Below are 52,656 nucleotides of genomic sequence, written 5' to 3' on the forward strand. Positions count from 1 at the left end.
CGGGCACCATCGCCGGCTAGACATCACTGGCGGCATGACCACCCATTTCGGCATCCGCTCGAACTTCATGCGTTATGCGCACGATTTCTGCATCGTCGACGAACAAGGCCACCTGTATCGAGGCGACGGCAGCCGGCCCGAAGACTGGTTCGGCTACGGCAAGCCCGTGCTGGCCACGGGCGACGGCGTCGTCGTCGAAACGCACGACGGCATGCCCGACAACCGCAAAGGCGGGCCGCCGCCTTTCGACGAAGCGGCGATCATGAAGAACCTGAAGCTGTTCCTGGGCAATTACGCCATCGTCGACCACCGCAACGGCGAATTCAGCCTATTCGCGCATATGAAGCAGGGCAGCGTGAAGGTGGCGCCAGGGCAACGGGTGAAGCGCGGCGAAACGATCGGTGCGATGGGCATGTCGGGCGATGCCTTCCTCGTCCATCTGCATTATCAGCTGCAGGGCAGCGCCGGTTTCGACGAGGGTTTGCCCGCCTATTTCGAGAAAGTCCGGTTCGCTACCGGCGACGGCTGGAGCGCGCCGTCGATCTCGCCGGTCGACAGCGGCGATCTGGTGATGACTGCCGAGTAATTTGTTTGTGGGAGCGGCTTCAGCCGCGAGCTCTTGCTTCATGTCGCGGCGGTTGGAAAAGCTCGCGGCTGAAGCCGCTCCCACAAGAGCCGGCAGGGCGGATCAGCGTTTGCTGTGCTCGTGCACCGCATCGACCAGCGCGCGCACGTGCTCCGGATCCATGTCCGGCGACAGGCCGTGGCCGAGGTTGAAGATGTGGCCGTCGCGCGAGCCGCCGTTGCCTTGCGCGTAGCTGTCCAGCGTGCGGCGCGCCTGGTCGGCGATCGCTTGCGGCGAGCCGTACAGCATTGCCGGGTCCAGGTTGCCTTGCAGCGCGACCTTGCCCTGCGTCCGCCGCGCGGCTTCGGACATTTCCACCAGCCAATCCACGCCGATGCCTTCCGCGCCGCTGGCCGCCAGCTCTTCCAAATAGGGCGCATTGCCCTTGCCGAACAGGATCAGCGGCGTGCGCTCGGCGCCTCCGCCGCGCGGCAGTTCGCGCGCGATGCGCACCAGGTAAGGCAGCGAGAATTCGCGGTACATGGCCGGCGACAGCGTGCCGCCCCAAGTGTCGAACACCTGCAGGACTTGCGCGCCGGCCGCGCGTTGCGCGGACAGGTAGGCGATCACCGCATCGGTGTTGACCGACAGCAGGCGATGCAGCGCCGCCGGATCGTTCAGCGCCAGCGCCTTGATCGTCGGGAAGTTGTCGCTGCCGCCGCCTTCGACCATGTAGCAGGCCAGCGTCCACGGGCTGCCGGAAAAACCGATCAACGGCACGCTGCCGGCGAGTTCGCGGCGGATCGTGCGCACGGCGTCCGTCACGTAGCGCAATTCGGTTTCCATGTCCGGCACCGCGAGCTTGGCGATGTCGGCCGCGTTGCGCACCGGCTTGCGGAATTTCGGGCCTTCGCCTTCGACGAAATACAGCTCCAAGCCCATCGCGTCCGGCACGGTGAGGATGTCGGAAAACAGGATCGCCGCATCCAGGTCGAAGCGCGCCAGCGGCTGCAGAGTCACTTCGCAAGCGAGTTCGGGATTCTTGGCCATCGCCAGGAAGCTGCCGGCGCGCTGGCGGGTGGCGCGGTATTCGGGCAGATAGCGGCCGGCTTGGCGCATCAGCCAGACGGGCGTGCAGTCGACGGGTTCGCGGCGCAGGGCGCGGAGCAGGCGGTCGTTCTTGAGCGTTTCGGTCATCGGTCTTCTTCGGTTCGCGCGCCGGCGCCCGCGGTGTGCGGAGACCGCGCTACGCGATGGCGGTCGGTTATTTCGGCGCGTCCGCGCCTTGCGCGAACATCAGTTGGAAGCCGCGCTTGAGCTGCTGGTCGCGGGCCTGTTCCAGCGCGGCCAGGGCGCTGGCGTGGTCCATGTACTGCTCGCGGCGCAGCTGGCTGCGGCCGCCGATCTGGCCCGACTCGCGGATCAGCGCCCAGCCGCCGAGCAGGTCGGCTTCGAGCATCAGTTGCACGAAGCGCGGGGCTTCGCGGCCGTCGGGGCGTTGTTGCAGGAGCAGGCGCATGGGGCGGGAATTGTAGGCGATTAGCGTCGAGGGTCGTTCGAAGCCGGACCTTGAAGAACGTCATCCCGGCGAAAGCCGGGATCCAGGCCGACGCCGCATCCAAGCTTCCGTAAGCCCTGGATCCCGGGATGACATCCGAAGAAAGCAGAATTCCGCGGTGCGGTTACTTTTCCAACACCGCCAGCACCGCCTCGTCCGCCACGCCTGCAACCACGCGCGCCGCGCCAATGCCGTCCCACAGCACGAAGCGGAGCCCGTCGGCCGCCGCTTTCTTGTCCAGGCGCATGCGTTCGAGCAGGGCGGCCGGGTCCAGCCCGCCGGGCAGCGCGACCGGCAGGCCGAAGCGGGCGAGCAGAGCGGCCAGCCGCTCCGCCTCGGCCTCGCCGGCCAAACCTTGCCGCGCGGACAGGCGGGCGGCCAGGACCATGCCGACCGCGACCGCCTCGCCGTGGTTCAAGCCGCCGAAGCCCTGTTCGGCCTCGATCGCATGGCCGAAGGTGTGGCCGAAATTCAGCAGGGCGCGTTCGCCGCGTTCGAACGGGTCGCGCTCGACGATTTCGGCTTTGTGCCGGCAGCTGCGCGCGATGGCATCGGCCAGCGCCGCATCGTCGCCGGCCAGCAGCGCGTCGGCCCGGTCTTCGAGCCAATCGAGGAAAGCGGCATCGCGGATCGCCCCGTATTTGACGACCTCGGCCAGGCCCGCGCGCAATTCGCGCGGCGGCAGGGTGAGCAAGGCTTCGGTATCGGCGATCACCGCCCGCGGCGGATGGAAGGCGCCGACCAGGTTCTTGCCCTGCGGCAGATCGACCGCGGTCTTGCCGCCGACCGAGGAATCCACCATCGCCAGCAACGTGGTCGGAATCTGCACGCAATCGATGCCCCGCATCCAGCAGGCCGCGACGAAGCCGGCCAAGTCGCCGACCACGCCGCCGCCGAGGGCGACGACGCAGGCGTCGCGGGTGGCGCCGGTCGCCGCCAAGGCGTCGATGGCTTCGGCGAAATGGGCCAGCGTCTTGGAAGCTTCTCCCGGAGGCAGGAAATAGCCGTCGATGCGCACGTCGGGCCTGGCTGCGCGCAGCGCCTGCGTTACCCGGTCGGCGTACAGCGGCGCGACGTTGCCGTCGCTGACCAGCAGCGCGTGGCGGCCGCGCAATCCGGCGCCGAGCAAGGCGCCGTCGTCGAGCAAGCCCGGACCGATCGTGATCGCGTACGGCTTTTCGCCGCCGACTTCGACGATGGCGCGGGGCGAAGGGGAAGTCGCGTTCATGCCGCTTCCGCTCCAGGTTTCCAACGTTCGGCCAACAGCTTGGTCAATAGCGACGTGGCGTCGGCCGGCGACAAATCGCGGGTATCGAAGCGCAGGTCGGCCGTTTCCGCGTACAGCGGTTCGCGGGCCGCGGCCAGGACGCGCAGCACCTCTTCGCGGTCCTCGCGCTGCAGCAGCGGCCGGTTGGTGCAGCGCGCGAGCCGCTGCAGCTGGCCGTCGACATCCACGTGCAAATGCACGACGAAGCCGTGCCGGCGCATCAGCGCCCGGCTTTCCGCATCCAGTACGGCGCCGCCGCCGGTGGCGATCAACTGGTCGCGCCCGTCGAGCAGCTTGGCCAGGACGCTGCGCTCGCGCTCGCGGAAACCGGCTTCGCCCTCGCAGTCGAAGATGGTGGCGATGCTGACGCCGGTCTGCGTCTCGACCTCGCGGTCGGCGTCGACGAAGGCCAGGCCGAAGCGCTCGGCCAGGCGTTTGCCGATCGAGCTCTTGCCGGCGCCCATCGGGCCGATCAGTACCAGGTTGGGGGCGGTGTCCATCGTCGCGATCTTAACAACCGCGGGCCTAGTCTGGCCGTTCGTGGCGGATTTCCCGCCGGGAACAGGAGAAACGCATGTCCGTCGCCAAAGTGATCGAACTCAACGCCGCCTCCAAGACCAGCATGGAAGACGCGGTGAAGACCGGCCTGAAGAAATGCGCCGAGACGGTGAAGAACATCCAGGGCGCCTGGGTGAACGAGATCAAAGTGGTGTGCGATGGCGCCGGCAACGTGACGGAATGGCGGGTCAATCTGAAGATCACGTTCTTGGTGCAGTAACGACTTTGATTTATGTAGGAGCGGCTAAGGCCGCTCCTACAAAAGCCCGCATTAGGAAAAACCGGTTGGCCGGCGCTGCGCATCCAGTTCCACCGTCCAATCGGCGATTCCGGGCAAAGTCCGCCACGCCTGCCGGCTGACGCGTTCGAAATGCTGCACGAAGCGTTCCACCTGCGGCCGGGTCATCGCCGTGCGCGCGGGATCGGATCGCTGCAGGGACTGCTCCTGCTGCCAGCGCCATTCCGGCACGGCATCGAAGCCGGGGCCGCGCAGCCACAGCAAGCGATCGATCGCTTCCCAGATCGCGGGATAGTCGCGGCCCAACGCATCGTTGCAGTGCCGGCGCCAGAGGCCGTCCGCATCCTCGTCGCGTTCCAGCGCGTTGATCGGCTCGCCGAGCTCGGCCTCGGATTGCGGTGGCGTTCGCAGGAACCAGCCTTCGAACAGGACCAGGTCGGCGCCGAATGCCGTCGGCCATTGCGAACGCGGCGCGCGGTCGTCGGCGAGCTTGTCGAAACGCGGCAATGCGCAGGGCGCGCCGCGCCGCAGCGTCCGCAAGGTTTCGCGCGCGAGCGCGGGATCGTGCGTGCCCGGCGGCCCGCGCGTGGCCAGCAGCGGATGGATTTCGCGCGCCAAGCGCAGGCGCTGGTCGCGGGTCAGGTAGAAGTCGTCGATCGACGCGACGGCTACGCGCAGCCCCTGCGCGGCGGCCAACGCCGCGACCTGCGCGGCCAGCGTGGATTTGCCGCTGCCCTGCAGGCCCGCGATGGCGTACACGCGGCTGCCGTGGTCCAAGGCGTCGGCGAGCACGGCGGCCACGAACCCGGGCGGAAAGCCCTCCGGAACGGGCGGATGCAGGGACGCGGACATCGCGCGACAATAGCGCAATGACCGAGCCCTACGCCGAAGCCCTCGCCACCTTCGACCGCCTGTTCGACGAAGCGGCCGCCGCGGGCGAGCCCGACCGCACCGCGATGGTGATCGCCACCGCGGGATTGGACGGGCGTCCCGCCGCGCGCAACGTGTTGTTGAAAGCGCACGACGAGCGCGGCTTCGTCTTCTACACCCATTTGAACGGCCGCAAAGGCCGCGAACTGCAAGCCAATCCGCGCGCCGCGCTGCTGTTCTACTGGCCGCGGGTGCGGGAAGGCGGCGTGCAGGTGCGGATCGAAGGCGCGGTGGAGATCGTCGGCGATGCCGAAGCCGACGCTTATTTCGCCGGTCGTCCGCGCTTGAGCCAGCTCGGCGCGTGGGCGTCGAAGCAATCCGAGACCTTGGAGTCGCGCGAAGCCTTCGAACAGCGCTTGGCGCAGATCGAGAAGGAATTCGAAGGCCGCGACGTGCCGCGCCCGCCGCGATGGAGCGGGTTGCGGGTGAAGCCGGAGCGCATCGAGTTCTGGTACGCCGCGACTTATCGCTTGCACGAGCGGCATTTGTACGAGTGCGATTGCACGGGCAAGTGGAGCAAGCGGATGTTGTATCCCTGACCCTTTTTTTGTGGGAGCGGCTTTAGCCGCGAGCTCTTCAGTCAGATTGCTGCGACTGCAGGAAATAGCTCGCGGCTAAAGCCGCTCCCACAAAAAAGCGGGCCTTCGCAGTTCCGGGGCTGGCACAATGCGCCGATGGGCCCGCAACGCATCGTCTGCTTGACCGAAGAACCGACCGAAACGCTGTATGCGCTCGGCGAGCAGCATCGCATCGTCGGCATCAGCGGCTTCACCGTGCGTCCGCCGGTCGCGCGCAAGGAAAAACCGAAGGTCAGCGCGTTCACCTCGGCCAAGATCGGCGAGATCCTGAAGCTGAAACCGGATTTCGTGATCGGTTTCTCCGACATCCAATCCGAGATCGCCGCCGAGTTGATCAAGCGCGGCGTCGAGGTGTGGATCAGCAACCACCGCAGCGTCGACGGCATCGTCGACTACGTGCGCCGATTGGGCGCGCTGGTCGGCGCGGCCGAGCGGGCGAACGCCTACGCCGACGGATTGCGCCGCGGCCTCGACGCGATCGAACGCGAAGCGGCGTCGCTGCCGCGGCGGCCGAAAGTGTATTTCGAGGAATGGGACGATCCGCTGATCACCGGCATCCAATGGGTCGCCGAACTGGTCCGCATCGCCGGCGGCGACGACGTCTTCCCGGAATTGTCCGGCGAGCCGCTGGCCAAGCAGCGCATCCTGGCCGATCCGGCGGCGGTGATCCCGCGCGCGCCGGACATCATCCTCGGATCCTGGTGCGGCAAGCGCTTCCGCCCCGAAAAAGTCGCCGCACGGCCCGGCTGGGATGCGATTCCCGCGGTGCGCGACGGCCGACTGCACGAGATCAAGTCGCCGATCATCCTGCAGCCCGGGCCGGCGGCGCTGACCGACGGCGTGCGCGAGATCGCGCGCATCGTGCGCGCCTGGGCGGATCGCATTTAAGCCCCTCTCCCGTCGGGAGAGGGGTTGGGGCGAGGGTCCGGCGAAGCGACGCCGTTCGAATTGACGTCGTACCCCGAATCCTCATCCGCCCTTCGGGCACCTTCTCCCGATGGGAGAAGGAAAGCTATGATCGTTTTCGACCCGACCGGGAGGCGACCACCATGAACCAAGCGGCGCAACAAGATTTGGGCAAACTCATCCTGCGCGTCGTGCTCGGCGCGCTGATCCTGCTGCACGGCATCGCCAAGCTGCGCTTCGGCCTGGATCCCATCGAAGGGATGCTGCAATCGCACGGTTTGCCGCATTTCCTCGCTTACGGCGCTTTGGTCGGCGAGGTGCTGGCGCCGTTGCTGCTGATCCTGGGCTGGTACGGCCGGGTCGGTGCGGCTCTGATCGCCGTGAACATGCTGTTCGCTTTCGTCTTGGCGCACACGGGCCAGTTGGGCCAGCTCAACGAGCAGGGCGGCTGGGCGTTGGAGCTGCAGGGCATGTTTCTCGCTTCGTCTCTGGCCTTGCTGCTGTTGGGGCCGGGCAAGTATTCGGTCAACCAACGCTGAGAAGACCCATGCGGATCGCACCGTTCTTGTTGTTGCTGGCCGCGGGTGCGGCTTGGGCCCAGCAGCCGCCCGCCGATCCGGACGAAGCCAAGCGGGTCGTGTTGCGCTACACCCGGGCGTTGGAGGTCGATCCGCTGGCGGAAACCGCGCCCAGGGCGCGGCGCATGTTGATCGAATGGCTGGAAGGCACCCAGGACTACACCGTCGTGGTTTGCGACATCCTCGGGCCCATTCCTGCCGAGAAGCCGCCGCACAGCGCGGAGTTGCTGGTCCAGCAGATGTTCGGCAACGTCGCCTATCAGATCGAGCATCCCGGCGAGAAAAACCGCGACCGCCTGCAGGTGGCCGGCGTGGAAAGCATGCTGAAATCCTATTCCGCGATCCTGGCCGAGGACGACAAGGCGCGCATTCCGTATCTCGACGGACTGCTCGCGGAGAAGAAGCAAGGCAGGCTCGCGCAGCACATGGCGCCGATCATCGCTAAGGGCTGCGCCGGCAAGAAATAGGCGGAGCGGTTTTCAGCGCGGATAGAACTCGCGGCTGAACCGCAGCTTGGCCGTTGCATTGCCCTCGATCGCGACGTCGACCTCGAAACGGAGCGTTTCAGGCAACGAAGTGTCGACGGTGCCGACGTAATCGAGCAGGTCGCTGGTCCGCAATTCGCGCATTTCGATGTTGCGCTTGTCGCCGGTCAATCCAGTAACGGTGGCAGTCACTCGCGCCGGGACGGCGGATTCGGCGCCGCCGCTGCCTTTGCGCACCGCCACCAACAGCAGCACGGTCTTGTCGTTGCGCGCGATGCCGTACTGGCGCGCGACGGCCTCGTTCAAAGCCGAGGTCTGCACGGCATTGGCGCGGGCGATGGCATCGCCGACGGTTTCGACCGCTTCGCCGCCGGCGGGCGCGGATGCCGGCACGGGCGACGGCGCTTGACCGCCGCAAGCCGACAGAGCGAGGAACGCGGCCAAACAAGCGCAACGGATAAGCTGGTTCATCGTCGCGTCCTCAATCGTTCGCCGCCGACAATTGCCGGCCGCGCTCGGTGGCGTTGGCGATCGCTTGGGCGACCAGTTCGCGGAAACCGCCGGCTTCGAAAGTCTCGACCGCGGCCTGCGTCGTGCCGCCGGGCGAAGTGACGCGGCGGCGCAATTCGGCCGGAGGTTCGTCCGATTCGGTCAGCATGCGCGCCGCGCCCAGCACGGTCTGCAGCACCAGCGCGCGCGCCGCGTCGTCCGGCAGGCCTTGCGTGCGGGCGGCGGCTTCCATCGCCTCGGCGAGCAGGAACACGTAAGCCGGGCCGCTGCCCGACACCGCGGTCACCGCGTCCATCTTCGCTTCGTCTTCGATCCACACCGTTTTGCCGGCGGAAGACAACAAGGATTCGGCCGCGGCGCGTCCGTCCGCATCGACCTGCGCGTTGGCGAACAAACCGGTGACGCCCGCGCCGAGCAAAGCCGGCGTGTTCGGCATGCAGCGCACCACGCCCACGCCGCCGCCCAGCCAGCGTTCCAGTTGTTCGGCAGTGATGCCCGCGGCGATCGACACCGCCAGCGGGCGGATCGCTCGCGCATGCCCGGCCAGGCTCTCGCAGACCGTGCGCATCACTTGCGGTTTGACCGCGAACACCCAGATGCCGGTATCCGGCACCGCAGCGATGGCGTCGCCGAAAACGGATACGCCGAAGTCGCGCGCCAGCGTATCGCGCAATTCGGCGACCGGTTCGGCCACGCGGATCGCGGAAGCGGGCGTGCCGGCGGCGATCAGGCCGCCGATCAGGCTGCGCGCCATGTTGCCGCCGCCGATGAAAACGATCGCTTGCTGGGCACCGACGTTCGACATCATCGCTCCGTTTTTTTCGGCCGGCTTCCGAACAGCGCCGTGCCCACGCGCACCATCGTCGCACCTTCCTCGATCGCGAGGGGGTAATCCTCGCTCATGCCCATCGACAGCGTGTCGGCTTGCGGAAAGCGCGCGGCCGTTTCGTCGAACAGCGCCTTCATCCGGCGGAAGGCGTCGCGACGGCGTTCCGAATCCGGAACCGGGGCGGGGATGGCCATCAACCCGCGCAGAAGCAGGCGCGGCTGCGCAGCGACGGCGGCGGCGAGAGCGGGCACCTGATCCGGCGCGCAACCTTGCTTGCTGGCCTCGTCGTCGATGTTCACTTGGATCAGCACGTTCAGCGCAGGACGTCCGTCCGGACGGGCCCGGGCCAGCAGCGGTACGAGTTTCTCACGGTCCACGGTCTGCACCCAATCGAAAGCCTCCGCGGCGAGCGCGGCTTTGTTGGATTGCAGGTGGCCGATGAGATGCCATTCCAGGCCGAGCGCATTCAGATTCCGCCGCTTGGCGACGGCCTCCTGCACGTAGTTTTCGCCGAACGCGCGCTGGCCGGCGGCGGCCAGTTCTGCGACGGCGGTCTCAGGCTGCGTCTTGCTGACCGCGAGCAGCCGCGGCGTTGGCCGATCCGCGCTTCGCGCCGCGTTTTCAAGTCTTTGCAGGACTTCGTGCAAGGCGTCCGACAGCACGTTGGGGTATCCGTCTGAAATTCCGGTTGACGGCCGGATTTGAGCGCTATACTGCCTGCGGGGACACCATCCGTTCCAGTCGCGGACGATCGCGGCCGGGGCCTCATCACGCCGCTCGGGGAAGCTGCGCATGGATATCGCTGAACTGCTGGCCTTTTCGGTCAAGAACAAAGCCTCCGACTTGCACCTGTCGGCGGGCCTGCCGCCGATGATCCGCGTGGACGGCGACGTGCGCCGGATCAACATTCCCGCGCTCGACCACAAGCAAGTGCATGCGCTGGTCTACGACATCATGTCGGACAAGCAGCGCCGCGACTACGAAGAATTCCTCGAAGTCGACTTCTCGTTCGAGATCCCGAGCCTGGCGCGCTTCCGCGTCAACGCCTTCAACCAGAACCGCGGCGCCGGCGCGGTGTTCCGCACCATTCCTTCCGAAGTGCTGACGCTCGAAGACTTGGGCTGCCCGCGCATCTTCAAGGAGCTGATCGACCAGCCGCAGGGCCTGATCCTGGTGACCGGGCCGACCGGTTCGGGCAAGTCGACCACGCTGGCGGCGATGCTCGACCACATCAACAAGAACGAATACGGCCACATCCTCTCGGTCGAAGACCCGATCGAATTCGTGCACACCTCGCAGAAGTGCCTGATCAACCAGCGCGAAGTGCACCGCGACACGCACGGCTTCAACGAAGCGCTGAGGTCGGCGCTGCGCGAAGACCCGGACTACATCCTGGTCGGCGAAATGCGCGACATCGAAACCATCCGCCTGGCGCTGACCGCCGCGGAAACCGGCCACTTGGTGTTCGCCACCCTGCACACCAGCTCGGCGGCCAAGACCATCGACCGCATCATCGACGTGTTCCCCGCCGGCGAGAAGCCGATGGTGCGCTCGATGCTGTCCGAATCGCTGCGCGCGGTGATCTCGCAGGCGCTGCTGAAGAAGACCGGCGGCGGCCGCACCGCGGCTTGGGAAATCATGGTCGGCATCCCCGCCATCCGCAACCTGATCCGCGAGGACAAGGTCGCGCAGATGTACTCGGCGATCCAGACCGGCCAGCAGTACGGAATGATGACGCTCGACCAGCACCTGCAGGATCTGGTCAAGCGCGGCATGGTCACGCGCCACCAGGCGAAGGACTACGCCAAGGACAAGCGGTTGTTCGAATGATTTTCGCGCCGTCCTCGCCCTGCGCGGACCGCGAAGTAAGGACCGGGAGACCTTATGAGCACCATCGATTTCACTTCGTTCCTCAAGCTGATGGCGCACCAGAAGGCGTCGGACTTGTTCATCACCGCCGGCATGCCGCCGTCGATGAAGGTCAACGGCAAGATTTCGCCGATCACCCAGAACGCGCTCACCCCGCAGCAGAGCCGCGACCTGGTGCTGAACGTGATGTCGCCGCCGCAGCGCGAAGAGTTCGAAAAGACCCATGAGTGCAACTTCGCGATCGGCCTGAGCGGCGTGGGCCGCTTCCGCGTCAGCTGCTTCTACCAGCGCAACCAGGTGGGCATGGTGCTGCGCCGGATCGAGACCAAGATCCCGACGGTGGAAGAGTTGAATCTGCCGCCGATCATCAAGACCCTGGCGATGACCAAGCGCGGCATCATCATCTTCGTCGGCGCCACCGGCACCGGCAAGACGACCTCGCTCGCCGCGATGATCGGCTACCGCAACCAGAACTCGACCGGCCACATCATCACCATCGAAGACCCGATCGAATTCGTGCACAAGCACGAAGGCTGCATCATCACCCAGCGCGAAGTCGGCATCGACACCGACAACTGGGAGAACGCGCTGAAGAACACGCTGCGCCAGGCGCCGGACGTGATCATGATCGGCGAGGTGCGCACCCGCGAAGGCATGGACCACGCCATCGCCTTCGCCGAAACCGGCCACCTGGTGCTGTGCACGCTGCACGCGAACAACGCCAACCAGGCGATGGACCGCATGATCAACTTCTTCCCGGAAGACCGCCGCAGCCAGTTGTTGATGGACCTGTCGCTGAACCTGAAGGGCGTGGTCGCGCAGCAGCTGCTGCCGACGGTGGACGGCAAGGCCCGGCGCGTGGCGATGGAGATCCTGCTCGGCACGCCGCTGGTGCAGGACTACATCCGCGACGGCGAGATCCACAAGCTGAAGGAAGTGATGAAGGAATCCACCAACCTGGGCATGAAGACCTTCGACCAAAGCCTGTTCGAGCTTTACCAGGCCGGCGAGATCAGCTACGAAGACGCGCTGCGCTACGCCGATTCGGCCAACGAAGTGCGGCTGAAGATCAAGCTGGCTCAGGGCGGCGATGCGCACACGCTGGCGCAGGGGCTGGACGGGGTGGAAGTCGCCGAAGTGCGTTGAGATGCCTGCGCGCGATGCGAAGAAGCCGGGCCCGCCCCGGCTTTTTTGTGCCCGGGATACGCATTATTTTAACGATCCGGCCGGCATAGTCCCCGGCCATCGCCGCCGAAGAGGGAACTTCATGGAAATCGCTGACCGCCGCATCGCCACGTTCCATTTCACGCTGTTCGACCAGGACGGCAGGCAGCTGACCACGACGCGCGGTCAGGACCCCGCGGTCCACATGCACGGCACGGGCGGAATCGTGCCCGGGCTGGAGAAGGCGCTGGCGGGCAAGCAGGCCGGCGACCAGTTCGAGGTGAGCGTGCCGCCGGAGCAGGGCTTCGGCGCGCACCATCCGGAATTGGTGCAGACCCTGCCGCGTTCGATGTTCAACAGCGCACGCGCGCCCGAAGTGGGCGAGAAGCTGCTGGCGCAAACCGCGCGCGGACCGCTGGACGTGGTGGTCACCGGCGTCGACGGCGACACGATCACCGTGGACGGCAATCATCCGCTGGCCGGCAAGACCTTCAAGATCGACGTGGAAGTGGTCGACGTGCGCGTCGCCACGCCGCAGGAACTGCAGTTCGGCGTCTGACGTTGCGCTCTTGTGGGAGCGGTTTTTAGCCGCGAATTTTTGCCGCGCTTCGCAGCAGCCCGAAGGAAGAGCTCGCGGCTGAAGCCGCTCCCACAAAAGCCAGCACCTCAAGCGGTCAGGCGCTCATCCACTTCGGTTTGAGCTTGGCGATCTTCTTCATCGCCGGGCAATCGGCGCGGTGCGCGCCGGGCAGATAGCCCAAGCTCATCAGGAATTCGCCGGTGATCTCGCCGCCGGTGAAGCGGAAGGTCTTCTTGAACAGCTTCACCCATTCGGCCTTGGACAGCGGATGGTGCGCGTCCAGCCATTGCGCGAAGCCGCCATGCGACTTGCGCAAGCCTTGCACGACTTTGGCGTTGTGGATCGCCGCATCGACCTTCAAGCCGTTGCGGATGATGCCCGGGTCGGCGAGCAGGCGTTGCCGGGCGCGTTCGCCGTAACGGGCGATCTTGTCGACGTCGAAGCCGTCGTAGGCGCGGCGGAAGCCTTCGCGTTTCTTCAGGATCGTTTCCCAGCTCAGGCCGGCCTGGTTGATCTCCAGGATCAGGCGCTCGAACAGCGCGGATTCGTCGCGCTGCGGGAAGCCGTATTCGGTGTCGTGGTAGGGCCCGTGGACCGGGTGGCCTGGGGCGAAATCGCAGTATCCGGACATGCGCCTATCGTGACACGATATCGGCATGGGCATCGGCCGATTCTTCGTCAATCTCGGCAACGACTTCGCGGCATGCCCGCCTTGGGCCGCGATGGCCTGGGGCCTGGCCTTCTTCGCTGGCATCTACATCGCGCTGTGCGGCGGCAACTGGCTGCTGACGCGGTACCTATTGCCGGCGTTGCGGGCCGGGCATCGCATCGATGCCAAGCCGCTGCGCGACGGACAGATCCGTTACGAGCTTTCGTGGTCCGCCCTGTCGATTTCGATTTTCGGCATCGGCTCGATCCTCCCTTGGGCCTTCCTGCACTGGGGTTGGGCGCGCCTGGCGCAGGACCCCGGCCCGCTGCGGATCGCGATGGAGATGGCGGTATTGCTGGTCTGGAACGACATCCATTTCTACGCCAACCATCGCTTGCTGCACACCAAGCCGCTGCGCCGTTTCCACGCCCAACACCATCGTTCGCTGGTGACCACACCGTTTTCTACCTACAGCTTCCATCCGCTGGAAGCGATCCTGCTCGGCAACGTGATCCTGTTGCCGATGTTGCTGCACGATTTCAGTTTCGCGGCGCTGTTGTCGCTGCCGGTGATGAGCCTGTTGCTGAACAATCTGGGCCACTCCAATTACGACTTCGCTCCGGCCGCGGGCCACGACCACTGGCTCTCGGCCAGCCGCCGCCATCATCTGCACCACATCCGCTACCACGGCAATTACGGTTTTCTGTTCAATTTCATGGACGGGTGGTTCCGGACCCGGCTGCCGGACGAGCCGATGGCACCGGGTCGGCCCGCGGGCGCCTGAGCCGGGGCGGTTCGGGGCCAGGATCGACGCTGCTAGAATGGGCGCATGCCGGACGATACGATCCAACTCGCTAACCAGCTGCTGATCGCGCTGCCGGCGTTGTCCGACCCCAATTTCGCGCGCGCCGTGGCCCTGATCTGCCAACACGACGGCGACGGCGCGATGGGCGTGCTGCTGAACCGCGCCTCCGAATACACGCTGGGCGATGTGCTCGCGCAGATGCAGATCGAGACCGACGACGAATCGCTGCGCAACCAGATCGTGCTCGCTGGCGGCCCTGTGCATCCCGAGCGCGGTTTCGTGCTGCACGACGGCGGCGATTGGGATTCGACCCTGACCATCGCCGCCAACCTGCGGCTGACCACGTCGCGCGACATCCTCGAAGCGATGGCGCGCGGCGAAGGGCCGGATCAGGTGATCGTGGCGCTGGGCTGCGCCGGTTGGGGCGCCGGGCAGTTGGAGCACGAACTGGGCGAGAACAGCTGGCTGACCGCGCCGGCCGATGCCGAGTTGTTGTTCGACCTGCCGCTGGAAGAACGCTGGCATGCCGCGGCCGGTCGCATCGGCGTGGACATGACCCGGATGGCCGACTATGCCGGACACGCTTGATAACGGCCGGCTTGATAACGGCCGGGCTGGCGAGAGTCGGCCCGACATCGCTCCGATCAAGCGCGACGGCACCGTGCTCGGTTTCGACGTCGGCGCGCGCCGCATCGGCGTAGCGGTGGGCAGCGCGTTCGGACACCATGCGCGCGCATTGGCCGTGGTCGACGTGCACGCCAACGGCCCGGATTGGGGCGCCATCGACAAGCTGCGCAAGGAATGGCGACCGGACGGCTTGGTCGTCGGCGATCCGATGACCTTGGACGGCGGCGACCAACCGATCCGACAACGCGCGCGCGAGTTCGCGCGCGCGCTGCGCACGCGTTACGCGTTGCCGGTGGTGATGGTCGACGAGCGCACCAGTTCGATCGAAGCCGCGCAGCGTTTCGCGGCCGACCGCGCCGAAGGCCGCAAGCGGCGCCGCGATGCCGCGGCGCTGGATGCGGTGGCGGCGGCGGTGATCGTAGAGCGTTGGCTGGCTTCGCCGCAGGACGCGGTGGAAGTGGTTTGAGTGTTCCTTCTCCCACCGGGAGAAGGTGGCGCGAAGCGCCGGATGAGGGTTCGGCGAAGTTGGGTGGCGGATATGAACGATCATAAACGTCAGCCGACGCCTCTCGCGAATACGGAAACGGCGCAACTTCGCCGAACCCTCACCCCCAACCTCTCTCCCGGTGGGAGAGGGGCTTTTACATCGAGCTAGCATGAACCAAGTCGACGAAAACGGACGCCTGCGCCACCTGCTCACGCTCGAAGGCCTGTCGCGCGAGCAACTGCTGCAATTGCTCGACCGCGCGCAATCCATCGTCGACGAAGGCGCGGACCGCTTGCTGACCGCCACGGCCGTTTGCACCCTGTTCTTCGAACCGTCGACCCGCACCCGGCTCAGCTTCCAGCGCGCCGCGCAGCGGCTGGGCGCGGACGTGCTCAATTTCGAAGCGGCCACATCGTCGGCGACGAAGGGCGAGACCGCGCGCGATACGCTGAAGAACATCGAGGCGATGGGCGTGCGCGGCTTCATCGTCCGCCATGCGCAGGACGGCGCCGTCGCGGCGTTGGCCGAAGCGGCGAACCCGGGCACCGCGCTGATCAACGCCGGGGACGGCCGCCATGCGCATCCCACCCAGGGCCTGTTGGACATGCTCACGCTGCGCCAAGCCAAGGGCGACCTGGGCGGGCTGAAAGTGCTGATCGTCGGCGACGTCAAGCATTCGCGCGTGGCGCGCTCGGACCTGCATGCGCTGCGCACGCTGGGCGCCGCGGAGATCCGCATTTGCGCGCCGGCTTCGTTGCTGCCCGAGGGGGAGGTGACGGCCGGCTGCCGGATCGGCGACGATCTCGACGCCGCATTGGAAGGCGTCGATGCGGTGATGATGCTGCGCTTGCAGCGCGAGCGGATGGAAGAGGGGCTGGTGGCCTCCCTGGACGACTATCACCGCGACTACGGTCTGACCGCGGCTCGCCTGCGCCGCACGGCCTCCGATGCGGTCGTGATGCATCCCGGTCCGATGAATCGCGGCGTGGAGATCGACGACGACGTCGCCGACGGGCCGCAATCGCTGATCCTCAAGCAGGTCGCCAACGGCGTGGCGGTGCGGATGGCGGTGCTCGAGGCCTTGCTGGCGCCGTAGAGTCGAGCCTCCTCGACTGCTTTTGATCTCGGCTGTCGAAAAGCAAGCGCAGCGGAGCAAGCTCCGCTCTACAAAGCCGAGCAGTCGAGCAGGCTCGACTCTACGGTGTGGGTCTCGCCGGCTTGGCGCGCTGCTTGGCGATGTATTCGAGTTCTCGCTTCGCCAAGTCGTTGTCCGTCTCGACGGTCAGCGACGCTTCGTAGGCTTGCTGCGCCGCGTCCAAGTCACCCATTTCGACATAGGCCCAACCGATGCCGCGGAGCGCGCGCGCCTTGGCGAGCTTTTGCTTCGGCCAGCGTTCCGCCAAGACGATCGCTTTGCGGTAGGTTTCGATCCCTTCCTTCAGCTTGCCCTGTTGGTTCATGGCGAATCCTTTTTCCACGTACGGATCGGGGTCGTAAGGCCCCATGGCGATGGCCTTGTCGAGCATCGTCTCCGCTTCGGCGAAGGATTTCGCGCCGACGTGCAGATAGCCCGCGTGGTAATAGGCCGAGGGGCAAGCGGCGTCGATCCACTCGGTCGGCTGGTCGGAAGGGAATTCGACGAGATAGGTCTCGTATTGCTCTTTGTCGGCGAAGCCGAGGACGCGCAATCCAGGCCGCTGTTGCGCATCGCAGTAGTCGAGCGCGGGCCGGAGTTTCTTCCAGGCCGCGGCGGGATCGCCTTCGAGCGCCAGCCGCAAAGCGGCGTCGATGTCTTGGCGGTATTCGTAACCGATCCGCCGCTCGGCTTGCATGGCGAATTGGGTTTCGTGGATCGTCGTCTGCGCCGGCGCGGATTCCGCGCAGGTCCATAGCGCGAACACAGCGAGCGATGCGCGCAGAGGGATCATCGCGCGGTTCTCCGTTGCCGCCAAAGCCAGGTCCACAGCTCGGGCGTGGCGTAGGCCGGATCCCACGAGTTGTGGTTCGCCTCCGGAAATTCGGTATAGCGCGCATCCCGAGCGCCGGCCGCCTTCAATGCCGACGCCATGCGCCGGGATTGTTCCGGCGGCACCGCATCGTCCTTGGCGCCGTGGAATATCCAAATTGGCGTGCCGCGCAGCCGTTGCGCCGCGGCGGCGAACGGATCGGACTCGCCCAATACCGATTGCACGCGCAGGGTCGGGCGTTGCGGGTGCGGCTGCACGCCTGCGCAGATCGGCACGAGCGCGGCAAAGCGGCCGGGCTGCATCAGGGCGAGGTCCCAGGTGCCGTAACCGCCCATCGACAAGCCGGTGAGATAGGTGCGGTCCGGATCGCCGCCGAATTCGCGCGTCGCCGCGTCCAGCACGGCCATCGCCAGTGCGGCGTTGTCGCTCCATTCCTGGCCTTCGGGAATCTGCGGAAATACGGCGATCGCCGGAAATTCGGCGGCATGCGCATGCACGTAAGGCCCGAGCCCGGCCGCCGTCTGCTTGACGCCGTCGTCCCCGCGCTCGCCCGAGCCGTGCAAGAACAGCACGACCGGCGTTTTCGCCTCCCGGACCTGCATCGGCACGAACACCTGATAACGGTATCGCGTGCCGGCCACTTCGATTTCGCGCATGACGAACGTCCCTCGGTCGCGCTTGTCCGGCATGCCGGCGCAGGCGGTTAGGCACAGCAGCGCGCAGGTCAGCAGCATGCGCCAACGGCGCCACCGGATCATGGCCGGCGCTCCTCGTATTCCGCGATCTGCTTCCGGTTGGCGAGCGGCCGCCAAGCGTCTTCGATCAGGCCAGGCAAAGCCTTGCGCGAAACCTTGGGCAGGTCGATCAGGACCAACGGATAGTCGCGGTAGTGGTCGGTGAAGAAGAACACGTCCGGCGCCGCCTGCATCAGCATCTCGCGTTGGATGAAATCGCATTTCAGCACCAAGGTGCGGCCGTCTTCGCGCAGCCTGGCCAGCAGTTTGCCGCGCACTTTCAGCGCGGGCGTGCCGTAGGACGCGCCTTCTTCAACGCCGGGGAAGCCCGCGGCGACCTGGCGGACGGTGTCGTAGTCGACGGGGTTGGCTTTAGGGCTCATGACAGGGCGATTCTGCCGTTTTTCGCGGCAGCGATCATTGCGCTTCCACTTGAGCCCCTCTCCCGCCGGGAGAGGGAGTGGGGTGAGGGTTCGGCGTAGCGACGTTGCTAGGAGAAGGGAATCAACCCAACAGTATCAGCGTCGCCAATCCGAGGAAGCTCAGGAACCCCATCACGTCGGTGACGGTGGTCAAAATGACGCCGCCGGCCAAGGCCGGGTCGAAGCCTAGCCGCTTCAGCGTCACCGGCACGAACACGCCGGCCAGCGCCGCCGAGCACAAATTGATGGTCAGGGCGGTGGCGATCACCGCCGACAGTTTGATGTCGCGGTACCACAGCCAGACGATCGTGCCGAGCAGCAGGCCTAAGGTGACGCCGTTGATCAGCGCCACGCGCACTTCCTTCCACACCAGGGTCGGCACGTTCGAGCGGCCGATCTGCCCCAGCGCCAGGCCGCGCACCATCAGCGCGAACACTTGGGTGCCGGCGTTGCCGCCCATGCCGGCGACGATCGGCATCAGCACCGCCAGCGCCACGATCTTCTGGATCGTGCCTTCGAAACGGCCGACCACGCTCGCGGCCAGGAACGCGGTGCACAGGTTGACGCTGAGCCAAATCAGCCGGCGCCGGAACGCGCGCCGTACAGGGCTGAACAAATCCTCGTCCTCGTCCAGGCCGGCCGCGCTCAAGGCCTGATGCTCGGCCTGCTCGCGGATGATGTCGACCACGTCGTCGATGGTGATGCGGCCGAGCAGGATGTTGTTGTCGTCCACCACGGGCGCGCTGATCCAGTCGTGGTCGGAGAATTGGCGCGCGACTTCTTCCGACGATTCGGATACGTCGATCGCCGGCTGTTCGCCGTCGACCAGCTGATTGATCGGCGTGTTCGCCTCGTGGGTCAGCAAGGCCTGCAGGGCGATCCGGCCCAAGTACTGGTGGCGGCGGCTGACCACGTACAGATGGTCGGTGTGCTCGGGCAACTCGCCGCGCAGGCGCAGATAGCGCAGCACCACGTCGACGGTGGTGTCGGCGCGCACCGTCACCACGTCCGGATTCATCAAGCGGCCGGCGGTGTCCTCGTCGTAGGACAGCACCTGTTCCAGGCGCTCGCGGTTCTCGCGGTCCATCGACTTGAGCACTTCGTCGATGACGGTGTCGGGCAGGTCTTCGACCAGATCCGCCAAGTCGTCGATATCCAGGTCTTCGACCGCGGCGACGATTTCGTCGGGATCCATGTCCGCGAGCAGGCTCTCGCGCACTTCCTCGCCGACGTGGACCAGCACCTCGCCGTCGTCTTCCGGATCGACCAGGCCCCACACCACTTCGCGCTTGCCCGGCGGCAAGGATTCGAGCAGGTTGCCGATCTCCGCCGGCGACAAGGTGTTGACCAGCCGGCGCACGGGCCCGAGCCGGCCGCTGTCCAGGGCGTCGGACAGCAATCGCAGCTGGCGCGCGGTCTTGTCGTGGCGGACGGCTTCGGCCATGCGTGCTTCCGGTGGGCGGCGTCGCACCACGCGGGCGCGACCGGGTCAGGCGTTCATGCGGACATTATCGCCCGCGAAGCCGGCTGCGCCTACCCATGGCGTGCATACGATCCTCACGCGAGGATGGCTAGGCTCGGAGCAATCCAGGAGATGGTCATGCGAATACTGATCTTGGCGGCCCTGCTGTTGTCGACTGCCTGCAGCCGCAACGAGGCGCCGCAGGCCGCGCCTAGCGAAGCGTTCCACCGGGATGGGGTGAGCTTCGAACTCCAGCCGCAATCGGCCGACAGCTGCAAAGCGCGCGGCCAGGCCTATCGCGGCACCGTGCGCTGGCAAGTGCCGGCGGCGGAGAAGATCGATCTCGAGTTGCGCCTGCGCGCCCCGGGTGGGCAAGTGTTCCTGGGCACGAACAAGGCCGAAGGCAGCCAGGAAACCGGCGATTGGGTGGAGCCCGGTTTGTGGTTCTTATTGGTGGACCATCGCAAAGGCGAAACCGTGGCCGCGTTCCAGGCGGGGCCGAGTCCCTGTCAGTGACGAGGCCTAGTTCGTAGCGCTTTTGTAGAGTCGAGCAGGCTCGACTCTACGGAGAAGCAGTTGTCATCGCCATCCAGCGTTCGATCGCCTCGCGATCGCGCGCGCGCAGCAATGCGCTGCTGCGCTTGCGCAAGTCGGCCAGGTCGGCTTCGCGCACGGCCTTGCGCACTTCCAATAGCGTTGCCGGGTGCAAGCTGAATTCTGCCAGTCCCAGCGCCAGCAGCAGCGGGGTGAACAAGGCGTCGCCGGCCATTTCCCCGCATACCGCGACCGGCTTGCCGCGCATGTGCGCGGTGCGGATCACCGTGTGCAGCAAACGCAGCACGGCCGGGTGCAGCGGCGAGTAGAGGTCGGCCAAAGCATCGTTGTTGCGGTCGGCCGCCAACAGGTATTGCACCAGATCGTTGGTGCCCACCGAGATGAAATCGATCGCGCCGATGAAGCCGGGCAGGGCGATCGCCGCCGCCGGCACTTCGATCATCGCGCCCAGCGGGATCTGCTCGGCGATCTCGTGGCCGGCGCTGCGCACGTCCCGGATCACGCGCTTGAGCAGCCGGCGCACCGAAACCATTTCTTCGCGGCCGCTGACCATCGGCACCAGGATCCGCACCGGGCCGTAGCCGCTGGCTCGGACGATCGCCCGCAATTGCGTTTCGAACAAATCCGCGCGCGATAGCGACAGGCGTACGCCGCGCAGGCCCAGCGCCGGATTCGGCTCGCCGCTCAGCACCAGGCCGGTGCGGTCGGCCTTGTCGGCGCCCAAATCCAGGGTGCGGATCGTCACGACGCGGCCGGTCATGCCGAGCACCACGTCGCGGTAGGCGCGAAACTGTTCCTCTTCGTCCGGCAGCTCGTTGCGCTGCAGGAACAGGAATTCGGTGCGGTACAGGCCGATGCCGGCCGCGCCCAGCGCATGCGCCTCGGCCACGTCCTCGCGCGATTCGGCGTTGGCGTACAGCTTGATGTCGACGCCGTCCAGCGTGCGGGCCGGTTCGCGCCGCAGCCGGTACAGCTGCTTGCGTTCGCGCTTGAGCTCGCGCACGCGTGCGCTGTGCGCGCGCAGGTCGGCGGCGTCGGGTTCGACGATCAGCTCGCCGGTGCCGCCGTCGACCATCAGCACGTCGCCGTCGTTGATCCGCTGCAGCGCCTGCACCGCGCCCACGATCAGAGGCAGGTGCAGGCTGCGCGCCAGGATCGCGCTGTGCGACAGCGCGCTGCCGGCGGACGTGACGATCGCGACCACGCCTTGCTGCTGCAATTGCGCGAGTTCGGCCGGGGCGACGCTGTCGGTGACCAGGATCTCGCCGGCGGCGCCCTTCGGCGCGGCGTCGCGGCGGTGCAGGGCGGCGTGGATGCGGCCGATGACTTGGTCGATGTCCTCCACTCGGCTGCGGAAATACGCGTCGTCCATGCCGGCGAACACGCCGGCCAGGCGGTCGCGCTGCAGGCGCAGTGCGTAGTCGGCGCTGTAGCGGCCGGTGCGGATCAGTTCGTCCAGGCCGTGCAGCAGTTCGGGATCGTCCAGCAGCAGGCTGTGCAGATCCAGGAATTCGCCGACCTCGTGCGCGAGCGCGCCGTGCAGGCGCTCGCGCAGGTCGCGCATCTCGCCGCGCACAGTGCCGATGGCGTCGTGCAGTTTGGCCAGCTCGGCGTCGACCGCCTCGGCGGCGATGCGTTCTTCGACGACTTCCAAAGCATGCGGCAAACGGACCCGGGCACGGCCCAGCGCGCTGCCGCGCGATGCGCCATGGCCGGGCAGCAGCTGCCGCATCAGGAGCCCTCGTCGAAATTGCGCGCGAACAGATCGGTGGCGGCGTCGGCCGCGGCCTGTTCGTCTTCGCCGTCCACGCGCAGCATCACCGAAGTGCCTTGGCCGGCGGCAAGCAGCATCACGCCCATGATGCTCTTAGCGTTCACCTCGCGGCCCTTGGCGGTGAGGGTGGCGTTGCAGCGGTAGCCCGACAACAGCTGCACCAGCTTGGCGGTGGCGCGGGCGTGCAGGCCCAGGCGGTTGCTGACGACGAGTTCGCGTTCAAGCATGGGGAAAGGGGGCGGTGGCGGGGCGGGAGGGATCACGCATCATCGAGAATAGTTCCATTGCGGGCGCCGGCCGCGGCTACGGCCGGCAATTCGTTCAATTCCAGGTCGGCGTAGTTCAGCACCCGCAGCAGCATGGGCAGGCTCAGCCCCGCCACCCGCCGCACCGGCGTGCCGAGCCGCGCCACCTTGGCCGCCAGGTTGCTGGGCGTGGCCCCGTACAGATCGGTCAGCACCAGTACGCCTTGGCCGCCGTCCACCCGGCGCAGCGCGGCGCTGGCTTGGGGCAGCAAGGCGTCCGGATCGCCGTCGAACGACACCTCGAACGCCTCCACCCGCAACGGCAGCTGCCGCAGCAGGCGCGTAGCCACCTCGACCAGCGGAGCGCCGATGCCCGGGTGGGTGATGAGCAGGATGCCGACCGCCATGGGGTCAAGTTAGCAGACCGGAATGACGCTGAGAAATCGCGGGCGGCGAATGCGGGAACGGATTCGGTGCGGGCTTGGGCCCGGCCGGGACGATGTCCCTAGCCCGCCAAGCGCATCGCGATCCGAGGTCGCCTCGAAATGCGTGATGAGATTCTCGTCGCGAAGGCGTCGAAAAGCGACGGAGAGAGAACCGCCGACGATCACCGGGAGAGTACTGGTGTCGCCGGCGGGACGATCAACCCGCAGTCGATCGACTCCATTCAAGACGAAAGGTTTGTGCAAAAACGGCCAGCGATCGAATGAGTGGAAAGCGCAAGCCAAGCTCATTTTTCATCAGACCACTGAATTTCAGCGAAGAAATTAATAGGCTGAGAAATCTTTTTTTATGCGCCGAGATAGAGATGTTCGAAAGTGATCGGAATTTCGGCTAATTCTGTTTTCAGATACGGCACTTCGGCAATCGAAGAAAGCCATTCCAGGAACACGGCGTCGGTGAAGTGTTCGCGCACTACCCGAAGCGCTTCTATTTTCGACTCGTCGGGGAGCAAGGAGGGCATCGGTGGTTCTGAGCCTCTTTCGTTCGTGGCGAGCTCTGGCCGAAGGCAATGCGACCATGCCCACGATACCGAGGGCCTCGCTTCGACCTTCCATTCGGAAGGCCACCTCGCCGTATCGTGAAGCATGGCGTGAGATCCCACCAGCCACGCGATGATTTGAGCGCGCCAATGCGGCGACGGAATGGCCAGCGCGGATCTGAACCAGTCCGCGACCATGGGTTTCGGCAGGTATTTCAAGCAGAAGAACATCGACGAAGACATATCGCCGCTCGCATCCCACCAGCACCATACGCGATTCGGATTGTTGTTGGAGCGGTGCAGGATTCTGCCTATGGAAATTTCGCCGTCGCCCCAGCAGCAGCCGTCCATGATCGCGCTGCCGAGAGAATTGAGAATATCTTCTCTGAAGCCATCATACGGTGCTTGCTGTATCCCATTCGGATAGAGCGCCATGAATCCGGTGATCAGATATTCGAGAACATAGTCAACGAAATGCTCGTGGCTTCGTGGCAGTAATGCGCCGAGCAGATGGTGATACCAAGAATTCCATTCTTCGAGCGGTCCGAAAGCGCTGGTTCCGGATGCGATCTCTTCGAGAGGCTTCTGAATGCCGTAAGGAGGCAAGTCACCGAGGTCGTTCAACAGCTCCGTGAACATGCGCCTGTCCGAACCCATGAACCATGCTTCGCCCATCGGTTGCGCAGGACGCGGGAAATGCGAGCGAAGCCGCTCCAGCGCAGATGCGTCAATACCGCGTCCAGGAACCCAGGCGAAGCGATCCACCCTAAACCTCGGCTGTCGACGTGTGGAAAGCGAAGCTTCAGTCCAACTCGCGATGATGCACCGCCACCTCAGGCCACCCCTTCTCGCGGGCATGCTCGGCCAAGCGTTCGGCCAGATAGACCGAGCGGTGCCGCCCGCCGCTGCATCCGAACGCGATGGTGACGTAGCTGCGCGTGTCCGACTGCATGCGCGGCAGCCAGGTGTCGAGGAAGGCGGCGACTTGGGCGGCGTACTCGGGCGCTTCGGATTGGGTTTCCAGGAAATCGCGCACCGCTTGGTCGCGACCGGATAGCGGGCGCAGTTCGGCGTTCCAGTGCGGATTGGTCAGGCCGCGCGCGTCGAATACGAAGTCGGCGTCGGGCGGCACGCCGCGGCGGTAGGCGAAGGATTCGAACAGCAGCGACAGGGTCGAATCGGAACTCAGGCCGAATTCGGTGATCACCTGCCGGCGCAATTGGTGCACGTTCAAAGTGCTGGTGTCGATGACCACGTCGGCCAGCGTGCGCAGCGGCTTCAGCACTTGTTTTTCCAGCGAGATCGCATCGGCCAGCGACAGGCCCAAATGGCTCAGCGGATGGCGCCGGCGCGTGTCGGCGTAGCGCTTCAGCAGCACTTCGTCGCGGGCGTCGAAGAACACCAGTTTCGGGTCCAGCCCCAGCTTGCCGACGGCGGACAGCCATTCGGGCAGATTGGCCAGATCGCTGCGGCTGCGGATGTCGATGCCGACCGCCAGTTTTTCCGGCGTGCCGTCGGCGCGCATCGTGCTTCGCACGAAATCGGAGAGCAGTTCCGCCGGCAGGTTGTCGACGCAGTAGAAGCCCAGGTCTTCGAACGTCTTCAAGGCCACCGACTTGCCCGAGCCGGACATGCCGCTGACGATGACCAGGGATTGGGTGACGTCGTGGTGGGTCGGGGCGGGGTTGTTCATGGTCGCGAGGCCGAGGCCGGTATCCGATGCCGCATTGTAGAGGTTGCCCGACCGCTTGGGCTTTGTGGGAGCGACTTGGCCGCGAGCTTTTTCCTCACGCAGCAGCGATCCGAAGGCAAAAGCTCGCGGCTAAAGCCACTCCCACAAAAGCAATAGCGAACGGGTCAGGTCGCGCGTTCGAGGAAGTGCGAATGCCGTGCCATGAACGCCGCGGCGGGATCGACGCCCTTCGCGCGCAGGATGTGCGTGCGCGTGGCCGCTTCGGTCAGCACGGCCAGGTTGCGGCCCGGCATCACGGGCAGGGTGATCATCGGCACGTCCAAGTCCAGCACTCGGCGCACGCCGACGTCGCCGGTGAGGCGCTCGATGCCGCTGGGCTGCGGCTCCAGGTGCGGGCGGGTGAGGTGCACGATCAGGCGCAGGTATTTGTTCCGCTTCACCGCGGTGTCGCCGAACATCTGGCGGATGTTCAGCACGCCCAGGCCGCGCAGTTCCAGCAGGTCCTGCAGCATTTCCGGGCAGGTGCCGTCGAGCACGTCGGGCGCGATCTGGGTGAATTCGGGCGCGTCGTCGGCGACCAGGCGATGGCCGCGCGTCACCAGTTCCAGCGCGAGTTCGCTCTTGCCCGAACCCGATTCGCCGGTGATCAGCACGCCGATCGAATAGATTTCCATGAACACGCCGTGCAGCGTGATCCGCGGCGCCAGCGTGCGCGCCAAATGGTATTGCAGATGGTTGAGCAGTTCGTGGCCGCGCTTGGGCGAAGACCACAGCGGCGTGTCGGATTCTTCGGCCGCGCGGCGCAAGTCTTCCGGGCACACCTGATTTTTGCTGATCACCATCGCCAGCGGGCGGAACTGGATCATCTTCTCGATGGTTTCCCAACGCTGGCGCGAATCCAGCGCGTCCAGCCAAGCCAATTCCTCGGTGCCGAGGATCTGCACTTTGTTCGGATAGATGATGTTGAGATAGCCGGACAGCGACGGGCGCCGCGCCACCGTTTCCACCGATTCGAGCACGCGCTCGGCGCCGCGTTCGCCGGCGACCCAGCGCAACGCCAGCCGTTCGCGTTGTTGTTCGAACAATTCGCGGGCGGTGATGCGTTCGTTCATGGGCGTGCGCCGGATCGGAGAGCGGCCGCGGGCGGCGGCGGTTGCGACAGCAGCCGCAACAAGGCGCCGCCGTCGTCGGCGTGGCGCAACGCGTCGCGGTAGTCGGCGTCGGCGAAGCGCTCGGCCAGTTCGGAGAGCAGTTGCAGATGCTGCTGGGTGAAATGCGCGGGTACGATTAGGGCGAACACCAAGTCGACCGGTTGTTCGTCGCCGGCGCCGAACGCGACCGGATGCGCCAAGCGCAGGAACGCGCCGCGCGGTTCGGCGAAAGCGTCGCTACGGCCGTGCGGAATGGCGATGCCATGGCCGATCGCGGTGCTGCCCAGGCGTTCGCGCTGGCGCAGGCTGGCGGCGACAGCCGCGACCTGCGTCGGCGCGTCGTCGGCCAACAGGCGCGCGGCGGCGTCCAGCACCGCGTCGCTGTCGTCGGCTTGGGCCGCGGGCTCGATCCGGTCCGCGGCCAACAATCGTTCGAGCGGCATGGCCGATGGCGATCCTTCAGCCGAATTCGCCGCTGCGCGCCAGGCCGTCGGCGCGGCGGTGCTCGACCAGCTTCTTCTTGTGCTTGACCAGCAGGCGGTCGAGCTTGTCGGCGAGCAGATCGATGGCGGCGTACATGTCGACGGCGTTGGCGTCGGCGTGCAAGGTGCGGCCGGAGACGATGATCGTGGCTTCGGCGCGATGGTCGGGCTTGTCGATGCTGAGCTGCGTGCGCACGTCGAGCGGCCGGTCGAAATGGCGCGACAGGCGCGCGAGCTTGGTTTCGACGTAGTCGCGCAGGGCCGGAGTGATTTCGATCTGCTGGCCGTGGGTTTCGATGCGCATTTTGACCTCCTGCATTCGTTGGTTTGCTGCGGGCCGTGCCCGCGTTCCCACCCTACGGCTTTCGCGGCAAGTCGCGAGTGAAAGCTAGGTTAAGCGAAAAGATAAGCCTTAACCGATCCGGACGCGTTCGTGGGAGGAGGGGATGTTCATCGCCTCGCGGTATTTGGCCACGGTGCGCCGCGCGACGGGCACGCCGGCGGTCTTCAGGGTCTGGGCCAGGCTGGCGTCGGACAAGGGTTTGCGCGGGTTCTCGGCCTGGATCAGCTCGCGGATCATGGCCTGGATGGCGGTGCTGGAGGCGCCGCCGCCGCCTTCGGTGTCGATGCCGGAGGCGAAGAAGGCGCGCAGCGGCACGGTGCCGCGCGGGGTGCGCACGTACTTGCGCGCGATCGCGCGCGAAACCGTGGATTCGTGCAGGCCGACTTCGCCGGCCACTTCGCGCAGGGTCAGCGGGCGCAGGGCTTGCTCGCCGAATTCGAGGAAGGCGGATTGCTGCCGGATCAGGCAGCGCATCACCTTCAGCAGCGTCTCGCCGCGGGCTTCGATGCTGCGCAGCAGCCAGCGCGCTTCCTGCAGACGGCCGCGCAGATAGCCGGCGTCGGCCTGCGAGGCGGCGCCGATCATGCGCTCGTAGCCGCGGTGGATCGAGACCTTCGGCGCCGCGTTGTACGCCAGCGCTGCGCGCCAGACGCCGTGCTGGCGCCAGACCACGCAATCGGGGGTCACGTAGGTGTCGCTGGACAGGCCGCCGATCTGGGCGCCGGGGCGCGGATCGAGCGAGCGCAGCAGTTGCACGGCCAGGGCCGTTTCGGCGACTTCGCAGCCCATTTCGTGCGCCAGGCCGTCGATGCCCACTTTCGGCAAGCGCTCGATCGGCCCGTCGGCGATCCGCAGCGCCAGCGCCTTGCCCGGCGTCTCGTCGGCCAGCAGCGCCAGCTGCAGGGCCAGGCATTCGCCCAGGTTGCGGGCGCCTACGCCGGGCGGGTCGAAACGCTGGATCTGGCGCAGCACGGCCAGGATTTCGTCGTTGGAGGCGTGGATCTCGGGGCGCAGGCTGTCGGCGATGGCGTCGATCGGTTCGCGCAGATAGCCGTCGTCGTCGAGCGAGTCGATCAGGATCGCGCCGATCCGGCGGTCGCGCAGGCTCAGATGGGTGAGATGGAGCTGCCAGAGCAGGTGGTCGCCGAGGGTTTCCGGCTCGGCGACCCGGTCGGCCGCGTCGTCGTGGTCCTCGTCGCGGTCGGAGGAGGGGCCGATCCGCTCCTGCCAGGCCTCCTCGCCGATGGTCCAGGGCTCGTCGGGCTCGGCCGCTGCGGCGGCGCTCTCCGCCTCGGTGCCGTTGCCGTTTTCGCCGGCGCGGGGCTCGGTGGGCAGGACGATTTCCGAAGGCGCGGCCTCGTCGGTCCAATCGAGCAGGGGATTGCTCTCCACCGCGGCGGCGATTTCCGCCTCCAGCTCGGCCGCGGACATCTGCAGCAACTGGATCGCCTGACGCAGCTGTGGCGTCATCACCAATTGTTGCGATAGGGAGGTCTGCAGTCTGGGCTTCATCATCTGTAACGGACAACGCATCCGGGCGGGCCCGGCGGCCGTGCGTTACAGGCGGAAACCCTCTCCGAGGTAGACGCGGCGGACGTCGGGATTGGATAGCAGCGCGTCCGGAGCCCCCTGCGCGAGCACGCTGCCATCGTGGAGGATATACGCGCGGTCGCAAATGCCCAAGGTCTCGCGGACGTTGTGGTCGGTGATCAGGACCCCGATGCCGCGATTCTTGAGATGGCTCACGATTCGTTGGATCTCGCCGACCGAGATGGGGTCCACGCCCGCGAACGGCTCGTCCAGCAGCATCAATCGCGGTTGCGCGGCCAATGCGCGCGCGATCTCCACCCGGCGCCGCTCGCCGCCGGACAGGCTCGCGCCTATCTGCTCGGCCACGTGCGTGACCTGCAGCTCGTCCATCAGTTTCTCGAGTTCCCGCTCGCGGCCGTCGGCGTCCAGGTCGGGGCGCAGCTCCAGTACCAGGCGCAGGTTGTCGGCTACGGTCAGCTTGCGGAACACCGAGGGTTCTTGCGGCAGATAGCCGACGCCGAGCTTGGCGCGGGTGTACATCGGTTCGCTGGTGATGTCGCGGCCGTCGAGCACGATTTCGCCCGCATCGGCCGGCACCAGGCCGACGATCATGTAGAAGCAGGTGGTCTTGCCGGCGCCGTTGGGGCCGAGCAAGCCGACCACTTCGCCGGCGTCCAGGGTCAGTTCGAAATCGCGCACCACCTCGCGCGAGCGGTAAGCCTTGCGCAGGCCGCGGGCGACCAGCATTTACTTCTTGCCTTGCGCAGGCCGGCCCTGCGCCGACTTGGGCAGGATCGTGGTCTTGACCCGGCCGCCGCTGCCGTCGCCGCTGCTTTCGATCTGGCCGGTCTTCATGTTGTAGGTGATCCGCGGGCCGCTGGTGCTGCCGCGCGGGTTCTCCATATAGGCGTTGCCTATGAAGACGATGATCTCGGTGGTGAGGTCGTAATCCACTTTGTCCGCGCGCGCGGTCACCGGCGCGCCGTCGTCCATTTCCTGCTTCATCACCACCTGGTTGCCGGTGAACACCGCGCGGGTCGGATCGCCGTTGCGCACGGTGAGTTCGGCCACGCTGGACTTGATGTCGAGCGTGCCCTGGGTGATGTGGACGCCGCCGCTGAAGACGGTGGGCGCGCTTTCGTCGGTGGAACCTTTCTGGTTGCCGGCGTCGACGTTGATCGGCTTGCTGCGGTCGGTCGAACGCGCCCAGGCCGGCGCGGCCGCCGACGCCACCAGGGCGAAGGCGAGCAGGACGAGGCTAGCGGCGGGTCGAAGGGTCATAGGTGGTCCGGACCTGGGAATTGAACTCGTAACGCTTGGTCTTCAGATCGGTCTCGAAGCCCCGACCGCGCAGTATAAGACCGGGTTGGGTGACGGTGACGAGCTCGGGGGTGCTTGCCCGGTTCGCGTCCGGGAAAACGTTCAGCCGGGAGGTGGCCATCTTGACCGGGCGCGGATCGCCGGGCGGGCTGTCCACGTTCACGTCGCCCTGGAGCCGCACCTCTTCGCCCTTGGCGCTGACCCAGGCGTCCTGCGAACGCACCTGCCAGTAGGCGCCCTGCTTGTCCGGGAAGAAGAACAGCGGCGTCTGCAGGGTCATGGTCTTGTCGTCGGGCCGGCGCTTGAGTTGCGGCGCGCGCAAGGTGAAGGCCTCTTTGCCGTGCTCGTCCAGCGAGACCACTTCGAAGTCCCTGAGCACGTAGTCCGGCCGATCGCTGCGCGCGGCCGAAGGACGCTCGTGCTGATGCTGTTTCCACAGCGACCAGCCGCTGAAGATCGCGGCGACCAGCAAGGTCAGGGTCAGGATGGCGCGCCAGTTCATTGCGCCAAAGCCTGTTCGCGGACGCGCTCGGTCAAGCCTTGCGCTTCGAGCAGCAGATCGCAGAACTCGCGCGCCGCGCCTTCGCCGCCGCGCGCCTGGGTGCGCCAGTGCACGTATGCGAGGACCGAGCCGTGCGCATTGGCCGGGGCGACGGACAAGCCGGCGCGGTACATCACGGCCAGGTCGGGCAAGTCGTCGCCCATGAACGATGCCTGCTCCAGGCCGATGCCGAGCCGCTGCGCGATGCCGGTCACGCAGGCCAGCTTGTCCTGCACGCCGATGCACGCTTCGACGCCGAGGTCGGCGGCGCGTCTTTCGGCGGACCCGCTGGCGCGCGCGGTGACGAAGGCCACGTGGATGCCGTGCTTGCGCAGCAGCACCAAGCCCTGGCCGTCGAGCACGTGGAAGGCTTTCGACTCGCGGCCTTCGCTATCGAAATACAGGCGCCCGTCGGTGAGCGTGCCGTCGACGTCGAAGCAAGCGAGCTTGATCTTCGCGGCGCGGGCCAGCAGGTCGGCGGGATGGGCGAGGTCGGGAGAGCGCACGGCAGCGGTTAAACCACGCGGGCACGCAACAGGTCGTGAATATTGAGCGCGCCGACCACGCGCCGCTCGGCGTCGACCACCAGCAGAGCGTTGATCTTGTGCGCCTCCATCAATTGCGCGGCCTCCACCGCCAGCCGATCCGATGCGATGGTCTTGGGCGACTGGGTCATCACTTCGGAGATCAGCGTATTGCGCAGATCGGCGCGGTCGTCGTCCAGGGTGCGGCGCAAGTCGCCGTCGGTAAACAATCCCAACAGCCGGTCGTCCGCGTCGACCACCGCGGTCATGCCCAAGCGCTTGCGGCTCATCTCCACCAACGCTTCGCTCAAGCGCGCGGTCTCGCGCACCTTCGGCACTTCGGCGCCGGCGTGCATCACATCGGAGATATGCAGCAGCAAACGGCGGCCGAGGCTGCCGGCCGGATGCGAACGCGCGAAGTCGTCGGCGGTGAAGCCGCGCGCTTCCAGCAGCGCGACGGCCAGCGCGTCGCCCATCGCCAGCGAAGCGGTGGTGCTGGAGGTGGGCGCCAAGTCGAGCGGGCAGGCTTCGGCCGGCACGCTGACGTCCAAATGCACGTCGGCCTCGCCGGCCAAAGTGGAGTGGGCGCGGCCGGTCATCGCGATCAAAAGATTGCCCTGGCGCTTGAGCACCGGCAGCAGCGTCAGCACTTCTTCGCTTTCGCCGGAATAGGACAGAGCGAGGACGATGTCGGCGTCGGTGATCATGCCCAGATCGCCGTGGCCGGCCTCGCCCGGGTGCACGTAGAACGCCGGCGTGCCGGTGGAGGCGAGGGTGGCCGCGATCTTGCGCGCGATGTGGCCCGACTTGCCCATCCCGGTGCAGACCACGCGACCGCGTGCGGCCAGGATCAGTTCGCAGGCGGCCGAGAAAGCGCCGTCGATGCGCGCGGCGACGGCGTCCAGCCCGCGCGCTTCGATTTCGAAGACGCGGCGGCCGCTGGCGGCGAGCGCGCCGGGCGCGACGGGGGCATGGGAAACGTCGTTTGCCATTTCGAGGGCGCGGGCTTTCCGTTAGGCTATTGCAGTCATTTTACGCGCATCCCCCGCGAAAACGCCCGTTCGAGGGCGATCGCGGCCCGGCCGGTCCCGGCCGCACTCCCCACTCGACCAGGCGGTTCCCTTAAATTGGACGCGAACACCATCCGCGAATTGATCGAAAAAGGCTTGCCCGGCGCCAGCGCGTCGGTGTCCGGCGCCGACGGCGTGCACTTCGAAGCCACCGTGGTCGCCGAAGCCTTTCGCGGCAAGTTGCCGCTGGCCCGCCACCGCTTGGTTTACGCCACGCTCGGCGAACGCATGGGGGGCGAGATCCATGCGCTGGCTTTGAAGACCCTGACGCCGGAAGAAGCCGGAACAGTTTGATCGAATCCGTCGCTTTGTGGAGCGGGCTTGCCCCGCTGCTCTTGATTCGGCGCCGGCGAACACCAACAAAAAGCAGCGGGGCAAGCCCCGCTCTACAAAACAATAAACGGATTTCCATGCAGAAAATCGTAGTCACCGGCGGCGCGCCGCTCCACGGCGAAGTCCGCATCTCCGGCGCCAAGAACGCCGTGCTGCCCATCCTCTGCGCCGCCTTGTTGGCCGACGGTCCGGTGACGATCGACAACGTGCCCGACTTGCACGACGTCAAGACCACGTTGAAGCTGCTCGGCGAGCTGGGCGTCGGCGTCGAGCGCAACGGCGGTTCGAAACTGACGCTAGACGCGCGCAGCGTGCACAGCCACGTCGCGCCGTACGAACTGGTCAAGACCATGCGCGCTTCGGTGCTGGTGCTGGGGCCGCTGCTGGCGCGCTTCGGCGACGCCGAAGTTTCGTTGCCGGGCGGCTGCGCGATCGGCTCGCGTCCCGTCGACCTGCATATCAAAGGCCTGCAGGCGCTGGGCGCGGAGATCAACGTCGACCACGGTTTCATCAAAGCGAAAGCGTCGAAGCTCAGGGGCGCGCGCGTGGTGTTCGACACCGTTTCGGTCGGCGCCACCGAGAACGTGCTGATGGCCGCAGCGCTGGCTTCCGGCACCAGCGTGCTGGAGAACGCGGCGATGGAGCCGGAGATCGTCGACCTGGCCGCCTGCCTCAATGCGATGGGCGCCGACGTCGAAGGCGCTGGCAGTCCGCGCATCGTCGTGCGCGGCGTCGAGCGCCTGCACGGCGGCGCGCATTCGGTGCTGCCGGACCGGATCGAGACCGGCACCTTCCTGGTCGCCGCGGCGATGACCGGCGGCCGCGTCGTCGCGACCCACGCCCGGCCCGACACCTTGCATGCGGTGATGGCCAAGCTGGAGGAAGCGGGCGCGACGCTCGACAGCGACGGCGACCGCATCACGCTCGACATGGCCGGCAAACGGCCGAAAGCGGTCAACATCGTCACCGCGCCGCATCCCGCGTTTCCGACCGATATGCAGGCCCAATTCATGGCGCTCAACTGCATCGCCGAAGGCACCGCCAGCATCGACGAAACGATCTTCGAAAACCGCTTCATGCACGTGCAGGAGTTGATCCGCTTGGGCGCGGACATCCGCGTCGACGGCAACCACGCCACCGTGCACGGCGTGGCCCAGCTCAGCGGCGCGCCGGTGATGGCCACCGATCTGCGCGCGTCGGCTTCGCTGATCCTGGCCGGCCTGGTCGCCGAAGGCGAAACCACCATCGACCGCATCTACCATCTGGATCGCGGTTACGAAAACATCGAACAGAAGCTCGGCGGATTGGGCGCGAAGATCCGGCGGATCGGATGAACGTTCCTTACGGCAACAAGCCTCGCTTCGGCTTCCGGCGCCGGCTGTTCGTCGGCCTGCTGGTCGTGGTCGCCGCGTACGTGGGCTACGCCTCGTACGTCGGCATGGCGTTCACCGCCGGCGTGCCCAACGAAGACATGGATTGGAACGGCGACGGCGTGGTGACCAAGGACGAGATCCTGCAGTCCTGGTACGCGGTGACCGTGAAGAAGACCAAGGAAGGCAACCGCGAGTGCAGCGCGTTCGCCTGGCGCAGCAGCGGAGAGTCGATACGGGTGGATTGCAAGACTACGATGGGCGACGCGAGCAACAAATAGCTTGCCGATGACTTCCTCTCCCGCTTGCGGGGAGAGGGCTGGGGTGAGGGCACGCAGATCTTCAGATCGCGTCGACCCGATATTCCGATGTGTTTTTTGTCTGAGGCCAATGGCTTGTGGCTATCGGCCAGTCCGCGCGCCCTCACCCGACCCTCTCCCGCAGGCGGGAGAGGGCTAAAAGGCCTCAACGCAGCGCCTGCAGCGTCAGATCCATCTCGTCGCGTCCGTCCTTGCGCTGCAGGATCCGCGCCGGCACCGGCAGGCCCGGCACCACCCATGCCACGGTTTGCTTGTTGCCGTCGTTGCGGATCACCTTGGTGGCTTGCTTCTGTTTGCCTTCGACGGTGATCGTTTCCTTGCCGGCGACTTCGTAGCTGAGCTGCTTGGCGCGGCCGTCTTCGACCATGCGGTAGTTCAGCGGCTTGCCCGCGGCGACGTCGCGCGCGATCGCCAGATTGATCAGCATGCCGTCCATGTCCCCGGCCTTCAGCGCCACCGGGCCGGCGCGGTCGGCTTTCACATCGCCGCTCCAGCGCGCCTCGTTCTTGTTCCAGTCGTAGGTCGCTATCTTGTTGACCTTCTTGATCAACAGCAGCGAGGAATCGTTGCTGGACAAGGGACGCCATTGGCCGTTGCGGTCTTCGAACGTGGTGGATTGGGTGAGGCTGGCGCCGCTGCTGCGGATGTTCAGCGTGTACTTCCATTGGTTGCCGCCGGCCGGCTGCAAGGTCATCTTGCCGGTGCCGACGATGCCCATGTAATTGGCTTGATAGTCGGCGGAAAACGATTCGATGGCGGCGGCCGGAAAGCTTGCGCCGGCGAACAGCGCGGATGCGACGAAGACGGATTTGATAGCGATGGCCATGCTCACTGACTCCTGTTGTATTGGATCAGACGCAAGTCGGTGACGTCTTCGCCGTCCTTGCGCTGCACCATCCGGATCGGCGTCGGCACGCCGTACGAGACCCAGAGGATGGTTTCTTCGTTGCCGCTGCGCACCCGGGCCACGCGCATGGCGTTGTAGTCGAGATCGTCGACGGTGACTTTCTCCAATTCCGTCGACACCGCGTATTCGTGGTTGCGCACCCGGCCGTCGTCGACGAAGCGGTATTGCAGATGCTTGCCGGGCTGAGCGTCGCGCACGATCGCCAGGTTGATCAGCAGCGCGCTCATGTCGCCGTCCTGCAGCGCGACGGCGGCGCGCCGTTCCTTCTTGACGTCGCCTTCCCAGACCGCGGTGCGGTTGTTCCAATCGTAGGTGCCGGTGTTTTCCTTGCCCGAGAAAATGGCGTGGCGCACGGTGGCCTGGCTCAACGGCCGATAGCGGCCGCCGACCACGTCGAACAGCGTGCTCTGCTCGATGTTGAGCCCGGCCAGCCGCGCCAAGCCGCGCGTGCCGCGCAGACCCAGGTCCACGCGCCAGCGATCGCCGTCGAGTTTCGCCACTTGCAGCGTCGCGTCGCCGACCCGTTTGCCGGCGCGGTACACCTCGTAGTCGGCCACGAACGGCTGCAGCGGCGCTTGCGCTGGCGCGGCGAGCGGCAGAGCGGCCGGATCCGCAGCTGGCGCGTTCTGCGCCGGTGCCTGCTGCGGAGCGGTTTCCTGCGCGTAGGCGAGGCCCAGCGGCAGCAAGAGCAGCAGAGCGAAAGGACGGATCATTCGGTTCCCGGAGGGGCGAGTCGGCCGGCGCAATCTAAGTGCAACGGCGTAAACAGGGTATGACCATCCACGGCCACGGTTGTTCCGCGTTCATTAAGCCGCCCGGAAACCGCCCACTGCAGCACGGCGACCAGGAGCGGATGTTCGCGTTCGAGCACGCGCCGGGCGAGGCTTTCCGGGTCGTCGCCCGGCAGGACAGGAATGCGCGCCTGCGCGATCACCGCGCCGGCGTCCAATTCCGGGGTCACGAAATGCACGCTGGCGCCGTGTTCCGCATCGCCCGCCTCCAGCGCCCGCGCGTGGGTCTTCAAGCCGCGGTATTTGGGCAGCAGCGACGGATGGATGTTGAGCATGCGGCCGCGGAAGCGTTCCACCAGCGCATCGCCGAGGATGCGCATATAGCCCGCGCAAACGATCCAATCCGGCGCGCAGGCCGCGAGCGCATCGCCGAGTTCGCGCTCGTAGTCGGCCTTGTCCGCGTACGACCTCGCATCGCGGCTCCAACGCAAGGCGTCGGGCACGCGCTGCAGCACCGGCGCGGCGGGCTTATCGGAGAACACGCCGACGATGTCGGCGTCCAGGCGGCCGTCGGCGATGGCGTCGAGCAGGGCCTGCAAATTGCTGCCTCGGCCCGAAGCCAAGACCGCGATGCGGCGTTTCGCAGCGTTCATCGCGACACCGTCGGCACGCGGCCTGCAGGGGCCGTTTTCGCGTCGAGCACGGACATGAGCTTGTTTTTCGCCTTGATGGCTTCGGGATAGAACGCCAATGCCGTCAGCGCTACGCCGAACACGAACATGCCGATCGGGATGAGCGTTCCAGTTCCCGCTCCGGTGGGCGCGGCGAGCATCTGGACCGACATGAAGCCGACCATCGAAAGCCAAAACGCCATGAACAAGCCGGCGAGCGGATGCAAATGCATGGTCAGCCGGATGCGCGATCCGCCGAGTTCGGGCAGCACTTTTCCGCGGATCTGCGGCGCGAAGCCGTTTTGATAGCGGATGACGCGGCAAATCGAGAACGCGTCGGCGGTCACTTCTCCGGCGAAATAGCGCGCCTTCTTGTCGTCGGTGCCGAACGCGCTCCAGAAAGGTTCCATAAGCCGCGGCTTGCGCTGCGTGCAGGACGCCACGCGCCGGACCGCCTCCGCGACCGGCAGCCGCGTGTGCAACTCCACCCGGTAGAACGGCATGCGCGAATCAGCCGATGCGCACGCGCTCGCCGTCGCGTGTCGGCACCACCGCGCCGATCCGGCGATGCGCCAGGCCCAGGCGATCGAGATCGCCCTCGACCGCCGCCGCATCGTCTTGCGCGACGACCAGCACGAAACCCACGCCGCAGTTGAACGTGCGCCACATCTCTTCGCGCGGCACCGCGCCTTCGCGCTGCAGCCAATCGAACACCGGCGGCAGCACGATCGCGGACGCTTCGATGTCCAGGCCCAGGCCGTCCGGGATCACGCGGATGATGTTCTCGGTCAATCCGCCGCCGGTGATGTGGGCCATCGCATGTAGATCGTGCTTGCCCAACAATTCCAGGATCGGCTTCACGTACAGCGTGGTCGGCGCCATCAGCGCATCGACCAGTTTGACGCCGCCCACGTCCAGATCCGCCGGACGCCCGGCGCGGTCGTAGATGCGGCGGACCAGCGAATAGCCGTTCGAATGCGGGCCGCTGGAGGCGATGCCGATCAGCAGGTCGCCTTGGCGCACCTTGGCGCCGTCGAGCAGCTTGGATTTCTCGACCGCGCCGACGGTGAAGCCGGCCAAGTCGTATTCGCCCGGCGGATACATGTCGGGCATCTCGGCGGTTTCGCCGCCGATCAGCGCGCAGCCGGCGAGTTCGCAACCTTTGGCGATGCCGCCGACCACCGCCACGGTGGTGTCGACGTCCAGCTTGCCGGTGGCGAAATAGTCCAGGAAGAACAGCGGCTCGGCGCCCTGCACCAGCACGTCGTTCACGCACATGCCGACCAGGTCGATGCCGATGGTGTCGTGGCGGTTCAGCTGCTGCGCCAGTTTCAGCTTGGTGCCGACGCCGTCGGTGCCGGAGACGAGCACGGGCTCGCGGTATTTGCCGGACAAGTCGAACAATGCGCCGAAGCCGCCCAAGCCGCCCATCACCTCGGGGCGGAAACTGCGTTTGACCAGGGGTTTGATCCGTTCGACGACTTCGTTGCCGGCATCGATATCGACGCCCGCGTCGCGGTAAGTGAGGGGGGTGGGAGTCGTCACGGCTGCTCGCAAGGCGCTGGGACGGCGATTTTAGCAGCGCCGGGCGCGCGAACATGGACGCGGGAGCGCGCCTGCGGCACCATTTCGGCTGGCGCAGCGTACGGCGCGACAGGATCCAGGCATGCATCGAGCGATTCGGAAGGCGGGGACGGCCCTTTGGCTGGCGGCGACGCTGGCGCTGACGGGCACGGCCTGGGCGCAGCGGGTCGAGGGCGACCGCGCGGGCGCGCAGGGGGTCTACGAGGCCGAGGTGCCGGTCAACAGCCAAAGCGAAAGCGAGCGCAAGGCCGGTCTGGCCCGCGCCCTGGCCCAGGTGCTGGGCAAGCTCTCGGGCGAGGGCAATGCGGCGATGCGCCCCGGCGTGGGCCAGGAGCTGCGCAAGGCCCAGGATTACGTGAAGAGTTACGACTACCGGCAGGACGAAGGCACCTCCGCGACCGGCGCGCCGACCTTCCGCACCACCTTGATCGCGCGTTTCGACCAGGACAAGGTCGACGGCATGGCCGCCTCGCTCGGCATTCCCGTGTGGCCGGAACCGCGGCCGAAGCCGGTGATCTGGTTGGCGATCGACGACGGCAACGGTCCGCGCCTGGTCGGCTTGCCGCAGAACAACGTCGCCAAGCCGCTGACCCAGCGCGCGCTCGAACGTGGCTACCGTTTGGGCTTGCCTTCGGGCAGCGCCGCCGAACAGGCCGCGGTCGGCGCGATCTGGCGCGGCGATACCGCCGCGATAGCGCGCTTGTCTTCGCGCTACAGCCCGCCGATGCAGTTGATCGGCAAGTTGTATCGCGCCAAGGGCGGCTGGACCGCCGATTGGACCTTCGTCGACGGCGGCAAAGTGCTGCTGCAGAAGTCGGTGGATTCGGGCGATGCGCGCCGCGCCCTGGCTTCGGGCGCCGACGTCGCCGGCGACGCGCTGTCGCGCAAATACGCCAAGCGCAATGCGGTCGGCCCGGCCGGCACTTACCGCGTCGCCTTCACCGGCATCGACAGCGCCGAGGATTTCATCCGCCTGTCCGCCTATCTGCAGAAGCTGCCGGTGGTGCGCAAGATCGTTCCGGTGCGCGCGACGCCCGGCGCGATGGAATACGACCTGGACCTGCTGACCGGCATCGCCGGGCTCAAGCGCATGGCGGACGACGACGTGATCAGCGGCGGCGACGGCGAGCCGGCCACCTTCCAACTGCGCTGAGGCCGCCATGAACGAAACGGCGATGGCCGATATCGCGCTGTTCCTCAAGCGCCTGCAGTGGGGACTGGTCGCTTTAGCCGCGGGCTGGCTCATCTGGTTGCTGGCGCCGGTGCTGACGCCGTTCGTGATGGCCGCGCTGCTGGGCTGGCTGGGCGATCCGCTCGTCGACCGCCTGCAACGCGCCGGCCGTTCGCGCAACGTCGCGGTGACCTTGGTGTTCGTGGCGATGGCGCTGCTGATGATCCTGGTGCTGGCGCTGCTGGTGCCGGTGATCGAAGAACAGATCACGACCTTGATCGAATCGCTGCCGCACTACCGCGATTGGATCATGGCCACCGCATTGCCCTGGCTCGAAGCCAAGACCGGTCTGCAGCTGACGGTGTGGTTCGACCTGAACCACCTCATCGAATTGGTGCGCAGCAATTGGGAACGCGCCGGCGGCGTGGCCACCACCGTGCTGGGCTATCTGTCGCGTTCCGGGTTCGCGTTGATCGCCTGGGTCGCGAACATCGTGCTGCTGCCGGTGCTGACCTTCTTCCTGCTGCGCGATTGGGACGTTTTCGTCGAACGCGCGGCTTCGTTGGTCCCGCGCAAGCACATCGACACCGTGTCGCAACTGGCCAAAGAATCCAGCGACGTGCTCGGCGGCTTCCTGCGCGGGCAGCTGCTGGTGATGGTGATCCTGGGGATCATGTACGGCGTCGGGCTGTGGCTGGTCGGTTTGGATCTAGGCATCCTGATCGGCATCGTCGCCGGCTTGCTCACGTTCGTGCCTTATCTGGGTCCGACCAGCGGCGTGCTGTTCGGCGTGATCGCGGCGTTGGTGCAATACGGCGATTGGAAGCACGTGGCCGGCGTGCTGGCGGTGTTCGGCATCGGCCAGGTGATCGAGAGCTATTGGCTGACGCCGAAGCTGGTCGGCGACCGCATCGGCTTGCATCCGGTGGCGGTGATCTTCGCCGTGCTGGCCGGCGGGCAGTTGTTCGGCTTCCTCGGCATGCTGCTCGCGTTGCCGGTGGCGGCGATCGCTAACGTGCTGCTGCGTTACGCCCACCAGCGTTATACCCACAGCAAGCTGTACGGCGGCGACAAGCCGGAGATCGTGCTGGATCCGCACGCCAGCCCCGGCGGCATCATCGTTCCGGGCGAAGACAAGGGCGCCGACCGCGCGTGAGCCGTTCCGGTTCCGGCCCGCAATTGCCGCTGGCGTTGCGTTATCCGCCCGACCAGCGCTTCGAGACTTTCGTCGGCGCGCCGCCCGGCGCGTCGGCGCAGTTGCGGGCGTTGGCGGAGACGGCTTCGGCGGGCTGGCTGTATCTCAGCGGTCCTGCCGGCGTCGGCAAAACCCATCTGGCGCTGGCCGCCTGCGCGTCGGCCGAACAAGCCGGGCGCCGCGCCGCCTATCTGCCGTTGCGCGCGGCCGCCGGCCGATTGCGCGAAGCGCTGGAAGCCTTGGAAGGCAACGACTTCATCGCACTCGACGGCCTGGAAGCGATCGCCGGCGATCGCGAAGACGAGATCGCGCTGTTCGATTTCCACAACCGCGCGCGCCCGGCCGCCGTCGGCGTGCTGTACGCGGCGAACGCCAATCCCGATGCCTTGCCGTTGACCCTGCCGGATCTGCGTTCGCGCTTGTCGCAATGCGCCCGCATCGCTTTGGCGGCGCTGGACGACGAAGGCCGCAAAGAAGTGCTGCTGCAGCGCGCGCAGCGGCGCGGCTTGGCTTTCGACGAAGCGGCGATCGATTGGCTGTTGAAGCGCGTCGATCGCGACCTGGCTTCGTTGACCGGGTTGCTCGACGAACTCGACCGCGCCTCGCTGGCCGCCCAGCGGCGCGTCACGGTGCCGTTTTTGCGCCATATTCTCGGTTGATTCGCAAGCCCTCGCTTGTGTAGAGCGGAGCTTGCTCCGCTGCTTTGATTCGATGGCCGAAAAACAACGGCAGCGGAGCAAGCTCCGCTCTACACGATCAAAAGCAACGCATGCCGTATTACGTGGCGCCGGATCGCAGCGTTTCGTCGAGCATCGCCAACCGCTCCGGGGTACCCACATCCGTCCACCGCCCGCGATGGTGCTCGCCCGACGCGCCGTTGCGCGCCATCGCCGCGCGCAGCAGCGGGGCCAGCTTGAAGCGCGGCGGCGTCTCGTCGGCGCCCGGCGCGTCGCCGATCGTGCCGCGCCAACCGTCGAACAGGGCGGGCCGATAAACGCCGATGCCGGAAAAGGTGAGCTTGGCGCCCGAGGATTGTCCGCCGCCGAAGAACAGGCTCGATCCTTGCGCCGCCGCGGATTCCGCAGCGACCGACCCGTCCGCCCGCAACGCGAAATCGCCGTGCGGATGCTGCGGCGGATTGTCCACCAGCACCAGATGCGCCAATCCGCGCGGTTCGCGCGGCAGGCGGGCGAAGTCGTAATCGGTCCAGATGTCGCCGTTGACCGCCATGAACGGCGCTTCGCCGAGCATCGCCAAGGCCTGCAGCATGCCGCCGCCGGTTTCCAGCGGCGTCGCGCCCTCGTAGGAGTACCGGATCGACAGGCCCCAGCGTTCGCCGTCGCCGAGCGTTTGCGGGAATCGTTCGGCCAGCCAGCTGGTGTTGATCACCACTTCGCGAATGCCGAGCGCGGCCAGTTTTTCCAAATGCCAAGCGATCAGCGGTTTGCCGCCCGCTTCGAGCAGCGGCTTGGGCGTGACGTCGGTCAACGGCCGCATCCGTTCGCCCAAACCGGCGGCGAAAATCAAAGCCTTCATTCGACGCCGACCTTTTCGAGCGCAGGACGGATGCGGCGATCCAGCAGTTCTTTCAGCGCGGAAAGCTGCGGATGCCGCGGCAGCACTTCGTCCAGATAGCCGACGATTCGCGGCGCGTCGCGCAAGTAATGCGGCTTGCCGTCGCGGTGCTTCAGCCGCGAGAAGATGCCGAGGATCTTGAGATGGCGCTGGATGCCCATCCAGTCGGCGTCGCGCAGGAAAACATCCCATGCCGGCACCGGCAATCGGGCCTTGGCGGCGCGCGCGTGGTATCGCGCCAGCCAGCCGTCCACGCGCGCCAACGGCCAGCTGACGAAAGCGTCCTTGAACAGGCTGACCGGGTCGTAGGCGATAGGCCCGCGCACGCAATCCTGAAAATCGAGCACGGCCGGGCCGGGCGACACCGGCATCAGATTGCGCGGCATGAAGTCGCGATGGGTCAGCACGCGCGCTTGGGCTAGGGCGTTGTCCATCAACCGGCGTTGCGCCAGCTCCAGCGATTCGAGTTCGCCGCAATCCAAGGCCAAGCCCAGATGCCGGCGCAGGAACCATTCTTCGAACAACCCGGCGTCGCGCTGCAACAAAGCCTCGCCGAATTCGCCCATGCCCTCGGGCGGCGCGATCGATTGCAGTTTCAGCAATTGGCCGACCGCGGCTTCGAAATATCCGTCGGCGTTGTCCGCATCCAGCGTTTTCGCCAAAGTCGGGCCGCCCAAATCCTCGAGCAGCAGGAAGCCGCCTTCGACGTCGCTCGCCAGCACTTGCGGCACGCGCACGCCGCCGCCTTCCAGCAGGTCTCGCATGCGCAGCCACGGGCGCACGTCTTCCAAACCGGGCGGGGAGTCCATCACGATCCGGCTCGGTTCGACGCCGACGGTGCGCCAATAACTGCGGAAACCGGCGTCGACGGAGGCGCGTTGCAGATCGATGGAGCCTTCGCCGAGTTGGCGGCGGGTCCATGCGAGTCGGGCTTGTTCGCGGTCGAGGGCGGCAACGGTCATGCGCTATAGCCTAACGTTTCGGGCGTGCGGAAGGCGGCTTTTCGTGGAGCGGCTCTAGCCGCGAGCTCTCTCATGAAAATACTTGCAATGTCGCGATTTGAGGGAAAAAGCTCGCGGCTAAAGCCGCTCCTACGAAAAGCAAAACGCCCCGCGGGCGGGGCGTTTTTTTGAAGCCGACATTTCTTCAACGCGGCGGCAAACCCGGCTTCTTGCGCCGGAACAGGCCGACCACGATCAGGATCAGGATCGCGCCGATCAGCGCGCCGATGAAGCCCGCCGGTTGCCCGGGCGCGTACCAGCCCATCTGCTGTCCGACCCAGCTCGCCGCCACCGCGCCGGCGATGCCGAGCAGGGTGGTCAGGATGATGCCCATCTTGTCGTTGCCCGGTTTCAGGAAACGCGCGAGCAAACCGACGACGAAACCGATCAGGATCGTGACGAGCCAGTTGTTGCCGCCCAACAAACCTTCCATACCCCCTCCAGATAGTGGGAATGCGGGCCGAGGATAGCAGGCCGCGCCGCGGGCGCCAGTGTCAGCAGCAGCCGTGTTCTCCGTGCTGCTCGCCGCCGGCCACCGCGGCCGCGCCGACCGTTTCGCCGCGCACGCTGGCGGCGTGGTGTTCGGCGATCACGCGCGCCACCGAAGCCGTCACCCGCTTGCCCATCGGGATGTGCAGGAACTCGTTCGGGCCGTGCGCGTTGGAATGCGGGCCCAGCACGCCGGTGATCATGAATTGCGCGCCGGGGAATTTCTCGCCCAGCATGCCCATGAACGGAATCGTGCCGCCTTCGCCCATATACATCGCCGGCGCCTTGAAGAATTCCAGGCTGGCCGCGTCGATGGCCTTTTCCAACCACGGCGACATCGCCGGCGCGTTCCAACCGGTAGACGCTTTCTCCAAAGCGAGCGTCACCTTCGCGCCGTTCGGCGGATCGCGCAGCAATGCTTCCTGCAGCAATTCGCCGCCGCGCTTGCCGTCCAACGTGGGCGGCAGGCGCAGGCTGAGCTTGACCGAGGTGTAGGGGCGCAGCACGTTGCCCGCGGACGATAGCGGCGGCATGCCGTCCACGCCGGTCACCGACAGCGCTGGGCGCCAAGTGCGATTGAGCACGAGTTCGGACAAGTCGTCCGCCATCGGCTCCATGCCCGGCAAGAACGGGAATTTGCTGTAGACCTCGTCGCCCAGCACTTGCGCGACTTTCTTGGCCTGGGCGAGACGGTCGGCGGGGATTTCGGCATGCAAACCCTCGATGAGGATGCGGCCGGTCTTTTCGTCCTCGATCCGCGACAGCAACTGCCGCAGCAGGCGGAAGCTGGACGGCACGATGCCGGACGCATCGCCCGAATGCACGCCTTCCTCCAACACCTTCACCGTGAAGTTGCCGCCGGCCATGCCGCGCAGCGAAGTGGTGCACCACAGCTGCTCGTAATTGCCGCAGCCCGAATCCAAACACACCACCAGCGACGGCTTGCCGATGCGGTCGGCCAGATGGTCGACGTAGGCGGGCAGGTCGTAGCTGCCGGATTCTTCGCAGGCTTCGATCAGCACCACGCAGCGCGCGTGCGGCGCGCCTTGCTGCTGCAGCGCCTGGATCGCGGCCAGCGAACCGAAAATCGCGTAACCGTCGTCGGCGCCGCCGCGGCCGAACAGCTTGTCGCCCTTGATCACCGGCTTCCACGGGCCGAGGTCGTCGTCCCAGCCGGTCATTTCCGGCTGCTTGTCCAAGTGGCCGTATAGCAACACGCAATCGTCGCCGGTTTCCGGGCCGGTGGCCGGGATGTCGATGAAGATGAGCGGCGTGCGTCCTTCCAGCCGCACCACTTCCAATTGCATGCCGGGGATCGACTGCGCGCGCGCCCAAGACTCCATCAGCTTGACGGCGTCTTCCATATAGCCGTTCTTCACCCAGTCGACGTCGAACATCGGCGACTTGTTGGGAATGCGGATGTATTCGACGAGTTGGGGAACGATGTCGTCGTCCCATTTCTCGGCAACGTAGCGATCAACTTTGCTGGCGTCCACGGCGTGGTCTTCGGTCGGGAGAGGCTCGGGATTCTAGCGCCCGCCGCGTGACATGGGAGTTTTCCTACCGCCGGGTGCGGTTTGCGCCGGCTCCGAGCCGGCCGGTCGGGCGATGGGCCGCGCTGCGGGCGCGGCGAAGACTGTGTCCACCGGCGGCGCGCCGCCGGCAGGGGGCCGTCATCCAACGTTCGAGGAACCGTATGAAATCTTTCAAGCTGCTGCTGAGTTCGCTGCTGTTGTCCCTGGCCATGGTCGGCAGCGCCATCGCCGCCGACGAGAAGGTCAACATCAATACCGCCGACGCGGCCACGCTGGATCGCGTCTTGGTCAACATCGGCGCGTCCAAGGCCGAGGCGATCGTCGCCTATCGCAAGGAACACGGCGCGTTCAAAAGCGCCGACCAATTGGCCCAGGTCAAAGGCATCGGCCTGAAGACGATCGAGAAGAATCGCGACCGCATCGTGGTCGGCGGCGCCGCCCCGGCGGCCAAGCCGAAGGTGGCCGCCGCGAAGCCGGCCGCCAAGCGCTGAACCACGTTCGCTTCCTCCGGCGCAAGGACGCGCCGTGCGGGATTTCCGGCAGGACCGTCGCTACACTGCGGCGATGGTCGAACAGCCGGAATCCTGGGTCGTACCCGCCAACGAATACCGCCGGGAGCGCTGGAAGAACGGCGCCGGTTGGACGCGCGAGATCTTGCGCGTTCCCGATCGGGCCGATTGGCTGTGGCGGCTGTCGATCGCCGAAATCGAGCAAGACGCGCCGTTTTCGTCTTTTCCAGGCGTCGATCGGGAATTGGTGCTGCTGAGCGGCAACGGCCTGCGCCTGCGCTTCGACGATGGCGAGGTCCACACGCTTTCGCCTCCGCACGAGCGCTTGCGTTTCGCCGGCGAACGCAAAGTGGACGGCGAGCTCGTCGACGGCCCGACCCACGACTTCAATCTGATGTGGCGGCGCGATGCGATCGACGCGCAGCTCTGGCACCGGCCGCTGGTGGGGCCGATGGTGATCTTCATCGATCCGGGCGCCACTTGGGTCGTGCATCTGCTGGCCGGGTCGGCGCGCTTCGGCGACGATTCCGGGCTGCCCGGGCTCGCTGCGGGCGATACGGCTTTCATGCGTGCCGATGCTCAGCGCGGACGACATGTCCTGGAAGGCGGCGGGGAAGTGCTGCTGATCCGGATCCAGCCGAAATCCTAGCGTTCTGCCTTGTGGGAGCGGCTTCAGCCGCGAGCTCTTCCCGGCAGGTCGCTGCGATTCGATGTAAGAGCTCGCGGCTAAAGCCGCTCCCACAAAGCACGGCCGCACCGCTCAATACACGTCGCGGCGATAACGGCCCTCGATGCGCAACGCATCCACCGCTTCCTCGCCCAGAGCCTGCCTCAGCACCGCATCCACGCCCGGCGCCATGCCGTGCAGACTGCCGCATACGTAAACGGATGCGCCTTGCGCGATCCAGGCGCGCAAATCGTCTACCGCCGCGGACAGCGCATCCTGCACGTAGCGCACATCGCCGCCGTCGCGCGAGAACGCCAGATCCAAGCGTTCGATGAAACCCGTCTCGCGCCAGCGCCGGATTTCGTCGGCATAGAAGAAATCGCGATCCGCATTGCGCTCGCCGAACAGCAGCCAGTTGCGGCGCGCGCCGGCGGCGACGCGCGCCTTCAGGTGCGCGCGCAGGCCGGCGATGCCGGTGCCGTTGCCGATCAAGATCAACGGGCGATCCGGGTGCGGCGGATGGAAATTGGGATTGCTGCGGATGCGCAGCGCGATCTCGCCGCCCAGCGCGGCGTAATCGCACAGCCAACCGCTGCCGATGCCGGGGCTGCCGTCGGGCCGCAGCATGCGCCGCAGCAGCACGTGCAGCGCGCCGTCGTCCGGCAAAGAAGCGATCGAGTATTCGCGATGCGGCAGCGGCTGCAAGCGAGCGGCCAGCGCCTGCGCGTCCATGCCGGCCGCATCCTCCGGCGCGGGCAGGTGCGAACGCGCCGCGATGTCTCGCAGACGTTCGCGCTTGCCGCCGAGCTCGATGTCCGCTTCCGGGTCCAAGGACAACGCGTCCAACAAAGCCCGCACCGCGGCCGGCGAATTGCGCGGGCCGATTTCGGCGATATCGCCGGCGCGCCAATCCGGCTTCTCCCCGGCAGGCGGCGCGAACGCGACGTGATAGGCGGCGGCGCCCGCGCTGCCCGGGTTCAGTTCGCGACGTTCGGCCAAGCGCCAGGCCTGGTAGGAAGGCGCGGTCCAATCGGGAAGATCGGGTTGGCCGGCGAGCAAGGACAAATGGTGTTGCCAGTGGCGCAGCGCGCCTTCGTCGCCGTTGTCGACTTCGATCAGATCGAACAGCGGCTTGGCGCCGCCATGCCGCAGCCATTCGTCCAGCGCATGGCCGAAACCGCAGAAATGCTCGTACTCGCGGTCGCCGAGCGCGAGCAAGCCGTAGCGTAGAGTCTCGAGCGCCAAGGGCCGGCCGAGCACGTCGCGGACGAAAGCCAAGGCCGGATCGGGCGCGTCGCCTTCGCCGGTGGTGCTGACCACGAACAATGCGCGGTCGGCGCTCGCGAGCGTCGCGGCGTCGAGCTTGCCCAGATCGCGCAAGCGCACGTGCACGCCGGCGGCGCGCAGGCTCGTTGCGCTGCGCTCGGCGAGATCCTGGGCGAAGCCGGTTTGGCTGGCGTACGCCAGCAGCAGCGAAGCCTCGGAAGCCGTTTCCGCCGAGGCTTCGTCCGCTTTCGGACGCGTACGCCAGAAGATCCAGCCGGCGAAGCCGAAATACGCGAGCGATACGGCGCTCGCGGCGAGCCAGCGGCCGCGCAAGGGCGCGACTTCGAACCAGTCCCCGTCGTGCAACCCGAAGAAGACCCCTGCGACGACGCACAGCGCCGCCAGCAAAGCGACGTTGCCGATCAGGGCCGCGCTGGGCCGCGATGCGCGGATGCCGGCCGCGTTCATGCGTCGAGATGGCGCTCGAATTCGCCCGTCGCCGTCGCGGTCGCATCCGCGGCGACGAAGCGGACCGCAAGCCCGCGTTCTCGCGCGAAAGCCGACCCCGCTTCGGCGCCCATCACCGTCAGCGCGGTGGCCCAGGCGTCGGCGCGCATCGCTTCGTCGGCGACGACGGTGACCGCAACGGGCGCGCGCGCCGCCGACTTGCCGGTGCGCGGATCGATGGTGTGCGCATATTCGCCGTCGCCGTCGCGATAACGATGCCAGCGGTCGCCGGAGGTGGCGACCGCGTTGCCGGACAAACGCAGCACTTGCGGCTCGCCGTCGTCGCGCTCCGGATCGGTTTCGACCAGGACGCGCCATGGCGCGCCGTCGGGTTTGCGGCCGTAGCCGTACAGTTCGCCGCCGACTTCGACCAGCGCGCTGCCGATGCCGCGCGCGCGCAAATCCCGGACGACCGCATCGACGGCGTAGCCTTTGGCGATCGCGGAAAGATCGACGCGCACGTCGCCGGGCTGCAAGGCTTCGCGCGTATCCGCGCGCAAGGCGAGCCGTTGCCAGCCGATGCGCCGGCGCACGGCTTCTATCCGCCGGTCGTCCGGCACGGCTGCGCTGCGTCCTGCCGGCCCGAAGCCCCACAAATCGACCAGCGGACCGACGGTAGGATCGAATGCGCCGCCGCTGGCTTCGGCGATCTCCAAAGCGCACCGCATCACGGCGAACAATTCTTCGGGCAACGCGATCCAACTGCCGGCTTGCGCGGCGTTGAAACGGCTCAAATCCGAATCCTCAAGCCACGTGCTCATCTGGGCGACGATGCCGTCCAGCCGCGCTTGGACGGCGTCGTGGAGCGCGCGCAGCGAAGCGCCGGGCGCGACCAATTTGACCGACCAGGTCGTGCCCATCGTCTCGCCGCCGAGCGCGTCGACGGCGAGGACGTTGGCGTGGGAAGCCGCGGCCGGAATCATTTCATCCGGCGTATCGGACGGTGTCGCTGCGCTGAGCGGGCAGCGTCACTGCGGCAGCACTTCCAAGGTGACGACATAGCCCAAGCGGCGCTGCTTCGCGCCCGGCACCGTGACCTTGGCGTCCTGCGAAGTCGCCTCCAGCCAATACATGCCGGCTTCGGGCCAAGTCACCGCGAATTCGCCGTTGGCGTCGGTCTTGACCTTGATCTCGTCCTGCGCGTTGCGGTAGCGCGTGCCGCCGCGGATGATTTCGATCTCCAGGCCTGCCGCCGGCTTGCCATCGATCTGGAAGCGGAATTTCGCTTCTTCCTTCGCGAACAGATCGTTCGGATGAGTCACCGGCACCAGCTCCAGGCCGTTGCCGCTGGGCTTGAGCGCCGTGTCGTTCGGCGAACCGTTGGTGACGAAGGTTTCGACGCGGCTGACCGACTGCCCGGTCTGCAAGTTCTTGGCGTTCTTCGGCACTTCCGTGGCGAACGCGGCGGGCGTGCCGCGCCAACGCTTGGGCTGGCCGTTTTCTTCCCAGCTGGCGGTCGCGTAATCGTTGGTCACGCCGATCCGGTAGGTGCCGGTCTGCTTCAATTCGACGTCGAACACGCTGCGGTATTTGCCGGTGGCCGGGTTCGAGGGCTGCTGCTCGCTGCCGTCGGGCGCGACGATGGCCAGGTTGTCCAGCTTCAGCGGCACGTGGTTGAAGTAGAACAGGTCGTTCGATACGGCGGCGTCGACCGTCACGACCGGGTTTTCGCCGGCGATGACCGTCTGCGATGGCTGCAGCCAAGCCTTGTGCGCGAGCGCGGCGAAGGGCAGGGCGGCCAGGGCGAAGGCGAGGGCGGTGCGTTTCATCGTGGACTCCAACGATTCGGAAGGGGTTCGCGTGTCAGGGCTTGGCGGCGAGCGTGATCGCGCCGAGTTCGGTGCTGCCCTGGGCCTTGCCGGTTTGCGGCGATTTCGCCGGCCAGCTGAAGGGGATCTTCAGAAGTTCGCGGCCGCCGACTTCGCGCGCCGCTTCCACCACCAGGGTGTAGTTGCCGGGCGCGAGCTTGGCCAACGCCGGCTGCTTGTCGCCGAACTTCAACGCATGCTTGCCGGCCGGACGCGTCGGTCCGGTGACGCCGTCGACCGGCATCTTCAACGTGCGTCCGGACTTGCGCCACCACTGGCGAAGATCGGGCAGCCATTTGGTGCCGTGGCCTTCCTTGGTGTCCTTGGTCATGTACCAGACCGCCAGATCGGCGACGGCTTTCTGGTCGGCGCCTTCCACCCATACGGCGACGTAAGGCCGGTGGTATTCGGCGGCGTTGATGCGCGGAATCTCGACGTTGATCTCCAGCTCGGCCGCATGCACCGGCATCGCCAGCAGCGTACCCAGCGCGATCGTCAGTTTGGCTCGCATGGTTTCTCTCGGAAGTTTCAATGGATGAAAAGCAAGGCCAGCAGTATCGGAACCACCAGACCCAACCCGACATAAGGCCAGGTCATGCGCCGTTGCCGCGCGTGCAGCTGCAGCAGGAACAAGCCGGTGATGCAGAACACCAGGCAGGCGATCGCGAACACGTCGATGAACCAGCCCCAGGCCGGCCCGGCGTTGCGGCCTTTGTGCAGATCGTTGAGATAGGAGATCCAACCCCGGTCGGTGCGTTCGTATTCGACGGCACCGTCGGCGCGTTGGATGCTGAGCCACGCGTCGGCACCGGGCGACGGCATCGACAGATAGACCTCTTCGGCCGACCATTCGGCTTCGCGGCGGCCGACGCCGATGGCAAGCTTCTCTTCCAACCAAGTAGCGACGTTAGCGGGCAGCGGCGCGTTCCCATCCGCGCCTTTCGCCAACGCCGCGAGCAACGGCGCGGGCAGAACCAGTTCGCGATGCGTCACTTGCGGTTCGGCTTCGATCTTCGCGGCATGGTTCAAAGTGATGCCGGTGACCGCGAACAGCAGCATGCCGATCAGGCACACCGCCGAGCTGATCCAATGCCAATGGTGCAGCGTGCGCAGCCAGAAGCCGCGCCGCTGCTGGCCGCCGATCGCGTTCGCGGCGTTGCGGGCGGCGCTCACGGCTGGGCCCAGCGGCGCAGGAGGTTGTGGTAGACGCCGGTCAGCTGCACCAACGCCGGGTGATCGGGCACCGTTTGGGTCAGGCGCCGGATCGACACGTCCAGTTCGAACATCAATCGCCGCTGCGCATCCTCGCGCAGCATGCTCTGGACCCAGAAGAACGAGGCCAGCCGTGCGCCGCGCGTCACCGGCAGCACTTTGTGCAGGCTGGTGCCGGGGTAGAGCACCATGTCGCCCGCGGCTAGTTTGACGCTTTGCGTGCCGAAAGTGTCTTCGATCACCAGCTCGCCGCCGTCGTACTCTTCGGGCGCGCTGAGGAACAGCGTCGCCGACAAGTCGGTGCGCACGGGCTCCGCATGTCCGCCGCTGCGGTCGTAGCGGATCGCATTGTCGACGTGGTAATCGAACGACTGCCCGCCGGCGTAGCGGTTGAACAGCGGCGGAAACACGCGCTTGGGCAGCGCCGCGGAAAAGAAGGTGCTGTTGCGCGACAAGGCTTCGAGCACGAGCGCGCCCAATTCGCGCGCCACCGGCGAATCCTCCGGCAGCTGCGCGTTGTCCTTGGCTTTGGCCGATTGATGGCCGGCGGTCAGGCGGCCGTCGGCCCAATCCGCGCCGTCCAAGCGGCTGCGGCAATGCGCCACTTGCTCGGCGGTCAGGACGTTGGCGATCGGCAGCAGCATAGTGTTTCCGGGCGGGCCGCCGCGGTCGGCGGCCCGCTATTTTGCCTCAGAAGCGGTAGGTGGCCGTCAGCGTGGCCGACCGCGCTTCGCCCGGCGTGGCCCAGCCGTTGTTGCGGATGCGCAGGTAGTACTCCTCGTCCGTCAGGTTCTGCACGTTGAGCTGTAGGGCGAAGTTGCGATTGAAGTCGTAGGCGACCATGGCGCGGTGGGTCCAGTAATCCTTCGTCTTGAACAGCGGGGTCTGCGTCGTCACACCGCCGCTGGTCGCCAGGAAGCTGTTGTTCAGATAGAACTCGCCTTGGTAAGTCGCGCCGTAGCCGAAAGTCCATTGGCCCAGCGCGTACGTGGTCCACAGGCTGGCCGAGTGCTTGGGCACGTTGGTCAGCGGATTGCCGCGCTGCGGGTCGGGGAAAGCGGCGCTGTTGCCGCAAGCCGTGCCGGGATGGCTCAAGCAGTAGTTCGACACGCTGCGCAGCACTTCGCTGTCCAGGTAGGTGTAGTTGGCGAAGATCGACCACTCGCGGGTGATGTGGCCGGCCGCGCCCAGCGCCACGCCGTCGACGCGCGCTTTGCCGTCGAGCGCCTGTTCGCCGGTGATGTTGGTCGGGTCCGGATCGGCCACGCGGAAATTCTCGCGCTCGTTGCGGAATACGGCCGCGGTCAACGCCAGATTGCCGCCCAGCACTTCCCACTTGGTGCCCAGTTCGATGTTGATCGCGCTTTCCGGATCGACCGTGCAGTTGGCGGTGCCGGTGGTGCTGGTCAGCGTGCAGGTGCCGTTGACCGAAGCCTTCGACGGCGTCTTCGAGTTGGCGTAGGACAAGTAGACGGTGCCGTTGTCGACCGGCTTGTAGACCAGGCCGGCGCGGTAGGAGAACAGGTTGTCCTTGTTCTTGGCGTAGCCCGCCAGGTTCTTGCCGAGGTCGGCGCCGGTCGCGGAGACGTTGTAAGGCGCGGAATCGCCTTCGTTGCGCTCGTAGCGCGCGCCGAGATTGAGCATCCAACGCTCGCCGAACTTCAGCGTGTCGAAGACATAGGCGGCCTGGTTGGCGAGGGTGCCGTCGGTCTTGTTGATCAGGATCCGGTTGTACGGGCCGGTGTAGCGCGAATTCGGGTTGCGGATGTCCATGAACGGCAAATGGTTCGGCGCCGTATACGGATTGCTGCCGTCCGCGTTGCGGAA

General features: G+C 66.6%; 65 protein-coding genes (2 of these 65 only partly in view). 22 read left to right on the top strand and 43 right to left on the bottom strand.

Going from position 1 to position 52,656, the window contains the following annotated elements; all coding sequences use genetic code 11:
• A protein-coding gene (locus tag FCE95_RS12320) for a peptidoglycan DD-metalloendopeptidase family protein (protein WP_189644741.1) crosses the window boundary here: on the top strand, positions 1-586 show its 3' portion. The gene continues 389 nt to the left of window position 1, outside the view; the window shows 586 of its 975 coding nt (coding positions 390-975); its start codon lies off the left edge, out of view; its stop codon occupies positions 584-586.
• Between the two features lie 102 nt (positions 587-688).
• Here the strand turns inward: FCE95_RS12320 and hemE are convergent, their stop codons facing one another.
• From hemE to FCE95_RS12340, 4 genes are all read right to left on the bottom strand, one after another.
• The gene (gene hemE / locus FCE95_RS12325) at positions 689-1,762 is read right to left on the bottom strand and encodes a uroporphyrinogen decarboxylase (RefSeq protein WP_137267304.1); all 1,074 of its coding nucleotides are present in this window, start codon (positions 1,760-1,762) and stop codon (positions 689-691) included.
• A gap of 67 nt (positions 1,763-1,829) precedes the next feature.
• Positions 1,830-2,084 (bottom strand): WGR domain-containing protein, encoded by a 255-nt coding sequence (locus FCE95_RS12330; RefSeq protein ID WP_137267305.1) that lies wholly within the window; start codon positions 2,082-2,084, stop codon positions 1,830-1,832.
• A gap of 163 nt (positions 2,085-2,247) precedes the next feature.
• Positions 2,248-3,351: a 3-dehydroquinate synthase gene (gene aroB / locus FCE95_RS12335; protein WP_137267306.1), complete on the bottom strand. Its 1,104-nt coding sequence runs from the start codon at positions 3,349-3,351 to the stop codon at positions 2,248-2,250.
• Positions 3,348-3,890 carry a shikimate kinase gene (locus FCE95_RS12340; protein ID WP_137267307.1) on the bottom strand — a complete coding sequence of 181 codons (543 nt, stop codon included), beginning with the start codon at positions 3,888-3,890 and terminating at the stop codon, positions 3,348-3,350. Before FCE95_RS12340 ends, aroB begins: the two co-directional genes overlap by 4 nt.
• A 74-nt stretch (positions 3,891-3,964) precedes the next feature.
• Between FCE95_RS12340 and FCE95_RS12345 the strand changes: the two genes are divergently transcribed.
• The gene (locus FCE95_RS12345; protein ID WP_137267308.1) at positions 3,965-4,168 is read left to right on the top strand and encodes a dodecin family protein; all 204 of its coding nucleotides are present in this window, start codon (positions 3,965-3,967) and stop codon (positions 4,166-4,168) included.
• Positions 4,169-4,219: 51 nt separating this feature from the next.
• On the opposite strand, the gene FCE95_RS17300 is transcribed toward FCE95_RS12345, so the two are convergent.
• Positions 4,220-5,038: a kinase gene (locus FCE95_RS17300; RefSeq protein WP_223266882.1), complete on the bottom strand. Its 819-nt coding sequence runs from the start codon at positions 5,036-5,038 to the stop codon at positions 4,220-4,222.
• A gap of 17 nt (positions 5,039-5,055) precedes the next feature.
• Here FCE95_RS17300 and pdxH point away from each other — a divergent pair, with 17 nt between their 5' ends.
• The 4 genes from pdxH to FCE95_RS12370 all read left to right on the top strand — a co-directional run bounded on the left by pdxH (position 5,056) and on the right by FCE95_RS12370 (position 7,645).
• Positions 5,056-5,655: a pyridoxamine 5'-phosphate oxidase gene (pdxH, locus tag FCE95_RS17305; protein ID WP_223266883.1), complete on the top strand. Its 600-nt coding sequence runs from the start codon at positions 5,056-5,058 to the stop codon at positions 5,653-5,655.
• A 135-nt stretch (positions 5,656-5,790) separates the two neighbouring features.
• Positions 5,791-6,582: a cobalamin-binding protein gene (locus FCE95_RS12360; RefSeq protein WP_137267311.1), complete on the top strand. Its 792-nt coding sequence runs from the start codon at positions 5,791-5,793 to the stop codon at positions 6,580-6,582.
• Between the two features lie 161 nt (positions 6,583-6,743).
• The gene (locus FCE95_RS12365; protein ID WP_137267312.1) at positions 6,744-7,139 is read left to right on the top strand and encodes a DoxX family protein; all 396 of its coding nucleotides are present in this window, start codon (positions 6,744-6,746) and stop codon (positions 7,137-7,139) included.
• 8 nt (positions 7,140-7,147) lie between these two features.
• Positions 7,148-7,645 carry a hypothetical protein gene (locus FCE95_RS12370; protein WP_137267313.1) on the top strand — a complete coding sequence of 166 codons (498 nt, stop codon included), beginning with the start codon at positions 7,148-7,150 and terminating at the stop codon, positions 7,643-7,645.
• A 12-nt stretch (positions 7,646-7,657) separates the two neighbouring features.
• Here the strand turns inward: FCE95_RS12370 and FCE95_RS12375 are convergent, their stop codons facing one another.
• Genes FCE95_RS12375 through FCE95_RS12385 form a run of 3 tightly spaced genes read right to left on the bottom strand, consistent with a single transcriptional unit; the run spans position 7,658 to position 9,661 of the window.
• Positions 7,658-8,134, bottom strand: coding sequence for a DUF4426 domain-containing protein (locus tag FCE95_RS12375; RefSeq protein WP_137267314.1), 477 nt, complete (start codon positions 8,132-8,134; stop codon positions 7,658-7,660).
• A 10-nt stretch (positions 8,135-8,144) separates the two neighbouring features.
• Complete coding sequence (gene proC / locus FCE95_RS12380) at positions 8,145-8,978, bottom strand: pyrroline-5-carboxylate reductase (RefSeq protein ID WP_223266884.1); 834 nt, start codon at positions 8,976-8,978, stop codon at positions 8,145-8,147.
• Positions 8,978-9,661, bottom strand: coding sequence for a YggS family pyridoxal phosphate-dependent enzyme (locus tag FCE95_RS12385; protein WP_223266901.1), 684 nt, complete (start codon positions 9,659-9,661; stop codon positions 8,978-8,980). The genes proC and FCE95_RS12385 overlap by 1 nt, the downstream gene beginning before the upstream one ends.
• Positions 9,662-9,794: 133 nt before the next feature.
• On the opposite strand from FCE95_RS12385, the gene FCE95_RS12390 reads away from it, so the two are divergent.
• From FCE95_RS12390 to FCE95_RS12400, 3 genes are all read left to right on the top strand, one after another.
• Positions 9,795-10,832, top strand: coding sequence for a type IV pilus twitching motility protein PilT (locus FCE95_RS12390; protein WP_137267317.1), 1,038 nt, complete (start codon positions 9,795-9,797; stop codon positions 10,830-10,832).
• 54 nt (positions 10,833-10,886) lie between these two features.
• The gene (locus FCE95_RS12395; protein ID WP_137267318.1) at positions 10,887-12,017 is read left to right on the top strand and encodes a PilT/PilU family type 4a pilus ATPase; all 1,131 of its coding nucleotides are present in this window, start codon (positions 10,887-10,889) and stop codon (positions 12,015-12,017) included.
• 121 nt (positions 12,018-12,138) lie between these two features.
• On the top strand, positions 12,139-12,594 hold the full coding sequence (locus FCE95_RS12400; RefSeq protein WP_189644742.1) for an FKBP-type peptidyl-prolyl cis-trans isomerase: 456 nt from the start codon (positions 12,139-12,141) through the stop codon (positions 12,592-12,594).
• A gap of 115 nt (positions 12,595-12,709) precedes the next feature.
• Here the strand turns inward: FCE95_RS12400 and FCE95_RS12405 are convergent, their stop codons facing one another.
• Positions 12,710-13,246, bottom strand: a complete 537-nt coding sequence (locus FCE95_RS12405) for a DNA-3-methyladenine glycosylase I (protein ID WP_137267320.1) — start codon at positions 13,244-13,246, stop codon at positions 12,710-12,712.
• Between the two features lie 25 nt (positions 13,247-13,271).
• On the opposite strand from FCE95_RS12405, the gene FCE95_RS12410 reads away from it, so the two are divergent.
• The 4 genes from FCE95_RS12410 (at position 13,272) to FCE95_RS12425 (ending at position 16,279) form a co-directional block, all read left to right on the top strand.
• Entirely contained in the window at positions 13,272-14,048 is a 777-nt protein-coding gene (locus FCE95_RS12410) for a sterol desaturase family protein (protein WP_223266885.1), read from the top strand.
• 45 nt (positions 14,049-14,093) lie between these two features.
• Positions 14,094-14,657 (top strand): YqgE/AlgH family protein, encoded by a 564-nt coding sequence (locus FCE95_RS12415; RefSeq protein ID WP_137267321.1) that lies wholly within the window; start codon positions 14,094-14,096, stop codon positions 14,655-14,657.
• Positions 14,641-15,162 carry a Holliday junction resolvase RuvX gene (gene ruvX, locus FCE95_RS12420; protein ID WP_137267322.1) on the top strand — a complete coding sequence of 174 codons (522 nt, stop codon included), beginning with the start codon at positions 14,641-14,643 and terminating at the stop codon, positions 15,160-15,162. Before FCE95_RS12415 ends, ruvX begins: the two co-directional genes overlap by 17 nt.
• A 190-nt stretch (positions 15,163-15,352) precedes the next feature.
• Positions 15,353-16,279 (top strand): aspartate carbamoyltransferase catalytic subunit, encoded by a 927-nt coding sequence (locus FCE95_RS12425; RefSeq protein WP_137267323.1) that lies wholly within the window; start codon positions 15,353-15,355, stop codon positions 16,277-16,279.
• Positions 16,280-16,379: 100 nt separating this feature from the next.
• Here FCE95_RS12425 and FCE95_RS12430 read toward each other — a convergent pair whose 3' ends face one another.
• From FCE95_RS12430 to mgtE, 4 genes are all read right to left on the bottom strand, one after another.
• On the bottom strand, positions 16,380-17,111 hold the full coding sequence (locus FCE95_RS12430; protein WP_137267324.1) for a tetratricopeptide repeat protein: 732 nt from the start codon (positions 17,109-17,111) through the stop codon (positions 16,380-16,382).
• Positions 17,108-17,908 (bottom strand): carboxylesterase family protein, encoded by an 801-nt coding sequence (locus FCE95_RS12435; protein ID WP_137267325.1) that lies wholly within the window; start codon positions 17,906-17,908, stop codon positions 17,108-17,110. The genes FCE95_RS12430 and FCE95_RS12435 overlap by 4 nt, the downstream gene beginning before the upstream one ends.
• Positions 17,905-18,267, bottom strand: a complete 363-nt coding sequence (locus tag FCE95_RS12440; RefSeq protein ID WP_137267326.1) for an MmcQ/YjbR family DNA-binding protein — start codon at positions 18,265-18,267, stop codon at positions 17,905-17,907. Before FCE95_RS12440 ends, FCE95_RS12435 begins: the two co-directional genes overlap by 4 nt.
• 121 nt (positions 18,268-18,388) lie before the next feature.
• Complete coding sequence (gene mgtE, locus FCE95_RS12445) at positions 18,389-19,750, bottom strand: magnesium transporter (protein ID WP_137267327.1); 1,362 nt, start codon at positions 19,748-19,750, stop codon at positions 18,389-18,391.
• Positions 19,751-19,906: 156 nt separating this feature from the next.
• Between mgtE and FCE95_RS12450 the strand changes: the two genes are divergently transcribed.
• The gene (locus FCE95_RS12450; protein ID WP_137267328.1) at positions 19,907-20,284 is read left to right on the top strand and encodes a hypothetical protein; all 378 of its coding nucleotides are present in this window, start codon (positions 19,907-19,909) and stop codon (positions 20,282-20,284) included.
• Between the two features lie 46 nt (positions 20,285-20,330).
• On the opposite strand, the gene ptsP is transcribed toward FCE95_RS12450, so the two are convergent.
• From ptsP to FCE95_RS12520, 14 genes are all read right to left on the bottom strand, one after another.
• Positions 20,331-22,055 (bottom strand): phosphoenolpyruvate--protein phosphotransferase, encoded by a 1,725-nt coding sequence (gene ptsP / locus FCE95_RS12455; protein WP_137267329.1) that lies wholly within the window; start codon positions 22,053-22,055, stop codon positions 20,331-20,333.
• Positions 22,055-22,324, bottom strand: a complete 270-nt coding sequence (locus tag FCE95_RS12460; protein WP_137267330.1) for an HPr family phosphocarrier protein — start codon at positions 22,322-22,324, stop codon at positions 22,055-22,057. Before FCE95_RS12460 ends, ptsP begins: the two co-directional genes overlap by 1 nt.
• A gap of 32 nt (positions 22,325-22,356) precedes the next feature.
• On the bottom strand, positions 22,357-22,749 hold the full coding sequence (locus FCE95_RS12465; protein ID WP_137267331.1) for a PTS sugar transporter subunit IIA: 393 nt from the start codon (positions 22,747-22,749) through the stop codon (positions 22,357-22,359).
• A gap of 383 nt (positions 22,750-23,132) precedes the next feature.
• On the bottom strand, positions 23,133-24,089 hold the full coding sequence (locus FCE95_RS12470) for a hypothetical protein (RefSeq protein WP_137267332.1): 957 nt from the start codon (positions 24,087-24,089) through the stop codon (positions 23,133-23,135).
• Between the two features lie 37 nt (positions 24,090-24,126).
• The gene (gene rapZ, locus FCE95_RS12475) at positions 24,127-25,017 is read right to left on the bottom strand and encodes an RNase adapter RapZ (RefSeq protein ID WP_137267333.1); all 891 of its coding nucleotides are present in this window, start codon (positions 25,015-25,017) and stop codon (positions 24,127-24,129) included.
• Between the two features lie 164 nt (positions 25,018-25,181).
• Positions 25,182-26,129, bottom strand: coding sequence for an HPr(Ser) kinase/phosphatase (hprK, locus tag FCE95_RS12480; protein WP_137267334.1), 948 nt, complete (start codon positions 26,127-26,129; stop codon positions 25,182-25,184).
• Positions 26,126-26,611 (bottom strand): PTS sugar transporter subunit IIA, encoded by a 486-nt coding sequence (locus FCE95_RS12485; protein WP_137267335.1) that lies wholly within the window; start codon positions 26,609-26,611, stop codon positions 26,126-26,128. The genes hprK and FCE95_RS12485 overlap by 4 nt, the downstream gene beginning before the upstream one ends.
• A 16-nt stretch (positions 26,612-26,627) precedes the next feature.
• Positions 26,628-26,954 (bottom strand): ribosome hibernation-promoting factor, HPF/YfiA family, encoded by a 327-nt coding sequence (gene hpf / locus FCE95_RS12490; protein ID WP_137267336.1) that lies wholly within the window; start codon positions 26,952-26,954, stop codon positions 26,628-26,630.
• A gap of 108 nt (positions 26,955-27,062) precedes the next feature.
• Positions 27,063-28,526, bottom strand: a complete 1,464-nt coding sequence (locus tag FCE95_RS12495) for an RNA polymerase factor sigma-54 (protein ID WP_484496913.1) — start codon at positions 28,524-28,526, stop codon at positions 27,063-27,065.
• 24 nt (positions 28,527-28,550) lie between these two features.
• Positions 28,551-29,270, bottom strand: coding sequence for an LPS export ABC transporter ATP-binding protein (gene lptB / locus FCE95_RS12500; protein WP_137267338.1), 720 nt, complete (start codon positions 29,268-29,270; stop codon positions 28,551-28,553).
• A complete protein-coding gene (gene lptA / locus FCE95_RS12505) occupies positions 29,271-29,804 on the bottom strand; it encodes a lipopolysaccharide transport periplasmic protein LptA (RefSeq protein ID WP_137267339.1) in 534 nt (177 codons plus the stop codon).
• Positions 29,782-30,345, bottom strand: coding sequence for an LPS export ABC transporter periplasmic protein LptC (lptC, locus tag FCE95_RS12510; protein ID WP_137267340.1), 564 nt, complete (start codon positions 30,343-30,345; stop codon positions 29,782-29,784). Before lptC ends, lptA begins: the two co-directional genes overlap by 23 nt.
• Entirely contained in the window at positions 30,342-30,890 is a 549-nt protein-coding gene (locus FCE95_RS12515; RefSeq protein ID WP_137267341.1) for a KdsC family phosphatase, read from the bottom strand. Before FCE95_RS12515 ends, lptC begins: the two co-directional genes overlap by 4 nt.
• Before the next feature lie 8 nt (positions 30,891-30,898).
• Positions 30,899-31,900, bottom strand: coding sequence for a KpsF/GutQ family sugar-phosphate isomerase (locus FCE95_RS12520; RefSeq protein WP_137267342.1), 1,002 nt, complete (start codon positions 31,898-31,900; stop codon positions 30,899-30,901).
• Positions 31,901-32,035: 135 nt separating this feature from the next.
• Here FCE95_RS12520 and FCE95_RS12525 point away from each other — a divergent pair, with 135 nt between their 5' ends.
• The 3 genes from FCE95_RS12525 (at position 32,036) to FCE95_RS12535 (ending at position 33,962) form a co-directional block, all read left to right on the top strand.
• Positions 32,036-32,272 carry a BolA family protein gene (locus tag FCE95_RS12525; RefSeq protein ID WP_137267343.1) on the top strand — a complete coding sequence of 79 codons (237 nt, stop codon included), beginning with the start codon at positions 32,036-32,038 and terminating at the stop codon, positions 32,270-32,272.
• A gap of 116 nt (positions 32,273-32,388) precedes the next feature.
• Positions 32,389-33,645, top strand: coding sequence for a UDP-N-acetylglucosamine 1-carboxyvinyltransferase (gene murA / locus FCE95_RS12530; protein WP_137267344.1), 1,257 nt, complete (start codon positions 32,389-32,391; stop codon positions 33,643-33,645).
• Positions 33,642-33,962, top strand: coding sequence for an EF-hand domain-containing protein (locus FCE95_RS12535; protein WP_137267345.1), 321 nt, complete (start codon positions 33,642-33,644; stop codon positions 33,960-33,962). Before murA ends, FCE95_RS12535 begins: the two co-directional genes overlap by 4 nt.
• Before the next feature lie 184 nt (positions 33,963-34,146).
• Here the strand turns inward: FCE95_RS12535 and FCE95_RS12540 are convergent, their stop codons facing one another.
• From FCE95_RS12540 to purM, 5 genes are read right to left on the bottom strand one after another with little or no spacing between them, the layout of a single operon-like run.
• Positions 34,147-34,827, bottom strand: a complete 681-nt coding sequence (locus tag FCE95_RS12540) for a DUF3108 domain-containing protein (protein WP_137267346.1) — start codon at positions 34,825-34,827, stop codon at positions 34,147-34,149.
• A 2-nt stretch (positions 34,828-34,829) separates the two neighbouring features.
• Positions 34,830-35,621 (bottom strand): DUF3108 domain-containing protein, encoded by a 792-nt coding sequence (locus FCE95_RS12545; protein WP_137267347.1) that lies wholly within the window; start codon positions 35,619-35,621, stop codon positions 34,830-34,832.
• Positions 35,618-36,292 carry a phosphoribosylglycinamide formyltransferase gene (purN, locus tag FCE95_RS12550; RefSeq protein ID WP_137267348.1) on the bottom strand — a complete coding sequence of 225 codons (675 nt, stop codon included), beginning with the start codon at positions 36,290-36,292 and terminating at the stop codon, positions 35,618-35,620. The genes FCE95_RS12545 and purN overlap by 4 nt, the downstream gene beginning before the upstream one ends.
• The gene (locus tag FCE95_RS12555) at positions 36,289-36,813 is read right to left on the bottom strand and encodes a hypothetical protein (RefSeq protein WP_137267349.1); all 525 of its coding nucleotides are present in this window, start codon (positions 36,811-36,813) and stop codon (positions 36,289-36,291) included. The genes purN and FCE95_RS12555 overlap by 4 nt, the downstream gene beginning before the upstream one ends.
• Positions 36,814-36,820: 7 nt before the next feature.
• Entirely contained in the window at positions 36,821-37,855 is a 1,035-nt protein-coding gene (purM, locus tag FCE95_RS12560) for a phosphoribosylformylglycinamidine cyclo-ligase (protein WP_137267350.1), read from the bottom strand.
• A gap of 121 nt (positions 37,856-37,976) precedes the next feature.
• On the opposite strand from purM, the gene FCE95_RS12565 reads away from it, so the two are divergent.
• Genes FCE95_RS12565 through hda form a run of 3 tightly spaced genes read left to right on the top strand, consistent with a single transcriptional unit; the run spans position 37,977 to position 40,919 of the window.
• A complete protein-coding gene (locus tag FCE95_RS12565) occupies positions 37,977-39,047 on the top strand; it encodes a DUF2066 domain-containing protein (protein WP_137267351.1) in 1,071 nt (356 codons plus the stop codon).
• A 7-nt stretch (positions 39,048-39,054) separates the two neighbouring features.
• Entirely contained in the window at positions 39,055-40,221 is a 1,167-nt protein-coding gene (locus FCE95_RS12570) for an AI-2E family transporter (protein WP_137267352.1), read from the top strand.
• Complete coding sequence (hda, locus tag FCE95_RS12575; protein WP_137267353.1) at positions 40,218-40,919, top strand: DnaA regulatory inactivator Hda; 702 nt, start codon at positions 40,218-40,220, stop codon at positions 40,917-40,919. The genes FCE95_RS12570 and hda overlap by 4 nt, the downstream gene beginning before the upstream one ends.
• Before the next feature lie 118 nt (positions 40,920-41,037).
• Here the strand turns inward: hda and murU are convergent, their stop codons facing one another.
• The 4 genes from murU to FCE95_RS12595 form a co-directional block, all read right to left on the bottom strand.
• Positions 41,038-41,796, bottom strand: coding sequence for an N-acetylmuramate alpha-1-phosphate uridylyltransferase MurU (gene murU, locus FCE95_RS12580; RefSeq protein ID WP_137267354.1), 759 nt, complete (start codon positions 41,794-41,796; stop codon positions 41,038-41,040).
• A complete protein-coding gene (locus FCE95_RS12585; protein ID WP_137267355.1) occupies positions 41,793-42,797 on the bottom strand; it encodes an aminoglycoside phosphotransferase family protein in 1,005 nt (334 codons plus the stop codon). The genes murU and FCE95_RS12585 overlap by 4 nt, the downstream gene beginning before the upstream one ends.
• 184 nt (positions 42,798-42,981) lie before the next feature.
• A complete protein-coding gene (locus FCE95_RS12590; RefSeq protein ID WP_137267356.1) occupies positions 42,982-43,269 on the bottom strand; it encodes a GlsB/YeaQ/YmgE family stress response membrane protein in 288 nt (95 codons plus the stop codon).
• Positions 43,270-43,330: 61 nt separating this feature from the next.
• A complete protein-coding gene (locus FCE95_RS12595; protein WP_137267357.1) occupies positions 43,331-44,821 on the bottom strand; it encodes a M20 family metallopeptidase in 1,491 nt (496 codons plus the stop codon).
• Positions 44,822-45,021: 200 nt separating this feature from the next.
• Between FCE95_RS12595 and FCE95_RS12600 the strand changes: the two genes are divergently transcribed.
• Positions 45,022-45,351: a ComEA family DNA-binding protein gene (locus tag FCE95_RS12600; protein WP_137267358.1), complete on the top strand. Its 330-nt coding sequence runs from the start codon at positions 45,022-45,024 to the stop codon at positions 45,349-45,351.
• A gap of 73 nt (positions 45,352-45,424) precedes the next feature.
• On the top strand, positions 45,425-46,018 hold the full coding sequence (locus FCE95_RS12605) for a HutD/Ves family protein (RefSeq protein WP_137267595.1): 594 nt from the start codon (positions 45,425-45,427) through the stop codon (positions 46,016-46,018).
• Between the two features lie 111 nt (positions 46,019-46,129).
• Here the strand turns inward: FCE95_RS12605 and FCE95_RS12610 are convergent, their stop codons facing one another.
• The 7 genes in view from FCE95_RS12610 to FCE95_RS12640 are tightly spaced (at most 48 nt apart) and all read right to left on the bottom strand, a layout consistent with a single transcriptional unit that may run on beyond the window.
• Positions 46,130-47,770, bottom strand: coding sequence for a sulfite reductase subunit alpha (locus tag FCE95_RS12610; RefSeq protein ID WP_137267359.1), 1,641 nt, complete (start codon positions 47,768-47,770; stop codon positions 46,130-46,132).
• Positions 47,767-48,729 (bottom strand): FAD:protein FMN transferase, encoded by a 963-nt coding sequence (locus FCE95_RS12615; RefSeq protein ID WP_425481306.1) that lies wholly within the window; start codon positions 48,727-48,729, stop codon positions 47,767-47,769. The genes FCE95_RS12610 and FCE95_RS12615 overlap by 4 nt, the downstream gene beginning before the upstream one ends.
• A gap of 48 nt (positions 48,730-48,777) precedes the next feature.
• Positions 48,778-49,578 carry a DUF4198 domain-containing protein gene (locus tag FCE95_RS12620; RefSeq protein ID WP_137267360.1) on the bottom strand — a complete coding sequence of 267 codons (801 nt, stop codon included), beginning with the start codon at positions 49,576-49,578 and terminating at the stop codon, positions 48,778-48,780.
• A 34-nt stretch (positions 49,579-49,612) separates the two neighbouring features.
• Complete coding sequence (locus FCE95_RS12625) at positions 49,613-50,128, bottom strand: DUF2271 domain-containing protein (RefSeq protein WP_137267361.1); 516 nt, start codon at positions 50,126-50,128, stop codon at positions 49,613-49,615.
• A gap of 17 nt (positions 50,129-50,145) precedes the next feature.
• A complete protein-coding gene (locus FCE95_RS12630) occupies positions 50,146-50,790 on the bottom strand; it encodes a PepSY-associated TM helix domain-containing protein (RefSeq protein WP_425481300.1) in 645 nt (214 codons plus the stop codon).
• Positions 50,787-51,473, bottom strand: coding sequence for a Fe2+-dependent dioxygenase (locus tag FCE95_RS12635; RefSeq protein ID WP_137267362.1), 687 nt, complete (start codon positions 51,471-51,473; stop codon positions 50,787-50,789). Before FCE95_RS12635 ends, FCE95_RS12630 begins: the two co-directional genes overlap by 4 nt.
• Positions 51,474-51,519: 46 nt before the next feature.
• Positions 51,520-52,656, bottom strand: the end of a protein-coding gene (locus FCE95_RS12640) for a TonB-dependent receptor (RefSeq protein WP_137267363.1). Its footprint extends 1,263 nt past the window's final position; only the last 1,137 of its 2,400 coding nucleotides appear in the window; its start codon lies beyond the right edge, outside the window; its stop codon occupies positions 51,520-51,522.

The sequence above is a fragment of the Luteimonas gilva genome (assembly GCF_005239095.1).
GTDB lineage: Bacteria > Pseudomonadota > Gammaproteobacteria > Xanthomonadales > Xanthomonadaceae > Luteimonas_C > Luteimonas_C gilva.

What these genes read in the sequence shown, in the direction of transcription:
- hemE (WP_137267304.1), bottom strand. Translation starts at nt 1,762, where the DNA reads ATGACCGAAACGCTCAAGAACGACCGCCTGCTCCGCGCCCTGCGCCGC.
- FCE95_RS12330 (WP_137267305.1), bottom strand. Translation starts at nt 2,084, where the DNA reads ATGCGCCTGCTCCTGCAACAACGCCCCGACGGCCGCGAAGCCCCGCGC.
- aroB (WP_137267306.1), bottom strand. Translation starts at nt 3,351, where the DNA reads ATGAACGCGACTTCCCCTTCGCCCCGCGCCATCGTCGAAGTCGGCGGC.
- FCE95_RS12340 (WP_137267307.1), bottom strand. Translation starts at nt 3,890, where the DNA reads ATGGACACCGCCCCCAACCTGGTACTGATCGGCCCGATGGGCGCCGGC.
- FCE95_RS12345 (WP_137267308.1), top strand. Translation starts at nt 3,965, where the DNA reads ATGTCCGTCGCCAAAGTGATCGAACTCAACGCCGCCTCCAAGACCAGC.
- FCE95_RS17300 (WP_223266882.1), bottom strand. Translation starts at nt 5,038, where the DNA reads ATGTCCGCGTCCCTGCATCCGCCCGTTCCGGAGGGCTTTCCGCCCGGG.
- pdxH (WP_223266883.1), top strand. Translation starts at nt 5,056, where the DNA reads ATGACCGAGCCCTACGCCGAAGCCCTCGCCACCTTCGACCGCCTGTTC.
- FCE95_RS12360 (WP_137267311.1), top strand. Translation starts at nt 5,791, where the DNA reads ATGGGCCCGCAACGCATCGTCTGCTTGACCGAAGAACCGACCGAAACG.
- FCE95_RS12365 (WP_137267312.1), top strand. Translation starts at nt 6,744, where the DNA reads ATGAACCAAGCGGCGCAACAAGATTTGGGCAAACTCATCCTGCGCGTC.
- FCE95_RS12370 (WP_137267313.1), top strand. Translation starts at nt 7,148, where the DNA reads ATGCGGATCGCACCGTTCTTGTTGTTGCTGGCCGCGGGTGCGGCTTGG.
- FCE95_RS12375 (WP_137267314.1), bottom strand. Translation starts at nt 8,134, where the DNA reads ATGAACCAGCTTATCCGTTGCGCTTGTTTGGCCGCGTTCCTCGCTCTG.
- proC (WP_223266884.1), bottom strand. Translation starts at nt 8,978, where the DNA reads ATGTCGAACGTCGGTGCCCAGCAAGCGATCGTTTTCATCGGCGGCGGC.
- FCE95_RS12390 (WP_137267317.1), top strand. Translation starts at nt 9,795, where the DNA reads ATGGATATCGCTGAACTGCTGGCCTTTTCGGTCAAGAACAAAGCCTCC.
- FCE95_RS12395 (WP_137267318.1), top strand. Translation starts at nt 10,887, where the DNA reads ATGAGCACCATCGATTTCACTTCGTTCCTCAAGCTGATGGCGCACCAG.
- FCE95_RS12400 (WP_189644742.1), top strand. Translation starts at nt 12,139, where the DNA reads ATGGAAATCGCTGACCGCCGCATCGCCACGTTCCATTTCACGCTGTTC.
- FCE95_RS12405 (WP_137267320.1), bottom strand. Translation starts at nt 13,246, where the DNA reads ATGTCCGGATACTGCGATTTCGCCCCAGGCCACCCGGTCCACGGGCCC.
- FCE95_RS12410 (WP_223266885.1), top strand. Translation starts at nt 13,272, where the DNA reads ATGGGCATCGGCCGATTCTTCGTCAATCTCGGCAACGACTTCGCGGCA.
- FCE95_RS12415 (WP_137267321.1), top strand. Translation starts at nt 14,094, where the DNA reads ATGCCGGACGATACGATCCAACTCGCTAACCAGCTGCTGATCGCGCTG.
- ruvX (WP_137267322.1), top strand. Translation starts at nt 14,641, where the DNA reads ATGCCGGACACGCTTGATAACGGCCGGCTTGATAACGGCCGGGCTGGC.
- FCE95_RS12425 (WP_137267323.1), top strand. Translation starts at nt 15,353, where the DNA reads ATGAACCAAGTCGACGAAAACGGACGCCTGCGCCACCTGCTCACGCTC.
- FCE95_RS12430 (WP_137267324.1), bottom strand. Translation starts at nt 17,111, where the DNA reads ATGATCCCTCTGCGCGCATCGCTCGCTGTGTTCGCGCTATGGACCTGC.
- FCE95_RS12435 (WP_137267325.1), bottom strand. Translation starts at nt 17,908, where the DNA reads ATGATCCGGTGGCGCCGTTGGCGCATGCTGCTGACCTGCGCGCTGCTG.
- FCE95_RS12440 (WP_137267326.1), bottom strand. Translation starts at nt 18,267, where the DNA reads ATGAGCCCTAAAGCCAACCCCGTCGACTACGACACCGTCCGCCAGGTC.
- mgtE (WP_137267327.1), bottom strand. Translation starts at nt 19,750, where the DNA reads ATGGCCGAAGCCGTCCGCCACGACAAGACCGCGCGCCAGCTGCGATTG.
- FCE95_RS12450 (WP_137267328.1), top strand. Translation starts at nt 19,907, where the DNA reads ATGCGAATACTGATCTTGGCGGCCCTGCTGTTGTCGACTGCCTGCAGC.
- ptsP (WP_137267329.1), bottom strand. Translation starts at nt 22,055, where the DNA reads ATGCGGCAGCTGCTGCCCGGCCATGGCGCATCGCGCGGCAGCGCGCTG.
- FCE95_RS12460 (WP_137267330.1), bottom strand. Translation starts at nt 22,324, where the DNA reads ATGCTTGAACGCGAACTCGTCGTCAGCAACCGCCTGGGCCTGCACGCC.
- FCE95_RS12465 (WP_137267331.1), bottom strand. Translation starts at nt 22,749, where the DNA reads ATGGCGGTCGGCATCCTGCTCATCACCCACCCGGGCATCGGCGCTCCG.
- rapZ (WP_137267333.1), bottom strand. Translation starts at nt 25,017, where the DNA reads ATGAACAACCCCGCCCCGACCCACCACGACGTCACCCAATCCCTGGTC.
- hprK (WP_137267334.1), bottom strand. Translation starts at nt 26,129, where the DNA reads ATGAACGAACGCATCACCGCCCGCGAATTGTTCGAACAACAACGCGAA.
- FCE95_RS12485 (WP_137267335.1), bottom strand. Translation starts at nt 26,611, where the DNA reads ATGCCGCTCGAACGATTGTTGGCCGCGGACCGGATCGAGCCCGCGGCC.
- hpf (WP_137267336.1), bottom strand. Translation starts at nt 26,954, where the DNA reads ATGCGCATCGAAACCCACGGCCAGCAGATCGAAATCACTCCGGCCCTG.
- FCE95_RS12495 (WP_484496913.1), bottom strand. Translation starts at nt 28,526, where the DNA reads ATGCGTTGTCCGTTACAGATGATGAAGCCCAGACTGCAGACCTCCCTA.
- lptB (WP_137267338.1), bottom strand. Translation starts at nt 29,270, where the DNA reads ATGCTGGTCGCCCGCGGCCTGCGCAAGGCTTACCGCTCGCGCGAGGTG.
- lptA (WP_137267339.1), bottom strand. Translation starts at nt 29,804, where the DNA reads ATGACCCTTCGACCCGCCGCTAGCCTCGTCCTGCTCGCCTTCGCCCTG.
- lptC (WP_137267340.1), bottom strand. Translation starts at nt 30,345, where the DNA reads ATGAACTGGCGCGCCATCCTGACCCTGACCTTGCTGGTCGCCGCGATC.
- FCE95_RS12520 (WP_137267342.1), bottom strand. Translation starts at nt 31,900, where the DNA reads ATGGCAAACGACGTTTCCCATGCCCCCGTCGCGCCCGGCGCGCTCGCC.
- murA (WP_137267344.1), top strand. Translation starts at nt 32,389, where the DNA reads ATGCAGAAAATCGTAGTCACCGGCGGCGCGCCGCTCCACGGCGAAGTC.
- FCE95_RS12535 (WP_137267345.1), top strand. Translation starts at nt 33,642, where the DNA reads ATGAACGTTCCTTACGGCAACAAGCCTCGCTTCGGCTTCCGGCGCCGG.
- FCE95_RS12540 (WP_137267346.1), bottom strand. Translation starts at nt 34,827, where the DNA reads ATGGCCATCGCTATCAAATCCGTCTTCGTCGCATCCGCGCTGTTCGCC.
- FCE95_RS12545 (WP_137267347.1), bottom strand. Translation starts at nt 35,621, where the DNA reads ATGATCCGTCCTTTCGCTCTGCTGCTCTTGCTGCCGCTGGGCCTCGCC.
- purN (WP_137267348.1), bottom strand. Translation starts at nt 36,292, where the DNA reads ATGAACGCTGCGAAACGCCGCATCGCGGTCTTGGCTTCGGGCCGAGGC.
- FCE95_RS12555 (WP_137267349.1), bottom strand. Translation starts at nt 36,813, where the DNA reads ATGCCGTTCTACCGGGTGGAGTTGCACACGCGGCTGCCGGTCGCGGAG.
- FCE95_RS12565 (WP_137267351.1), top strand. Translation starts at nt 37,977, where the DNA reads ATGCATCGAGCGATTCGGAAGGCGGGGACGGCCCTTTGGCTGGCGGCG.
- FCE95_RS12570 (WP_137267352.1), top strand. Translation starts at nt 39,055, where the DNA reads ATGAACGAAACGGCGATGGCCGATATCGCGCTGTTCCTCAAGCGCCTG.
- murU (WP_137267354.1), bottom strand. Translation starts at nt 41,796, where the DNA reads ATGAAGGCTTTGATTTTCGCCGCCGGTTTGGGCGAACGGATGCGGCCG.
- FCE95_RS12585 (WP_137267355.1), bottom strand. Translation starts at nt 42,797, where the DNA reads ATGACCGTTGCCGCCCTCGACCGCGAACAAGCCCGACTCGCATGGACC.
- FCE95_RS12590 (WP_137267356.1), bottom strand. Translation starts at nt 43,269, where the DNA reads ATGGAAGGTTTGTTGGGCGGCAACAACTGGCTCGTCACGATCCTGATC.
- FCE95_RS12600 (WP_137267358.1), top strand. Translation starts at nt 45,022, where the DNA reads ATGAAATCTTTCAAGCTGCTGCTGAGTTCGCTGCTGTTGTCCCTGGCC.
- FCE95_RS12605 (WP_137267595.1), top strand. Translation starts at nt 45,425, where the DNA reads ATGGTCGAACAGCCGGAATCCTGGGTCGTACCCGCCAACGAATACCGC.
- FCE95_RS12610 (WP_137267359.1), bottom strand. Translation starts at nt 47,770, where the DNA reads ATGAACGCGGCCGGCATCCGCGCATCGCGGCCCAGCGCGGCCCTGATC.
- FCE95_RS12620 (WP_137267360.1), bottom strand. Translation starts at nt 49,578, where the DNA reads ATGAAACGCACCGCCCTCGCCTTCGCCCTGGCCGCCCTGCCCTTCGCC.
- FCE95_RS12625 (WP_137267361.1), bottom strand. Translation starts at nt 50,128, where the DNA reads ATGCGAGCCAAACTGACGATCGCGCTGGGTACGCTGCTGGCGATGCCG.
- FCE95_RS12635 (WP_137267362.1), bottom strand. Translation starts at nt 51,473, where the DNA reads ATGCTGCTGCCGATCGCCAACGTCCTGACCGCCGAGCAAGTGGCGCAT.